This window comes from Actinoplanes regularis (assembly GCF_900188005.1).
In the GTDB taxonomy this organism is placed as follows: domain Bacteria; phylum Actinomycetota; class Actinomycetes; order Mycobacteriales; family Micromonosporaceae; genus Actinoplanes; species Actinoplanes regularis.
This window is the reverse complement of sequence record NZ_FZNR01000012.1, coordinates 113,996-169,290: the sequence shown is the minus strand read 5'-3', so window position 1 is coordinate 169,290 and position 55,295 is coordinate 113,996. Positions and strand designations below refer to the sequence as shown.

Annotated in this window: 57 protein-coding genes and 1 riboswitch (2 of these 58 running past the window's edge); of the genes, 38 read left to right on the top strand and 19 right to left on the bottom strand. The window is 71.3% G+C overall.

All coding sequences use genetic code 11. The annotated features are described in order from the left end of the window. Nucleotides 1–249: the 5' portion of a hypothetical protein gene (locus CHC09_RS28210; RefSeq protein ID WP_089296242.1), read on the bottom strand. It extends 93 nt beyond the left edge of the window; 249 of the gene's 342 nt are visible here — the first part of the coding sequence; the start codon lies at nt 247–249; the stop codon falls past the left edge of the window. Between the two features lie 233 nt (nt 250–482). Between CHC09_RS28210 and CHC09_RS28205 the strand changes: the two genes are divergently transcribed. Beyond that, entirely contained in the window at nt 483–1,820 is a 1,338-nt protein-coding gene (locus CHC09_RS28205; protein ID WP_143232617.1) for a Clp protease N-terminal domain-containing protein, read from the top strand. 3 nt (nt 1,821–1,823) lie between these two features. Here the strand turns inward: CHC09_RS28205 and CHC09_RS28200 are convergent, their stop codons facing one another. Genes CHC09_RS28200 through CHC09_RS28190 form a run of 3 tightly spaced genes read right to left on the bottom strand, consistent with a single transcriptional unit; the run spans nt 1,824 to nt 3,515 of the window. Then, nucleotides 1,824–2,249 (bottom strand): nuclear transport factor 2 family protein, encoded by a 426-nt coding sequence (locus CHC09_RS28200; RefSeq protein WP_089296240.1) that lies wholly within the window; start codon nt 2,247–2,249, stop codon nt 1,824–1,826. After that, complete coding sequence (locus CHC09_RS28195; protein ID WP_089296239.1) at nt 2,246–2,914, bottom strand: maleylpyruvate isomerase family mycothiol-dependent enzyme; 669 nt, start codon at nt 2,912–2,914, stop codon at nt 2,246–2,248. The genes CHC09_RS28200 and CHC09_RS28195 overlap by 4 nt, the downstream gene beginning before the upstream one ends. 37 nt (nt 2,915–2,951) lie before the next feature. Continuing rightward, the gene (locus CHC09_RS28190; RefSeq protein ID WP_089296238.1) at nt 2,952–3,515 is read right to left on the bottom strand and encodes a helix-turn-helix domain-containing protein; all 564 of its coding nucleotides are present in this window, start codon (nt 3,513–3,515) and stop codon (nt 2,952–2,954) included. Nucleotides 3,516–3,562: 47 nt separating this feature from the next. On the opposite strand from CHC09_RS28190, the gene CHC09_RS28185 reads away from it, so the two are divergent. Beyond that, complete coding sequence (locus tag CHC09_RS28185) at nt 3,563–4,411, top strand: class I SAM-dependent methyltransferase (RefSeq protein ID WP_089296237.1); 849 nt, start codon at nt 3,563–3,565, stop codon at nt 4,409–4,411. Between the two features lie 11 nt (nt 4,412–4,422). On the opposite strand, the gene CHC09_RS28180 is transcribed toward CHC09_RS28185, so the two are convergent. Genes CHC09_RS28180 through mgrA form a run of 3 tightly spaced genes read right to left on the bottom strand, consistent with a single transcriptional unit; the run spans nt 4,423 to nt 6,913 of the window. After that, nucleotides 4,423–5,169, bottom strand: a complete 747-nt coding sequence (locus CHC09_RS28180; protein WP_089296236.1) for a nucleotidyltransferase domain-containing protein — start codon at nt 5,167–5,169, stop codon at nt 4,423–4,425. Between the two features lie 34 nt (nt 5,170–5,203). After that, nucleotides 5,204–5,875 (bottom strand): nucleotidyltransferase domain-containing protein, encoded by a 672-nt coding sequence (locus tag CHC09_RS28175; RefSeq protein WP_089296235.1) that lies wholly within the window; start codon nt 5,873–5,875, stop codon nt 5,204–5,206. A gap of 42 nt (nt 5,876–5,917) precedes the next feature. Continuing rightward, nucleotides 5,918–6,913 carry an L-glyceraldehyde 3-phosphate reductase gene (gene mgrA, locus CHC09_RS28170; RefSeq protein ID WP_089296234.1) on the bottom strand — a complete coding sequence of 332 codons (996 nt, stop codon included), beginning with the start codon at nt 6,911–6,913 and terminating at the stop codon, nt 5,918–5,920. Between the two features lie 61 nt (nt 6,914–6,974). Next, a riboswitch (glycine riboswitch) is annotated at nt 6,975–7,081 on the top strand. Between the two features lie 77 nt (nt 7,082–7,158). Between mgrA and gcvP the strand changes: the two genes are divergently transcribed. Continuing rightward, nucleotides 7,159–9,972 carry an aminomethyl-transferring glycine dehydrogenase gene (gene gcvP, locus CHC09_RS28165; protein ID WP_089296233.1) on the top strand — a complete coding sequence of 938 codons (2,814 nt, stop codon included), beginning with the start codon at nt 7,159–7,161 and terminating at the stop codon, nt 9,970–9,972. Nucleotides 9,973–10,081: 109 nt separating this feature from the next. Here gcvP and CHC09_RS28160 read toward each other — a convergent pair whose 3' ends face one another. Next, nucleotides 10,082–10,282 carry a DUF5999 family protein gene (locus CHC09_RS28160; protein ID WP_089296232.1) on the bottom strand — a complete coding sequence of 67 codons (201 nt, stop codon included), beginning with the start codon at nt 10,280–10,282 and terminating at the stop codon, nt 10,082–10,084. Between the two features lie 122 nt (nt 10,283–10,404). On the opposite strand from CHC09_RS28160, the gene CHC09_RS28155 reads away from it, so the two are divergent. The 4 genes from CHC09_RS28155 (at nt 10,405) to CHC09_RS28140 (ending at nt 14,523) form a co-directional block, all read left to right on the top strand. Then, nucleotides 10,405–11,622: a chorismate-binding protein gene (locus CHC09_RS28155; protein ID WP_089296231.1), complete on the top strand. Its 1,218-nt coding sequence runs from the start codon at nt 10,405–10,407 to the stop codon at nt 11,620–11,622. A gap of 209 nt (nt 11,623–11,831) precedes the next feature. After that, nucleotides 11,832–12,317 carry a sigma-70 family RNA polymerase sigma factor gene (locus tag CHC09_RS28150; RefSeq protein WP_239138528.1) on the top strand — a complete coding sequence of 162 codons (486 nt, stop codon included), beginning with the start codon at nt 11,832–11,834 and terminating at the stop codon, nt 12,315–12,317. 204 nt (nt 12,318–12,521) lie between these two features. Then, on the top strand, nt 12,522–13,160 hold the full coding sequence (locus CHC09_RS28145; RefSeq protein ID WP_089296229.1) for an ATP-binding protein: 639 nt from the start codon (nt 12,522–12,524) through the stop codon (nt 13,158–13,160). Between the two features lie 442 nt (nt 13,161–13,602). Beyond that, nucleotides 13,603–14,523 (top strand): aminoglycoside phosphotransferase family protein, encoded by a 921-nt coding sequence (locus tag CHC09_RS28140; protein ID WP_203833229.1) that lies wholly within the window; start codon nt 13,603–13,605, stop codon nt 14,521–14,523. A gap of 270 nt (nt 14,524–14,793) precedes the next feature. Here CHC09_RS28140 and CHC09_RS28130 read toward each other — a convergent pair whose 3' ends face one another. Next, on the bottom strand, nt 14,794–15,876 hold the full coding sequence (locus tag CHC09_RS28130) for a cellulose binding domain-containing protein (RefSeq protein WP_089296226.1): 1,083 nt from the start codon (nt 15,874–15,876) through the stop codon (nt 14,794–14,796). A gap of 156 nt (nt 15,877–16,032) precedes the next feature. Between CHC09_RS28130 and CHC09_RS46605 the strand changes: the two genes are divergently transcribed. Then, a complete protein-coding gene (locus CHC09_RS46605; protein ID WP_179277321.1) occupies nt 16,033–16,170 on the top strand; it encodes a hypothetical protein in 138 nt (45 codons plus the stop codon). Between the two features lie 153 nt (nt 16,171–16,323). Here CHC09_RS46605 and CHC09_RS28125 read toward each other — a convergent pair whose 3' ends face one another. Continuing rightward, a complete protein-coding gene (locus tag CHC09_RS28125; RefSeq protein WP_089296225.1) occupies nt 16,324–17,151 on the bottom strand; it encodes a hypothetical protein in 828 nt (275 codons plus the stop codon). Between the two features lie 155 nt (nt 17,152–17,306). On the opposite strand from CHC09_RS28125, the gene CHC09_RS28120 reads away from it, so the two are divergent. From CHC09_RS28120 to CHC09_RS28100, 6 genes are all read left to right on the top strand, one after another. After that, complete coding sequence (locus tag CHC09_RS28120) at nt 17,307–17,795, top strand: peptide deformylase (protein WP_089296224.1); 489 nt, start codon at nt 17,307–17,309, stop codon at nt 17,793–17,795. A gap of 171 nt (nt 17,796–17,966) precedes the next feature. Beyond that, complete coding sequence (locus CHC09_RS28115) at nt 17,967–19,049, top strand: serine hydrolase domain-containing protein (protein WP_089296223.1); 1,083 nt, start codon at nt 17,967–17,969, stop codon at nt 19,047–19,049. A 130-nt stretch (nt 19,050–19,179) separates the two neighbouring features. Beyond that, nucleotides 19,180–19,329, top strand: coding sequence for a hypothetical protein (locus CHC09_RS46600; RefSeq protein ID WP_179277320.1), 150 nt, complete (start codon nt 19,180–19,182; stop codon nt 19,327–19,329). Continuing rightward, nucleotides 19,326–20,318 (top strand): tetratricopeptide repeat protein, encoded by a 993-nt coding sequence (locus tag CHC09_RS28110; protein WP_089296222.1) that lies wholly within the window; start codon nt 19,326–19,328, stop codon nt 20,316–20,318. The genes CHC09_RS46600 and CHC09_RS28110 overlap by 4 nt, the downstream gene beginning before the upstream one ends. 43 nt (nt 20,319–20,361) lie before the next feature. Continuing rightward, a complete protein-coding gene (locus CHC09_RS28105) occupies nt 20,362–20,976 on the top strand; it encodes a ribonuclease FAU-1 family protein (RefSeq protein WP_089296221.1) in 615 nt (204 codons plus the stop codon). Beyond that, nucleotides 20,973–21,377 (top strand): RidA family protein, encoded by a 405-nt coding sequence (locus CHC09_RS28100; RefSeq protein WP_089296220.1) that lies wholly within the window; start codon nt 20,973–20,975, stop codon nt 21,375–21,377. The genes CHC09_RS28105 and CHC09_RS28100 overlap by 4 nt, the downstream gene beginning before the upstream one ends. Nucleotides 21,378–21,390: 13 nt before the next feature. Here CHC09_RS28100 and CHC09_RS28095 read toward each other — a convergent pair whose 3' ends face one another. Both CHC09_RS28095 and CHC09_RS28090 read right to left on the bottom strand, forming a co-directional pair. Then, complete coding sequence (locus CHC09_RS28095; RefSeq protein WP_089296219.1) at nt 21,391–22,152, bottom strand: HAD-IIA family hydrolase; 762 nt, start codon at nt 22,150–22,152, stop codon at nt 21,391–21,393. 424 nt (nt 22,153–22,576) lie between these two features. After that, the gene (locus CHC09_RS28090) at nt 22,577–23,185 is read right to left on the bottom strand and encodes a TetR/AcrR family transcriptional regulator (RefSeq protein ID WP_089296218.1); all 609 of its coding nucleotides are present in this window, start codon (nt 23,183–23,185) and stop codon (nt 22,577–22,579) included. Nucleotides 23,186–23,278: 93 nt separating this feature from the next. Between CHC09_RS28090 and CHC09_RS28085 the strand changes: the two genes are divergently transcribed. The 6 genes from CHC09_RS28085 to CHC09_RS28060 all read left to right on the top strand — a co-directional run bounded on the left by CHC09_RS28085 (nt 23,279) and on the right by CHC09_RS28060 (nt 29,201). Next, on the top strand, nt 23,279–23,983 hold the full coding sequence (locus CHC09_RS28085; protein ID WP_203833230.1) for a siderophore-interacting protein: 705 nt from the start codon (nt 23,279–23,281) through the stop codon (nt 23,981–23,983). Nucleotides 23,984–24,090: 107 nt separating this feature from the next. Further along, entirely contained in the window at nt 24,091–24,957 is an 867-nt protein-coding gene (locus tag CHC09_RS46595) for a hypothetical protein (RefSeq protein ID WP_089296216.1), read from the top strand. Further along, nucleotides 24,954–25,619 (top strand): DUF4129 domain-containing protein, encoded by a 666-nt coding sequence (locus CHC09_RS28075; protein ID WP_089296215.1) that lies wholly within the window; start codon nt 24,954–24,956, stop codon nt 25,617–25,619. The genes CHC09_RS46595 and CHC09_RS28075 overlap by 4 nt, the downstream gene beginning before the upstream one ends. Further along, nucleotides 25,616–26,926: a DUF4350 domain-containing protein gene (locus CHC09_RS28070; RefSeq protein ID WP_089296214.1), complete on the top strand. Its 1,311-nt coding sequence runs from the start codon at nt 25,616–25,618 to the stop codon at nt 26,924–26,926. The genes CHC09_RS28075 and CHC09_RS28070 overlap by 4 nt, the downstream gene beginning before the upstream one ends. Then, nucleotides 26,923–27,885: an AAA family ATPase gene (locus CHC09_RS28065; RefSeq protein ID WP_089296213.1), complete on the top strand. Its 963-nt coding sequence runs from the start codon at nt 26,923–26,925 to the stop codon at nt 27,883–27,885. The genes CHC09_RS28070 and CHC09_RS28065 overlap by 4 nt, the downstream gene beginning before the upstream one ends. After that, on the top strand, nt 27,885–29,201 hold the full coding sequence (locus tag CHC09_RS28060) for a DUF58 domain-containing protein (RefSeq protein ID WP_179277319.1): 1,317 nt from the start codon (nt 27,885–27,887) through the stop codon (nt 29,199–29,201). The genes CHC09_RS28065 and CHC09_RS28060 overlap by 1 nt, the downstream gene beginning before the upstream one ends. 116 nt (nt 29,202–29,317) lie before the next feature. Here the strand turns inward: CHC09_RS28060 and CHC09_RS28055 are convergent, their stop codons facing one another. After that, entirely contained in the window at nt 29,318–30,307 is a 990-nt protein-coding gene (locus CHC09_RS28055; protein WP_089296330.1) for a stage II sporulation protein M, read from the bottom strand. A gap of 86 nt (nt 30,308–30,393) precedes the next feature. On the opposite strand from CHC09_RS28055, the gene CHC09_RS28050 reads away from it, so the two are divergent. The 3 genes from CHC09_RS28050 (at nt 30,394) to CHC09_RS28040 (ending at nt 32,502) form a co-directional block, all read left to right on the top strand. Beyond that, entirely contained in the window at nt 30,394–31,275 is an 882-nt protein-coding gene (locus CHC09_RS28050) for an RDD family protein (RefSeq protein ID WP_239138529.1), read from the top strand. 40 nt (nt 31,276–31,315) lie between these two features. Then, nucleotides 31,316–31,978 carry a hypothetical protein gene (locus CHC09_RS28045; protein ID WP_089296212.1) on the top strand — a complete coding sequence of 221 codons (663 nt, stop codon included), beginning with the start codon at nt 31,316–31,318 and terminating at the stop codon, nt 31,976–31,978. Between the two features lie 104 nt (nt 31,979–32,082). Next, the gene (locus CHC09_RS28040) at nt 32,083–32,502 is read left to right on the top strand and encodes a GNAT family N-acetyltransferase (RefSeq protein ID WP_089296211.1); all 420 of its coding nucleotides are present in this window, start codon (nt 32,083–32,085) and stop codon (nt 32,500–32,502) included. A gap of 41 nt (nt 32,503–32,543) precedes the next feature. On the opposite strand, the gene murQ is transcribed toward CHC09_RS28040, so the two are convergent. Both murQ and CHC09_RS28030 read right to left on the bottom strand, forming a co-directional pair. Continuing rightward, entirely contained in the window at nt 32,544–33,449 is a 906-nt protein-coding gene (murQ, locus tag CHC09_RS28035; protein WP_089296210.1) for an N-acetylmuramic acid 6-phosphate etherase, read from the bottom strand. Between the two features lie 120 nt (nt 33,450–33,569). Beyond that, nucleotides 33,570–34,499 (bottom strand): MurR/RpiR family transcriptional regulator, encoded by a 930-nt coding sequence (locus tag CHC09_RS28030; protein ID WP_373871967.1) that lies wholly within the window; start codon nt 34,497–34,499, stop codon nt 33,570–33,572. Nucleotides 34,500–34,511: 12 nt separating this feature from the next. Here CHC09_RS28030 and CHC09_RS28025 point away from each other — a divergent pair, with 12 nt between their 5' ends. Continuing rightward, nucleotides 34,512–35,498 carry an N-acetylglucosamine kinase gene (locus CHC09_RS28025; RefSeq protein WP_203833231.1) on the top strand — a complete coding sequence of 329 codons (987 nt, stop codon included), beginning with the start codon at nt 34,512–34,514 and terminating at the stop codon, nt 35,496–35,498. Here the strand turns inward: CHC09_RS28025 and CHC09_RS28020 are convergent. Then, nucleotides 35,477–36,709, bottom strand: a complete 1,233-nt coding sequence (locus CHC09_RS28020) for an exo-beta-N-acetylmuramidase NamZ family protein (protein ID WP_239138530.1) — start codon at nt 36,707–36,709, stop codon at nt 35,477–35,479. The genes CHC09_RS28025 and CHC09_RS28020 overlap by 22 nt on opposite strands. Continuing rightward, nucleotides 36,706–38,448, bottom strand: a complete 1,743-nt coding sequence (locus tag CHC09_RS28015) for a glycoside hydrolase family 3 protein (RefSeq protein WP_089296208.1) — start codon at nt 38,446–38,448, stop codon at nt 36,706–36,708. Before CHC09_RS28015 ends, CHC09_RS28020 begins: the two co-directional genes overlap by 4 nt. A 110-nt stretch (nt 38,449–38,558) precedes the next feature. Here CHC09_RS28015 and CHC09_RS28010 point away from each other — a divergent pair, with 110 nt between their 5' ends. The 14 genes from CHC09_RS28010 to CHC09_RS27950 all read left to right on the top strand — a co-directional run bounded on the left by CHC09_RS28010 (nt 38,559) and on the right by CHC09_RS27950 (nt 51,459). Then, the gene (locus tag CHC09_RS28010) at nt 38,559–39,830 is read left to right on the top strand and encodes a serine hydrolase domain-containing protein (RefSeq protein WP_089296207.1); all 1,272 of its coding nucleotides are present in this window, start codon (nt 38,559–38,561) and stop codon (nt 39,828–39,830) included. Between the two features lie 10 nt (nt 39,831–39,840). Beyond that, nucleotides 39,841–41,241, top strand: a complete 1,401-nt coding sequence (gene ngcE / locus CHC09_RS28005) for an N-acetylglucosamine/diacetylchitobiose ABC transporter substrate-binding protein (RefSeq protein ID WP_179277317.1) — start codon at nt 39,841–39,843, stop codon at nt 41,239–41,241. A 1-nt stretch (nt 41,242) separates the two neighbouring features. Next, nucleotides 41,243–42,148 (top strand): carbohydrate ABC transporter permease, encoded by a 906-nt coding sequence (locus tag CHC09_RS28000; RefSeq protein WP_089296206.1) that lies wholly within the window; start codon nt 41,243–41,245, stop codon nt 42,146–42,148. Continuing rightward, a complete protein-coding gene (locus CHC09_RS27995; RefSeq protein ID WP_089296205.1) occupies nt 42,145–42,981 on the top strand; it encodes a carbohydrate ABC transporter permease in 837 nt (278 codons plus the stop codon). Before CHC09_RS28000 ends, CHC09_RS27995 begins: the two co-directional genes overlap by 4 nt. A 113-nt stretch (nt 42,982–43,094) precedes the next feature. Then, nucleotides 43,095–43,526 carry an iron chaperone gene (locus tag CHC09_RS27990; protein WP_089296204.1) on the top strand — a complete coding sequence of 144 codons (432 nt, stop codon included), beginning with the start codon at nt 43,095–43,097 and terminating at the stop codon, nt 43,524–43,526. A gap of 67 nt (nt 43,527–43,593) precedes the next feature. After that, on the top strand, nt 43,594–44,091 hold the full coding sequence (locus tag CHC09_RS27985) for a hypothetical protein (RefSeq protein WP_089296203.1): 498 nt from the start codon (nt 43,594–43,596) through the stop codon (nt 44,089–44,091). Between the two features lie 114 nt (nt 44,092–44,205). After that, a complete protein-coding gene (locus tag CHC09_RS27980; RefSeq protein WP_089296202.1) occupies nt 44,206–44,634 on the top strand; it encodes an RrF2 family transcriptional regulator in 429 nt (142 codons plus the stop codon). Between the two features lie 26 nt (nt 44,635–44,660). After that, a complete protein-coding gene (locus CHC09_RS27975; protein WP_089296201.1) occupies nt 44,661–45,878 on the top strand; it encodes a globin domain-containing protein in 1,218 nt (405 codons plus the stop codon). Nucleotides 45,879–45,985: 107 nt separating this feature from the next. Further along, nucleotides 45,986–46,216 (top strand): hypothetical protein, encoded by a 231-nt coding sequence (locus tag CHC09_RS27970; protein ID WP_089296325.1) that lies wholly within the window; start codon nt 45,986–45,988, stop codon nt 46,214–46,216. A gap of 249 nt (nt 46,217–46,465) precedes the next feature. Further along, entirely contained in the window at nt 46,466–48,010 is a 1,545-nt protein-coding gene (locus CHC09_RS27965; protein WP_089296200.1) for an alpha-L-arabinofuranosidase B, read from the top strand. Nucleotides 48,011–48,180: 170 nt separating this feature from the next. Further along, entirely contained in the window at nt 48,181–48,306 is a 126-nt protein-coding gene (locus tag CHC09_RS48500) for a hypothetical protein (RefSeq protein WP_275407892.1), read from the top strand. Nucleotides 48,307–48,430: 124 nt separating this feature from the next. Next, entirely contained in the window at nt 48,431–49,942 is a 1,512-nt protein-coding gene (locus CHC09_RS27960) for a dolichyl-phosphate-mannose--protein mannosyltransferase (protein ID WP_089296199.1), read from the top strand. 257 nt (nt 49,943–50,199) lie between these two features. Continuing rightward, a complete protein-coding gene (locus CHC09_RS27955; protein WP_179277316.1) occupies nt 50,200–50,715 on the top strand; it encodes an RICIN domain-containing protein in 516 nt (171 codons plus the stop codon). Between the two features lie 192 nt (nt 50,716–50,907). Further along, entirely contained in the window at nt 50,908–51,459 is a 552-nt protein-coding gene (locus CHC09_RS27950; protein WP_143232615.1) for a hypothetical protein, read from the top strand. A 16-nt stretch (nt 51,460–51,475) separates the two neighbouring features. On the opposite strand, the gene CHC09_RS27945 is transcribed toward CHC09_RS27950, so the two are convergent. Then, on the bottom strand, nt 51,476–53,143 hold the full coding sequence (locus CHC09_RS27945; RefSeq protein ID WP_089296196.1) for an aminotransferase class V-fold PLP-dependent enzyme: 1,668 nt from the start codon (nt 53,141–53,143) through the stop codon (nt 51,476–51,478). Nucleotides 53,144–53,178: 35 nt separating this feature from the next. Further along, a protein-coding gene (locus CHC09_RS27940; RefSeq protein WP_089296195.1) for an SCO7613 C-terminal domain-containing membrane protein crosses the window boundary here: on the bottom strand, nt 53,179–55,295 show its 3' portion. It continues 1,243 nt past the right edge of the window; 2,117 of the gene's 3,360 nt are visible here — the last part of the coding sequence; the start codon falls outside the window, past its right edge — the gene reads right to left on this strand; its stop codon occupies nt 53,179–53,181.

Here is a 55,295-nt window from a genome sequence, read left to right as displayed (position 1 = left end):
CAGGGTCGCGCCGTCAAGAAACGCGCGCAACTCGTCCACCCGGATCGATTCCCGGAGCACATTCTCATACATCCACAGCAGCATGGTGCGCTGCGAGAGATCGAACGCGCGGTGCGGATGCCACCACAACCGCAACGGCAACTCGACGAAACCGCACGTCGGCCCGCGCAATTCAGCCAGGGTGCCGGCCACGACGACCGGCCGATGCGGCCGGGCCAGGTGGACGACGGGGGCGGCGCTCGCGGACATGGGTCCAGCCTAAACCGCTGTCCCCACCGAAAAGCAAGCACCCAAATTCCATGGACGGCAAAAACATTCGGCGTTCGCCGGTGGCTCGCGGTTCATTTTCCGGTACGAACCGGGAACGGCCATGCCGGTCGGTGAGCCTCGGGGCGGGCCGTGCGATTAGCGGCATGTGGCTTCCGAAGGGGAAGGGGAATTCGTGACCACTGATTCCCCGAGGTCCACCGGGTGGTCGGCGTGTGGCACGATTTCGCGTCGAGGTGATGTTGATCATGCGGGTGACCGATCAGGCGCTGCGGGTACTGGTGCTTGCCGCCGAAGAGGCTCACGGGTCGGGAGAGACTCCCGTCACCGGCTATCACCTGCTGCTCGGCCTCGCCGACGGGGAGGGCGGCGCCCGGCACGTTCTGGATGTGAGTGCTGCCCGCCTACGGGCGCCCGCGCCCCCGCCACCGGGGGAAGTCGCCCTGGCTGGAGAAGCCGTCGCTGGCGTGGAAGCCGGCGTGGCCGGGGAGATCGACGGCGCTTCGTCTCCAGCGGTGCGGGAGATCGCCGGCGGGTCGTTTCCGTCGGCGAAGGAGATCGCCGACCGGGCCGTCAGCCACGCTCAGGCCTCCGGCCGTGACTATGCGACCACAACCGACCTGCTCTTCGCCGCGCTCGGCCCCGACGACGGCCCGGCGGCGGCACTGCTGCGCGCCGCCGGTGTCGACCCGGCGAGGATCCGCGCGGCGCTGACCGAACAGGATCACGCGACCTGCTGCGCGGAGTCCGGCATCAGCAAGATCAGGCCGATCCTGGCGGGGATGGGCTCGCACGCCGCCCGTATGCCGGGCCGTTTCCGGGCCGCGGCCGGCTTGCTGCCCGTACTCCTGCTGTATGCCGTCGTCGTGGCCGTCACCTGGGATTCGGCCGGCCCCGAGACGGTTCTGGTGATCGGCGCGCTCGCGTGGCTCGTCATGGGGCCCCTGTTTCAACTCCGGGTCCGTCAGCAGACGCGGGCGAGTCTGGCGAGCACGCCGGAGACCTTGATCGTGCCCGCCGGCATCCGGCCTCTGCTGGACCGCCTCGGCGTGCGCGACCTCGAAGTACGCCGCCGGCCGGGCGTCGCCGCCGACCGCTGCCTCCGGCTGGGACGCCGCGCCTGGCTGGTGATCTCGGGCAACACCGAGGATCACCCGGAGTGGGCCGGGTTCGTGCTGTGGCACGAGATCGCCCACCTCGCCCGCCGCGACATCCTGATGAGCCAGATCCGGCCGGCCGCCTGGTTCAGCGTCTATTGCGCGGCCCTGATCAGCGTCGACTTCCGGGCGCTGGCGATCGTCGTGGTGGGTGGGCCGCTGCTGATCGTCGCCCAGCGCTGGTGGTCGGAGCTGGCGTGCGACCGGCTCGCGGTCCGGTTCGCCGGCACCGCGGCCCTTCACGGCTGGGTCGCCGACCAGCGGGAAATCCAGCGGATCGCTCGCCGGCAGGGCGTTCAGGAGCGGTGGTCATGGCTGACCCACCCACCTCTCGCCCTGCGTACGGCGCTGCACCCGCACTCGCCCGCAGCTGACCCGGTGGCCAGTCCGGCCTGACGCTCAGCTCTCCTGTTCGTCGCACCAGGCGACGGCGCTGATCCGCCAGCCCGCGCCCGTACGGACGAACTGGAACGACTTCATGCCCTGACCGGTGAACGGCGTGCCGTCCTGCACACCGGATTTCGCATAGCCGCAGAAGTGTGCGGCGACATCGCCGAATACCTCGGTACGTCCGGACACCTGCCATTCGCTGAAGTCGGTCAGCCGGCCGCCGGACAGCAGCTCGCGTCGAGGGCCGATGAACGTGTCGGCGTCGTAGACGGCCGGTTCACCACCGCCGGTGCGGACGATCACCGCCTGCGGGAGGAGTGTCCGCCGCATCGCTTCCAGCTGTTCCGGCAGATCCGGACCCGAGGTGAAGGCGGCGAAGAAGAGCCGCACCAGCTCGGCGATCGCCGTGCGGTCCCGCGCCTCGACCTCCGTCACGGCACGAGCGGGCCGGGCAGCGCCGCGCGTGCGGCCTCGTGATCGCCCGCCAGGCGATCCCAGGGCAGCCGGTTCCAGAGCGCCAGCAGGACCTGTTCGGCGGACCCGCTGAGCGTGGCGACGGGTTCACCGGGGCCGACGGTCCACGACTCGCCGACGTCGGTCGCGGTGAACCGGACCGCGGCCTCGGGCGCGGCCATCCGCCCGAGCCGCACCTGACGATCCACGAACGTGTCGAAGACCTCGGCGATCCCGTCCGCGCACAGCTCCGGCGCCAGCTCGCTCGGTTTCCCGAGTGCCTGCTGCGCGTCCCAGCGGTGCACCAACGTCTCCAGCCAGCGGCGGCGCCGCCAGAATCCGACCGTGTGCGGCGGCGCGAACGTCCACGCCGCGGTCCCGGGATCGACCGTGAGCGTCTCGACCAGGACCTTGCTGGTCTCCGCGAGCCAGGGGGCGATGTCGGCCGGCGCGGGCGGCGCCTGGAAGCGGCCGTGTCCCTCGGTGACCGCGGCGACAACCCACAGGTTTCCCTGCCCGAGGTGTTCGGCCAGCTCGCGCAGCGTCCATCCGGGACAGTGCTCGACCGGTGCGCCCAGGTCACCGTCCATGCACTCCTGGAATATGGCCAGCTCTTCTTGCAGGAGGGTCAGATGATCCAGGTCCATGGCCGGAACTCTACCGGCGGCGCGTGCTCCCGCCCGGCTACGACGGGCGCAGGTGGGAGCGCTCGCCCTCGTGGTCGAGGATGCACAGGACCTCGGCCGGGCCGCCGCTCGAGCCGAACGCGTGCGGCACCATCGTGGAGAACTCGGCGGCCTCGCCGGCCCGGACCACGATGGTGCGCTCGGCCAGCCGCAGCACCACCGTCCCGGAGAGCACGACGAACCAGTCACGGCCGGGGTGCACCCGCAGGTCCTGCGGGGCGGCGCGGTCCACCCGAAGCTTGGCGACGGTCATCCCGGCGGGGGCGCCGTCCCGGTTGAGCAGCCAGGTCGTCATGCCGCGGGCATCGTCGTGGTGCGGGCGGATCACCACGTCCTCGTCACGGCCCGACTCGACCAGCTGGTCGAGGGTGGTGCCGAGGGCCCGGGCGATCGGGGCGAGCTGGTCGAGGGCGATCCGGCGGTGCCCGGTTTCGATCCGGCTCAGCGTGGACGGGGTGAGGTAGGCGCGGGCGGCGAGTTCGTCCAGCGTCCAGCCACGGGCCGCCCGCAGGCCCCGGATCCGTTGCCGGACGAGCGCGTCCAGCTCACCGTCTTGCGTCATACGCAAGAGAGTATGTCGTAGACGCAAGATGGCGCTACGGTCGTGGCATGGCACACGGACACGGGCACAAGCACGGGCATGGACACGACCACGGGCACGGCCACCAGCAGCACGGCAACGGAATGGCCCAGATGCTCGACCTGGACGCCGAGGTCCTGCGGGACTACTACAGCGAGGTGATCGGCTGGGCCGGCTCGCTCGTCCCGGACAGCCCCCACATCATCGACCTCGGCGCGGGCACCGGGACCGGCACGATCGCCCTCGCCCGGCACCTGCCGGCCGCGTCGCTGACCGCCGTCGACATGGACGAGGAGATGCTCGCCCACCTGCGGCGCCGAGTCGCGGAGGCGGGGTTCGGCGACCGGGTCGGCACGGTCCGGGCCGACCTCGACGACGAGTTCCCCGAGCTGCGCCCGGCCGATCTCGTGTGGGCGTCCGCGTCGATGCACCACCTGGCCGACCCGGCGCGCACCCTCGCCCGGGTCCGAGACGTGCTCCGGCCCGGCGGCGTCTTCATGATCACTGAGCTCGAGGGGTTCCCGCGGTTCCTGACCGAAACGGCCGGCGCCGCGCTCGAGGAGCGCTGCCACGCCGAGCTGGCCCGGCTGCGGCTCGAGGCCGGCATGCACATGGGCGAGGACTGGGGTGCCCGGCTCAAGGCGGCCGGCTTCGAGGTCGAGGGCGAGCGGCACTTCGACATCGAGCTGCGGCAGCCGCTGCCGCCGCAGGCCGCGCGGTATGCGCAGGTCACGCTGCAGCGCACCCGCGAGCGGCTGGCCGACCGGCTCTCCGCGGACGACCTGGCGGCCCTCACGACGTACACGGAGAATCTCGACGGCCGCGAGGATCTCACGGTCCGGGCCACCCGCGACGTCTGGATCGGCCGCCGCCGCTGAGCGGCGGCCGGTCAGCCGAGCCGGGTGCGCACGATCAGGTCGTGCAGGGCGGAGACCGACTCCTCCGACGGGCGGTCCCGCAGCGAGGACGCGTCCCGGGCCGCCTCCAGCTCGGCGCGGAGCCGGGGGATGTCAGCGGCGAGCCGCGCGGCCACGCCGGCGGGGAACGGGCCGTGCTCGGCCGAGCGCTTGGCCGCGATCAGGTCCGGCACGTACGGGAGTTCCGTGCCGAGCACGCCCAGGTCGGTCTCCAGCTGACCGGTTCTCATCAGATGGATGCCGGTCAGCAGCACCCGCAGCGTGTAGAGCGCCGGCTTGAGCTCACCCGTCTTCGCGTACAGCTTCTCCTGGCTGTGCGAGAACCCGATGTAGTGATAGGTGTGATTCCGGGTGATCAGGCCCGCCGCCAGCTCCTTGAGCGCGGCGTGCAGCGGTGACGTCACGACCACGAGCGGGGACAGCAGCTGCTCCAGGACGTAGCCGTTGCGGCTGTTCAGCAGCTTGGCGAACTTGAGCAGGTCGTGCGAGACGACATCCAGCTCGACACCGTCGCGCACGCCGCCGCGCTGCAGCGTCTCCGGCCCGTGCCGCAGCCCGACCACCTCGTCGGCCGGCAGCACGTGCGAGGCGCGCAGGTCGAGGTCCGAGTCGACGGACGCGAACCCGTACAGGTGCGCGCCGCTCACGGTGCAGAAGATCAGGGGATAGGGGAGTTCGTGGGCGGCGTCCGCCGCCCACTGCGGCACGTCGATGGTCATCGCGTTTCCTCTGGTACGTCGTGAAGCGTCCCGATCACAGCCCGCGCTCCCGGACCTCGTACAGCAGCCGGTCGATCCGGTCCCGGTCGGGTCGCTCGGGCAGCTCCGTCACCGCGGCCGCGTCCCCGAGATCGGCGAGCAGCGCGGCAGCCCACGCGGTCACCTCGTCCCAACCGACCTCACCCCGCTTGACGGCCAGCAACCGCTCCCGATGGTGCCGGACGTCGACCAGGACCTCCCCGGTACGCAGCACGTGCGCCCCGGCCATCAACAGACGGATCATGTGCATGGCCTGCTTGTGGTTGGTCTCCCCGGTCCGCGCGCGCCGGGCGTTGACCCGGTCGAGCTGGTCGCGCGCGTAGCCGCCGTAGGTGTCGGCGACCCGCCGGGACAGGAACGCCCGCCGGGCCGCGCGCAGCTGTTCGCCGTCCGGCGTGACCGCTACGACCAGGGGTGACCAGAGCACCTCGAGGACCGTCGGGTTCGCCTGCGCCGCGAGCGTGCAGAACCGCTCGACCTCCCAGGAGAACTGCTCCTCGGCCGGCCCGTCGAGGTGCGTCGGCGGCTTGTCGAGACGCCAGAACGACCGGGTGGGCGCCGCGTAGACACCACGCCGGTCGTGGTCGCTGTCCGGCCCCTCGAGCCCGTAGGAGCGGGAGCCGACCACGACGGCCAGGATGGTGTGCTCCTCGACAAGATCCGTCATGCCCGGGAACGGTAGTCAATCCGCTCCCGGGCGGCACGGCTATTACAGGTCGAGGACGGTGCCGTCGATCTCACCGAGCTCGGCCTCGCTGAGGTCGAGGTTGTTCAGGGCGGCGATGTTGTTCTCCAGCTGCTGCACGCTGGAGGCGCCGATGATCAGGCTGGTCATCCGCGGGTCGCGCAGCGCCCAGGCGAGGGCGAGCTGGGCGAGCGACTGCCCGCGCCGCTTGGCGATCTCGTTGAGCGAGTGCAGCCGGCCCATCGTCTTCGCGTCCAGGGCGTTCTCGTCGAGGAACACGCTGGTGCGGACCCGCGAATCGGCCGGGATGCCGTCGAGGTAGCGGTCGGTGAGCAGGCCCTGCTGCAGCGGGCTGAACGCGATGCAGCCCGCGCCCGCCTCCTCGAGGGTGTCCAGCAGCCGGTCGTGTTCGATCCAGCGGTTCAGGATCGAGTACGACGGCTGGTGGATCAGCAGCGGAGTGCCCAGGTCACGCAGGATCGCGGCGGCCTCGGCGGTCTGCTCCGACCGGTAGTTGCTCAGGCCGACGTAGAGCGCCCGGCCGGAGCGGACGATCTGGTCGAGCGCGCCCATCGTCTCCTCGAGCGGAGTCTCCGGGTCGGGCCGGTGGTGGTAGAAGACATCCACGTAGTCGACGCCGAGCCGCTTCAGCGACTGGTCCAGCGACGAGATCAGGTACTTGCGGGAGCCGAAGTCGCCGTACGGGCCGTCCCACATGGTGTAGCCGGCCTTGCTGGAGATGATCAGCTCGTCGCGGTGGTGCTTGAGGTCGCCGTTCAGGATCCGGCCGAAGTTGGTCTCCGCGCTGCCGGGCGGCGGCCCGTAGTTGTTGGCCAGGTCGAAGTGGGTCACGCCGAGGTCGAAGGCGCGGCGGACGATGTCACGCTGGCGGTCGGCCGGACGGGTGTCGCCGAAGTTGTGCCAGAGACCGAGCGAGATGGCGGGCAGCTTGAGACCGCTGCGACCAGCGCGGCGGTACGTCATGGAGCCGTAACGATCGTCAGAAGGGGAGTACGTCACAGCCCCACCATAGGCATTCCGATCATGGCCGTGTGCGCTGGTAGGTTTGTGACCAGCCGGCTATACCCGCGCGGGAGAGACCTGGATTCCATGTTTCATGGGGTCCATCGGCGCCGAAGGGGCAAATCCTCCCCGGAACCTCTCAGGCAAAAGGACCGCGTGGGCAGGCGACTCTGAAGTCCCCGTTCGGGTGCGACAGAGGGGGAGGTTGCGTTGTCGACCTTCTCACGTGCCAGGAGTCGCCCATGACGTCGTCGTCGTTCGTTCACCGCCACATCGGGCCGCAGTCGGACGAGCAGTCCCAGATGCTCAAGGCGATCGGGTACTCGTCGCTCGACGAGCTGATGGACGCCGCGATTCCCGAGTCGATCCGGTTCCACGGCGCGCTGGACCTGCCGGCCGGCGCCTCCGAGGAGGAGACGATCGCCGAGCTGCGGGAGATCGCCGGCCGTAACGTCCTGGCGACCCCGATGATCGGCCTCGGCTACTACGGCACCCACACGCCGGCCGTGATCAAGCGGAACGTGCTGGAGAACCCGGCGTGGTATACGGCGTACACCCCGTACCAGCCGGAGATCAGCCAGGGCCGTCTCGAGGCGCTGCTGAACTTCCAGACCATGGTCACCGACCTGACCGGCCTGACCACGGCGAACGCGTCGATGCTGGACGAGGCGACCGCGGTCGCCGAGGCGATGACGATCGCCCGCCGGGCCTCGAAGAGCAAGAGCCAGGTGTACGCGGTGGACGCCGACACGTTCCCGCAGACCCTCGCCGTGCTGCGCACCCGGGCCGAACCGCTCGGCATCGAGATCGCCTTGGTCGACCTGGACGCCGGCGACCCGCTGCCGGAGGAGTACTTCGGCCTGCACCTGCAGTACCCGGGCGCGTCCGGCGCGGTCCGCGACCACACCGCCCTGATCGAGGCCGCCCACGCCAAGGGCGCCCTGGTCACGGTCGCCGCCGACCTGCTCGCCCTGACCCTGCTGCGTGCCCCGGGCGAGATCGGCGCGGACATCGCGGCCGGCACCACCCAGCGCTTCGGCGTGCCGCTCGGCTTCGGCGGCCCGCACGCCGGATACCTGGCCGTCCGGGCCGGCCTGGAGCGCAGCCTGCCCGGCCGCCTGGTCGGCGTCTCCAAGGACGCGGACGGCGCGCCCGCCTACCGCCTCGCCCTGCAGACGCGGGAGCAGCACATCCGCCGCGAGAAGGCGACCAGCAACATCTGCACCGCCCAGGTCCTGCTCGCCGTCATGGCCAGCATGTACGCGGTCTACCACGGCCCGGCCGGCCTGCGCGCCATCGCCAAGCGAGTGCACGGCCACGCCCTCACTCTGGCCGGTGGCCTCACCGCCGCCGGTGTCGAAGTGGCCCACGACGCGTTCTTCGACACGGTCACCGCCGTCGTGCCGGGCCGCGCCGAGCAGATCGTGGCGGCCGCCGCCGCGTCCGGCGTCGACCTCCGGCTGGTCAACGCCGACCGGGTGTCGATCTCGGCCGACGAGACCACCACCGCGGCGCACGTCGAGACCGTTCTCGCGGCCTTCGGCGCCACCGTCGCCGAGGCTGCCACCTGTGGCGCCAAGGGCCTGGCCCGGACCAGCGACTACCTGCACCACCCGGTGTTCAACACCCACCACTCCGAGACGAGCATGCTGCGCTACCTGCGCAAACTCTCCGACCGGGACTACGCGCTGGACCGCGGCATGATCCCGCTGGGCTCCTGCACGATGAAGCTGAACGCCACCACCGAGATGGAAGCGGTCACCTGGCCGGAGTTCGCGAACATCCACCCGTTCGCGCCGGCCGACCAGGTCCAGGGCTACGAGCAGCTGGTCGCCCAGCTGGAGGGCTGGCTGGCCGAGATCACCGGGTACGACGCGGTCAGCGTCCAGCCGAACGCCGGCTCCCAGGGCGAGCTGGCCGGCCTGCTCGCGATCCGCGGCTACCACCGCTCGCGCGGTGAGACGCACCGCGACGTCTGCCTGATCCCGTCGTCGGCGCACGGCACCAACGCGGCCAGCGCGGTGATGGCCGGCATGCGCGTGGTCGTGGTGGCCTGCGACGAGAACGGCAACGTCGATCTCACCGACCTGGCCGCCAAGATCGAGAAGCACCGGGACTCGCTCTCGGCGATCATGGTGACCTACCCGTCCACGCACGGCGTCTACGAGACCTCGATCGCCGAGCTGTGCGAGCGGGTGCACGAGGCCGGTGGCCAGGTGTACGTGGACGGCGCCAACCTGAACGCGCTCGTCGGCTTCGCCAAGCCGGGCAAGTTCGGGGCGGACGTGTCGCACCTGAACCTGCACAAGACGTTCTGCATCCCGCACGGCGGCGGCGGTCCCGGCGTCGGCCCGGTCGCGGTCCGCGCGCACCTCGCCGAGTTCCTGCCCGGCAACCCCCTGGAGCCGGGCGACCACCACGCCGTCTCGGCCGCCGCGCACGGCTCGGCCGGCATCCTGCCGATCTCCTGGGCGTACGTCCGGATGATGGGCCCGGACGGTCTGGCGCAGGCCACCGCGACCGCGGTACTGGCGGCGAACTACGTGGCGGCGCGGCTGCGCGAGCACTACCCGGTGCTCTACGCGGGCGAGCACGGCCTGGTCGCGCACGAGTGCATCCTCGACCTGCGGCCGATCACCAAGGCCACCGGCGTCTCGGTGGACGACGTCGCGAAGCGGCTGATCGACTACGGGTTCCACGCCCCGACCATGTCGTTCCCGGTCGCCGGCACCCTGATGGTGGAGCCGACCGAGAGCGAGGACCTGGCCGAGCTGGACCGGTTCTGTGCCGCGATGATCGCGATCAAGGGGGAGATCGACCAGGTCGGCGCGGGCGTCTGGCCGAAGGACGACAACCCGCTGGCGAACGCGCCGCACACGGCGTCGGCGGTGACGGCGGACGAGTGGTCGCACCCGTACCCGCGTTCGGTCGCGGGCTTCCCGGAGGGTGTGGACCGGACCGCCAAGTACTGGCCGCCGGTACGCCGCATCGACGGGGCGTACGGAGACCGGAACCTGGTCTGCTCCTGCCCCTCGCCGGAGGCGTTCGAGAGCTGATCCCAGGTTTCACGCGCAGGTCGCGGTCGGCGGATCGCGGCCTGCGCCGTCTTGTCGACGGGCTCGAAACTTCCGCCAAACCGGGCGGCCGTATCGTTACCCTGAGTGATTAAGCGGCGAGAGCGTGCCGTGCCGGGCCGCGGTGCGGCTCGATCGTCGTACCGTCCGGCAGGAGTTCTCCGGTGTCCTCGAAGACGATGACACCGTTGCAGAGCAGGCTCCAGCCCTGTTCGCAGAAGGTCGCCACGGTCCGGGCGGCCTCCCGATCGATCGCGTCGGCTGAAGGGCATTGATTCGGGTGCTGGCACATCGCGGGTTTTCTCCGGTAGGGGGCTGTGTGAAGGTTCACAAAGTCGGGCTCGAACGTTACCTCACATCGAACGACAGCGGTTCAAGGGAGTGACGGCGTCCGGCCGCGATTTCGCGGTTTCAATGGTCCACGCGCCGGCGTCCGGCGGCTACTCCGAGGTACCTCCTCCCGGGGCTCCGCCGGCCGCTCCGGCGTCCTGCCACGCCCGTCACCATGCGTTACGTTCGTTTTCGTGGCATCGGGGTGATTCCGGTGACCCTGCTGAGCTTGTGACCGCCTTCCTTGAGGACAACGGACTGCCGGTGCGAAAGCTAGGCCGTTCGGCTGACAAAAATCAGACGTACGGCCATGGCGCCATTTGCGGAGCGTCGCTCTACGTGTCCGCGGATGCCGGATGCGTGATGATCAACGCCACTCCGGGCGGCCCCAGTCCGGTCCCCGTGATCCCGGACGTGTATGCCGTCGTCTGGGTACACACCGAGGACCCCTTCCCCGGTTCAACCGGATCCTGGAATCTGGGCCCCTGGGCGGAGAGCTGGAGCCCCCGGCAGCACGCCGACGCGGTCCAGCGGGTCCGGGACGCGATCGGACGCGGGGACGTCTACCAGGTCAACGTCGTCGGGCACGCCTCCGCGCCGTACACCGGAGATCCGACCGCGGCCCTGCGCCGCGTCGCCACCCTCCCCGGCGCCCGCTACGGCGGAATCCTCGCCGCCCCGGACGGCCGGTGGGCGATCGCCACCGCCTCCCCGGAGACCCTCGTCGAGGTCCGCCACGGGCGGGTGCTGACCCGTCCGATCAAGGGAACCCGGCCCGCCACCGCACAGGGCCGCCGCGAACTCCTCGCGTCGGCCAAGGAACGCGCCGAACACATCATGATCGTCGACCTGGAGCGCAACGACCTCGCCCGGCTGCCCGGGACCGGACCGGTGCGCGTCGACAAGCTGTTCGCCGTACGCCGATGGTGTGGTCTTTGGCAGGCCGAATCGGTCGTCTCCGCGCCCCTCTCCGGCGAGGTCGGCCTCGCGGATCTGCTCCGCGCGGTCTGCCCGGGCGGAAGCGTCACCGGCGCCCCCAAGATCGCCGCCCTCGAGCAGATCGCCGCCCTGGAACCCGTCGGCCGCGGGGTCAGCATGGGCGCGCTCGGCTGGATCGGTCACGACCACCTCGACCTGGGACTGAGCATCCGGACGGTGGCCGTCGACGGCTCCCGTGTGCACGCCTGGGCGGGTGGCGGGATCACCGCCGACAGTGATCCGGAGGCCGAGGTCGCGGAGGCCGCCGCGAAGGCCGGACCCTTGCGGGCGGCGCTAGCGGGTGGGCTCACAGCGTTCGCCTAGTAGCTTCCCAGCCTTCTCCACCTATGGCGTGCCACTCTCAGCGTCCACCCCCATGTACTGGGGATGAGCGCGTACCTTGGCGCACGCGTTTCCCGGACACGGTCCACAGTGACACTTCTGCCACCGTGGCTGCAGAGAAGGCGACACCCTGAGCGATGCTTGATCTTCTGAGCCCTCCCTCGCCGGCACCATCCACGCCCGCGCCGCCGGTGACGGACTTCGCGCGTTTCGCGCGGGACAGCAAGCAGCGGCTGCACAGCAGCGCGTTCCAGCTCTGCCGTGACTGGCATCTCGCTCAGGACCTCACCCAGACCACGCTGACCAAGCTGTTTCTGAGCTGGGACCGGGCCGCCGATACCGAGAACCTTTCGGCGTACGCCCAAAAGGTCCTGTTCCGGACCTATCTCGACCATCGGCGGCGCCGCAGCTCCACCGAGGCGACACCGGGCGAACTACGCGAACCGGTCTACACGATGGACGCTGACCTGCGGGTCACCATGATGGGCGCGCTACGGCAGCTACCCGCCCGCGACCGGGCGATCGTCGTGCTGCGGTACTTCGCCGACCACAGCGTCGAGGAGGTCGCCGCCGAACTCGACGTGCCGATCACCGTGGTCAAGAGCCAGACCCGGCGCTCGCTGATCAAGCTGAAGCACATGCTGCTGTGCGAGCGTCCGACACTGTTTGCGGCGTGAGGGTATTGTTTCGCGGCGAAGGGGAGTAGTCCTTCGCCGGTCGTTCGACATCCTGGAGCCAACCTGGCTCCCGGCGCCCGGGCCTCGATTCCGGGGTGGACCAGACCTTCGGCCCTGCGGGTGACGTGAGTCGCCGCGGACAGGGGCCGGAGTCTCGGGTGTCCACCGGAGTCCGGTTCCTGCCACGGCGGGAGAGGAACGACCATGGAGCTCGGGCAGGATCTTCGGGGACGGCGGGTGCCGGAGCTGAACTATCCGGCCGGCTCGCTGCTGGTGGTCGCCGGTGTGCCAGGCGCCGGCAAGACCACGCTGCTGAGGCGCCTGTTCCCCCGGCCGGGGGTGTGTCTGCTCGACTCCGAGCAGGCGCGTGAGGAGCTGCGGCCCTATCTCGGCCGGCTGCCCTACCGCTACTGGCGGCCGGTCGTGCACGCGGCCCACTATGTGCGGCTGTCCCGGGCGCTGCGCGGTGGGGAGTCGATCGTGGTGCACGAGAGTGGGACGCGGGCGTGGGCCCGCAAGCTGATCACCGGGCTCGCGGGGCGGGCCGGTCGGCGGACGCATCTGTTGCTGCTGGACGTCGAGCCGGAGGAGGCTCTCGCCGGGCAGGAGGCTCGCAGGCGGAAGATCCGGGCGTCGTCCTTTGCGACCCACTGCCGTCGGTGGCGGCGACTTCTCCGGGCTGTCAGCGATCCGGGGGATCCGATCCATCGGGATGTCGCCACCGTCACGATCATCGACCGGTCCGTGGCGGCCGGTCTGATCGCCATCCGCTTCGACGGGCTGCACCTCGTGGACGCCGCTGCGGAGGTCCACCGGCCGGCCCTGCAAGAAGTGGCCGCCTGAGGCCCGTAGCTCCCGCCGTCGAATCCGGGCTGGGCTTCATGCTGCTTTCCGAGCGCGCGACACCGCAGCCAGGCCCAGCCGTCGAATTTCGGCTGGGCCCTGGTGCTGTCCGGGATCGTGGTGCCGCTGGGGGGTGGGTTGTCGGGGTCGGGTGGTGCTGTCCGGGATCGTGGTGCCGCTGGGGGGTGGGTTGTCGGGGTCGGGTGGCGCTGTCCAGGATCGTGGCGCCGCTATGGGGTGGGCTGTCGGGGCGGGGCGGGGCGGGGCTGGGCCGGGCCGGGCCGGGCCGGGCCGGGTGGCGCTGTCGCGGCCGTCTTGACAACGGGCCGGGGCTGAGCAGGCTGCAGAAGCCTCCCGAAGGACCCGGGTGCGGTCCGTCCAATGTCCAATCACGGCGCGGTAGTTTGGGCTGATGCCGGGGTGGGAGGACGATTCTGGGGCTTTGGCGGATTTCGTCGCCGTTCCGCAGGCTTTCCGGGACATGCCGCGCTGGTGGCGCGAGGGCTCGGCGTGGCTCGACGCGTTGCCGCAGCTCATTCGTGCCTATAGCGACCGGTGGCGGCTGACGATCACCGGTGAGATGGCACATGGCTCCAACGCGGCCGTCGTGCCGGTGGCCCGCGCGGGCGATCCGTTCGTCCTGCGCCTGACGCCGCCCGGGCCGGAGGTCGCCGAGCTTGTGGCGGCCCTGCGCTTCTGGAACGGCCGGGGGATGGTCCAGCTCATCGACGCCGACGTGCCTTCCGGTGTCATGCTGCTCGAGCGTTTGGCCATCGACGGTTCGTTGCACGCCGTACCGGTCGACGAGGCGATCCCCATCCTCGGCCGGATGATGCGTCGCCTCGCGGTCCCGGCCCCGGAACACGTGCCGAGCACCGCCGCCGCCGTGGCGGCCAGGATGCCGGCGCTGCCGGTGGAGTGGGAACGCTGTGGTCGCCCTTTCCCGGAGCGCACGCTGCGCCGGGCACTCGAGATCGGCAGCCGCCTGGCACATGCCGAAGAGATCGGCGGCCGCCGGGCGCGCTCGGAATCGCGGCTCGCGGTGAACGGCGACCTGCACTCCGCTCAGGTTCTGCGCGGCGAGCGGGAACCCTGGCTCACCGTCGACCCGGTGCTGATGCGTGGCGACATCGCGTTCGACCTCGGCCGGATCCTGTGGACCCGGCTGGACGAGATGAGCGACGAGGCCGAGATCATCCGGCACTTCCGGGCGGCCGTGGACGCCGCCGGGATCGACCGCGACCACGGCCGGGACTGGGTGGTCTTCCGGACCGTCGACTACTGGCTCTGGGGACTCACCGCCGGGCTGACCGAGGACCCCCGACGATGCCGGCGGTTGTTGACGCCCCTACTCGAAGGGTGATCCCGTCGAGGGTGATCACGGCGGTAACCCTTGTGACCAGGACGCAGGTCGCGGTGGTCACGCCGAAGTTCGGACGCAGGTTGCCGCGGTCACGCCGCAGTTCGGACGCGGGTCGCGGTGGTTACCCGGCGGCCGCGACGCGGGTCCCGGTGGTCATGACGCGGGTCGCGGTGGTCATTCTGTAGTTCGGACGCGGGTCGCGGTGGTTACCCGGTGGTCACGACGCGGGTCGCGGTGGTCATGTTGTAGTTCGGATGTGGGTCGCGGCGGTCACCCTGTGGTCAGGATGCAGGTCGCGGCCGGGTTTGTGTTGGTGCCGGTCGACGAGGCGAGGAAACCGAAGGTCGCGGTGCCGCCGGCGGTGATCCGGCCGTTCCATTCGGCGTTGCGGGCGGTGACCGTGGCGCCGGACTGGGTGACTGTGGCGTTCCAGGCCTGGGTGACGGTCTGGCCGCTGGCGAAGGTGAACGTCGCGGTCCAGCCGGACGAGGCCGACGAGGAGCCGTTGCTGACGGTGACCTCACCCTGGAAGCCGCCCGTCCATTGCGAGGTCACCCGGTAGGTCGCCGTGCAGGCGCCGCCCGGAGGAGCCGTCGTGGGAGCCGTGGTCGGCGGCGTCGTGGGTGTCGTGGTCGGCGGTGTCGTGCTGCCGCCGAGCGCCCTCGCGAGCACGGGAAACCAGGCGTCGGCCATCTTCCGGAAGCCGGTGTCGTTCGGGTGGACGCCGTCGACGTTGTCGGCGACCGCGTCATATCCGGTCCACAGGTCGGCGAGGACGATCGGCGACTGGGACGTGCTCAGGCCGGCCGCCCAGGAAGGCAGCGCGTTGTTGAGAGCCATCACGTCGGCCGGACAGGTGGCACAGGCGGCGGCGCTCATCGGAATGATCTGCGCGACGATGATCTTCATGGCGGAGTTCTGGGCGCGCATCTGACCGATCAGCTTGGTGAAGGCGTTCAGCTTGTCCTGCAGCGGGATGTAACCGCCCCACATGTCATTGGTGCCCAGGTGCATCAGGACGACGTCCGGCCGGGCGGCGGCCAGCCATGGCGGTAGCTGGTCGTTGCCGGCGATCCCGGTGGCCGAGTAGCCGCCGTGCCCCTCGTGGTCGAAGTCGTATGAGTACCCGGGGTTGCAGCCCCCGCCGTCGGACTGCGTGCCGACGAAGTCGATGCTGGTGTACCCGGCGGTCTGCAGGCTGTGCCAGAGCTTGGCCCGCCAGCAACCCGGCCCGGCGGTGATCGAGTCCCCGAGCGCCATGATCCGGACGGTGGTGGCGGCACGGGCGACGGGCGCCACGCCTACGACGGCGGCGACCGCGAGCAGGACGGCGAGCAGGATCCTTTGCTTCACCACGAACCTCCGTCATCGAAGCGCCTCGATGGGAGCGCTCCCAAAATCTTGCTGCTCCCGCGTGGAGAAATCAACCCTCGTCGAGGTGTCGCGGAGCCGGAATATGCAATGACGGAGCATGTGCTATTTAAAGGCAATTTTGCTATCAAACGGTAAATGTCGGAGTTCGATGAGAAGAAATTCTTTAACGCGGTTTCTGTCGTCTTCGACGAGCAATCCACGGAGAGCCTGGCCGCTTTACTTGACCAGATAGAAAAATCGGAACAAAGCGACGACGATTCGTGGCTCACGTAGCCTCCCGTAGCCGCGGACCGGGTCGACAGGGCGGTACTTATCGTTTTCGACTGTGACCAGGTCTGTGGTCGAGAAGCGGATGCGGAGATCGATCCTGCCGGATGTCTGTCCGGTCCGTGCGGTCGGCGCTGGTATCGGAACTGGCAACCGCTGTCAGTCGAGCGGTAGGACGCGGGTTGGACGGGTGCCTGCCTCGATGTCCTCCGGCTTCGGGTAGACCAGCAGTGACTCGCCGTCACGGACGATCCATGGGTCGGTCCACAGCTCGTCGGGGCTCGGCGAGAGAAGCCGCGTCGAGGAGCGGTCGGCGTCGTGGAGCAGCACCGACCTGATCCGGGAGCTCAGGCTGCCCGGCTCGTACGCCTGCGCCGGATGATCTTCCGGTCCGGCGGCGTGTGTCAGGTGGAAGCGGTCGTCGAGCCATCGGCCGGACGTGTCGAGGGTCAGGTCGCGGCCGATCCGCGTGCCGTCGATCCAGAGCATCGTGCCCAGGGAACTCTCCCACCACAGGACGGCGCGGTGGCGGTCTCCCGCGCTGAACCCGATTCGGACGTGGCCCTCGGGGAGATCCAGGTGGAACGAGTCGCAGGCGCCGGGGAGCGGGCCCTCCCGGTGGACTCGGTCGTCCGGGCCGGCCGCCCGATCCTGGGAGCAGATCTCTGGGCCGCGACACGCGCGGTCGATGCGGCGGGTGCAGCCGAAGCCGGCGGCCGCGCAGTCCCGGGGCTGAGCGCGGGACAGCACCTCCACCAACTGGTCCCGGTAAGCGTCGGCACCCAGCAGGTGCCGGTACTCGTCGCTCTCGTTGCGCCGGGTGAACAGCTCCAGGGCGGTGGCGGATCCGCGCAGCTGAGCGCGCCAGTGCTCGTCCGCCCAGCGCCACCGCCGGGCGCCGCGCACGTCGATGGGCTCCGGAGGCTGCTGCAGCGCCCGGACGATCCGTTCGTCACGCGAGTCCTCGCGCCGCCGCCAGGTCACCATCCGTGGCTCACCCTCATGTCGACCTCCGCGATCATGTCGGCCCTCACCCGGTGGGTTCCGGCCCGTTCCGCTGAACCCGGCGAGCCCCGGTTCATTCTCGCTGATCCGGTGGTGCCGGGCGCGACGTAGGGTAACGGGCGGATAGGCTTCGAGGCATGACAGTTAGGCCGATCCGGATCTACGGTGACCCGGTCCTGCGCACGCCCGCCGATCCGGTCACCGACTTCGACGCCAGCCTTCGCGAGATCGTTCGTGACCTGGAGGAGACCGTTCGCGAGCCCGGCCGCGCCGGTGTCGCCGGCCCGCAGATCGGCGTCAGCCTGCGCGTCTTTTCCTACAATGTCGCCGGTCAGGTCGGCCACATGGTCAATCCGGTTCTCTCCGACTTCGAGGGTGAGCAGGAGGACGAGGAGGGCTGCCTCTCCCTGCCCGGCCTCGGTTACTCCACCAAGCGGGCCATGTCGGTCACCGCCACCGGCTTCGACCAGTACGGTGAGCCCCTGGTCCTGCACGGGACCGGCTTCCTGGCCCGGGCCCTGCAGCACGAGACAGACCACCTCGACGGCCGGCTCTACATCGACACCCTCACCGGCGACGTCCGCCGCCAGGCCCTCCGCGAGCTCCGGCGCGTCGTTCCACGATGACCGGTCGCCGGCGCTGCTCGATCGGATGAGTGGCGCCGGACCCGCCATCGACGGCTTTGAACCGCGTTAACCTTTCCGGCGCGTACCGGAAAGGTTTTTCGGGTTGCCGGGTTCACGTGTTGTGCGACGCGCACGCGGCGGCGATCGCTACCCTCCGGCGTGGGAGGCAGGGTGACGATCGAATCAGAGGCCCGGCGGGCGTGGGACGAGCTGCCGGCCGAGGAGCTGGGGATCACGCCGCAGGCGGTGCGCACCATGATCGAGATGGTGGCCGCGCGCGGGGCGGCGGCGCAGCTGGTGGTGCTGCGGCACGGCCGGGTGCTGCTGGACCGCTCCCTCGGGGCGCCGCGGGACGTGCCGTTCCTGCTCTTCTCGGCCGGGAAACCGCTGACGGCGGTGCTCGTGCACCAGCTCGCCGAGCAGGGCCTGCTGTCGCTGGACGCGCCGGTGGCACAGTACTGGCCCGACTTCGAGAACAACTACAAACAGGACATCACCGTACGGCAGGTGCTTCAGCATCGATCCGGACTTCCGTACGCGAAAAGTCTCTATCGCGATGCCCTCCTGGCGCCGGACTGGAACCGTTCGGTCCGCGCCCTCGCCGCCGCCCGACCGCACCACGCGCCGGGGCGGCTCCCGGCCTACCACACCCTGAGCTACGGATTCCTGCTCGGCGAGCTGGTCCAGCGGGTCACCGGCCGTCCGCTGCGCGACGTCCTGCACGAGCGGGTCCTGCGGCCGCTCGGGCTGCGCGATACCCACCTGAGCGCCCCGCCCCGGCGCGTGCCGATGCGTGGCGCGAGCGGAGGGCCCCGGGCGCTGCAGTGGGCGGCCAACCGCCGGATCGCCGGTAGGGCGGTGATCCCCGCCGCCACGATCTCCAGCACCGCCCGCGACCTGGCCGTCTTCTATCAGGCCCTGCTCGGGACCGGCCTGCTCTCCGCCGACTCGATCGCCGGCGCCTGCACCCCGTCCGCCAACGGCGAGGTGGATCGGGTGCTCGGCAACCGGATCCGCTGGTCGGAGGGCTTCCAGCTGGGCGGGAACGAGAACGATCCGGAGCGGGCGCGGCCGATGGGCCGGCTCAGCAGCCGGCGCGCGTTCGGGCACAACGGCTCGAACGCGTGCCTGGGCTGGGCCGATCCGGACCGTGACCTGGTCATGGTCTATCTGACCAACCGGCTCGAGGGCAGCCCCGAAGGGTCGCCCTACCAGTGCGACCTCAGCGACACACTGCTCGCCGGCTGCCACTGACTCCCATAGGCCGACCGTGACGAGCCTCGAGTAAACGAACTGCGAACGCCGCGGAGCACTCGACGGCCCGGAGCGGGAACGGATCTCGACGTCGCGACAGCGGCCGTCGAATGTGGCCGCGGGTGTCGCCGTGCTGTTGTCCCTGGTGCCGCTGTACGGCATCCTGCGCAATGTGAGCAGGGCTCGGCCGTGGGGAGCAGTCATGGCGATCCCGCAATCCGTCGCCTCGATTGTCGCGGCGGATACCCGGTCGGCACGCACCATGCCGGTGCGGGCATGAAGCGTTTCCCGAAAGCGCAGCGTCGCAAGATCCAGCGGTTGCAGGACTTGGCGATGCGGGGCGATCTTCTCGCCGCGTACGACCTGGCCCTGGAATGGGAGCTGGTGGGCGACGACGGTCAGGCAGAACGCTGGCACCGGGTGGCGGCGAGCGGCGGTGATCCGCAGGCGCTGAACAACTTTGGAGTGTTCCTCGAACGGACGGGTCCTGAGCGGGAGGCTCTGACCTTTCTGGTGGCCGCGGCGGAGGCCGGAAACCTCTTGGGCGCCCGCAATGCCGGGTTGCTGCACGAGAGGCTCGGTGCGGATCAGCAGGCCGAGCGCTGGTACCGGGTCGCGGCCACGGGCGGCGACCAGCTCGCTCGGAACCGGCTCGCTCTGCTGCTCGACCGCATCGGGCGTTACGAGGAGGCAAGGCCCCTGCTGGTCGCCGCCGCAGAAAGCGGTCACGCCGGCAGCGCACACACTCTCGCGATTCGACAGGAGAGCGCGGGCGACGACGACGGGGCCGAATACTGGTACCGGGTGGCTGCCGCCTGCGGCGACCTCGACGCACGCTACAACTTCGCCCTGCTCCTGGATCGGATCGGGCGTACCCCGGAGGCGCTGGTGTTGTGGAGGGCCGGCGCGGATGGCGGGGATGCCCACAGTGCATACAACCTGGCGATCGAGCTGGAGAAGGCGGGTGATCTCCGGGAGGCGCATCGCCTGTACCGGCAGGCGTTGACGGTGTGGGAGGCCGACGCTGAGAACCTCGACGCGGACACCGCCTACTGTGCGGCGGTGGCCTGCGAGGAGCTGGACGACCCTCGCGGCGCACTCGACTGGTATCGCCGAGCCGCCGCGCTCGGTCATCGTGACGCCGCCCGCGAGCTGCGGCAGCGCGCCCTCGCCAACAGCGAGCCACCGCAGCGCACTCCGGGCCACGACCGGAACCGTCGCAGGCCGAAGCAGCGGGGCGGCAGCACCCGGCCGTCCTCCGCGCGTTGACGGCGGTCCGCCGGCTCACGTGCGGCGCAAGTAGTCTGCGGCGATGCGATTCGAGGTGGGGCAGACCGTGGTGCGGCGCTATCGGCGGGGGCCGTGGCGGACCTGGGCGCAGCCGATGCGCGTCCTGCGCGACGACGACGCGGGGCTGCTGCTGTGGGCGCCCGAGGGCGGCGAGTTCGCCCGGCTGATCGACGTGGACGGTAAGACGACGCACGACATCAGCCCGGACCGGATGCGGGACCCGAAGCTGAAACTGCACACGTGGCGGGGGAACAACGTACTGATCCTGATGCCGCCCGGCGCCGGCTACTCGGTGTGGTGGTTCTTCCAGGGCGGTGTCTTCACCGGCTGGTACGTGAACCTGGAGAAGCCGTACGAGCGGCAGGCCGACGGCGTCGAGACGACCGACCTGGTGCTGGACATCGTGGCGACGCCGGACCGCCGGTGGGAGTGGAAGGACACCGACGAGTTCGCCGAGTTCATCGGCCACCCGCTCTACTTCGACAGCGCCGGGGCCGCGGAGATCCAGGCGGAGGCCGACCGGCTGACAAAATTGATCGACTCCGGCGCGTTCCCGTTCGACGATACGCACACCGGCTTCCGCCCGGATCCGGGCTGGCCGCTGCCCCGTTTCGAACCAGGAGCGCTCGACCGATGATTTCCAAGCTCAACCCCGACACGGTCCACGAGACGGCTGGGTACAGCCACGTGACCATCTCCACGGCCGGTCGCCTGGCCCACCTCGCCGGCCAGTGCCCGCTGGACCTGTCCGGCAAGGTGGTCGGCGGGCCCGGCGACTACACCTCCCAGACCGCCCAGGTGATCGCCAACTGCCTGGCCGTCCTGACCGCCGCCGGCGCGACTCCGGACGACGTGGTCCGCTCGGTCATCTACGTGGTCAGCCCGGAGCCCGCGGTCCTGGCCGCGGTCTGGGACCAGCTCAACGAGTCCCCGCTGGCGCCGGCCTTCACCACCGCCAGCACGCTGGTGGGCGTGGCCTCGCTCGGCTACACCGGCCAGCTCGTCGAGGTCGACCTCACCGCCGCGCTGGCCGGCTGACCAACCTCCCGGTTCAGCCGAGAGCGAGCAGGGCCGGGAGGTCGGCGACGGAGTCGATCGTGTGGGTGGGCTGGGGCAGGTCGTCCGACTGGGCCTGGTCGGTGTACTTGCCGGTGCGGACCTGAACGGCGGTCGCCCCGGCCTCGTTGGCCATCAGGATGTCCGTGGTGCGGTCGTCGCCCACCACCCACAACGCGCCCGGGGTGTCACGGGCGGCCAGGCGCAGGAAGTCCGGGCTGGGTTTGCCCAGGATGCGGGCCGTCTTACCGGCGGCGAACTCGATCGCCGCGACGATCGCGCCGGTGTCCAGGTGGTCGCCGTCGGCGGCGCGGAAATACGGGCCGTGCTGGAAGGCCAGGAGCTCCGCGCCGGCCCGGACCGCGCGGAACGCGGCGTCCAGGCCCTGGTACGACAGGCTCTGTCGACAGTCGCCGATCACCACGTGCGTGGCCTCGGCCGGGCCGGCCAGCCGGGCGTGGGTGGCCAGGTCGTCACGGACCGCCCGGTCCGCCAGGACCAGGACGCGGGCGTCCGGCGGGAGGATCCGTTTCGCGGCGACCACCGGGGTGAAGACCTCACCCAGCGCAACCGGGATGCCGGACCGGCGGATGCGCGCGACCAGGGTCGCCTCGGCCTGCGAGTCGGTGTTGGTGAAGACCCGGACGGTGTGCCCGGCCCGCCTCAGCTTGACCACGGCACCGGCCGCACCCGGCACGGCTTTGCCGCGTTCGTGCAGCGTGCCGTCCAGATCGAGCAGTACCAGCTTCGGTTCCATGCCACTCCAGCCCGTTTCGAGTCGGAGCAGCGTACCGTGCGCTGTTACCCACACCACGTCTGGTCCACGCCCTTGATGACCGGCTCGGCGGCGAGATGTCGCTTCACCACCGTCCTCGGTGGCTGAGGATCAGCGTCGTCAGACCGCGACCAGGCCGGCGGACCCGTTGGCGATGTCGACCCGGAAGGTCAGGCCGGTGGCCCGGGTAAGCCTTGCCAGGGTCGCCAGGCCCGGGGAATCCTCACCTTTCTCCAAGCGGGCGATCGCGGGCTGTCGCAGACTCCGCCTCCGGATTCGTGACGACCTTCCCAGCCATGCGACGACGATAACGATTCTGTTATCGCTCGACGATGCCTCGCTCGGGGTCATCCTGGCTACCGACACTCGGATGGGCTGTTCAGCGAGGTAGCACGTGGCTGGACCGTCAGCGGCCGGTGAGGTAGCGGGTCAGCATCGTGGTCATCTCGTCCTCGAGGGACACCGGGTCGAGGGCGGCGGGCGCGGCGGTCAGCCAGTGTGTGACCACGCCGACCGTGGTGACCACCAGGTTCGCGGCGATGGCGGGGTCCGCGACGTCGACCTCCGGGTGCCGGTCGAGGAAGGCGTGGACCTCCGCGGCGCGCTGCCGCTGCAACTCGGCCATCATCGGCATGATTTCCGGCCAGCGCAGCGCCTGCTGCATCAGCACGCCCAGCAGCTCCGGGTCGCCGCTGTGGCTGTGGACGGCGGCGTGGACCATCGCGCGGACCGCGTCGGCCAGCGGCGACGCGGAGAACTCGGCCAGGTCCGGTGTCTCCTGGGCCAGGTGCTCGCCGAGCAGCGCGACCAGGATCGCGTCCTTGCCCGGGAAGTACTGGTACAGCGAGCCGATCGACACGCCCGCACGTTCGGCGATCCGATTCGTGGTGCCGGCCGCGTAGCCCTGCTCCGCGAAAACGTGAGCAGCCGCGGTCAGGATCCGCCGCCGGGTCAGCTCGGCACGCACCTGGCGGGGCGTTTTCCGTGGTTGCAGCTGCTTGTCATCGGGCGTCATCGAGGCTCCTGTGCGGCCGGAAAGCGAGTAGCGGAGGATGTGAGCAATTGCTCATAATCATGCCATGACCTGCGGATATTTGAGGTGATGGGAATGCCTGGGCTGCTCGATCGGATGGTGCGGCGCGCAACGGTCAGCGCGGTCACGCCGGTGACACCGTCGATGGTGCAGATCGGGGTGAGCGGGCCGGCGCTGCGGGACCTCTCGTGGGCGCCGGGACAGCATCTCAACGTGCTGCCCGGCTCGCCGTCCGGGCTGATCGAGGCGCTGCGGAAGGGGTGGCGCAGCTACACGATCTGGGACTACGACCCGCGGGGCTCCCTGGAGCTGCGGGTGGTCACGCACGGTCATGACGGGCCGGGGGCGAGATGGGCGGCGTCGGTCCAGGCCGGCGACGAGGTCGCGGTCACCCCGCCGGAAGGACGTCTGGTGGTACGGCCGGAAGCCCCCTACCACCTGGTCGTGGGCGAGGAGACGGGCTCCGTGGCGATGGGGGCGATCGCCCGGGCCGTGCCCGTCGGCGCGCCGGTCTACGGGGTGATCGAGGTGGACACACCCGACGACCGGCCGGAGATGCCGCGGGGCGCGGAGCTGGACTGGGCGTACCGCAACGGTGCCAGCGCCGCGTCGTCGCCGGCCCTGCTCGGCGCGCTGAAAGCCCTGCGGCTGCCCGACGAGCCCGGATTCGCGTACGTCGCGGGCGAGGCCCGGACCTGCCAGAAGGTGCGTGCCCACCTGATCCACGATCGCGGGTGGCCGCGCGGGAACGTACGCCTGCACGCCTACTGGACCGCCTAGCCTCGACGGCTCGTGGCGCCGGCGGGGCTCCGATACTCCCTGTGGATCTTCGGGGTGGGCATGGGCCTCGATCAAAGGTGTCGGACCGGTCTTCTAGGATGCCCGCCATGCGGGGAGAAGCGGCGGGATCGCGCCGGCAAACGGCGATCCTGCCGTTGCGGGCGACGACCGCGGGGGAGTCGCTGGACAGTGCGGTGGCACTGTTACGGCAGCGTGCGCTGCCGCTGCTGATCATGGCGGCGGTGCTGGCGGCGGGGGAACAGGTGCTGCTCAGCCGGCTACGGGCGGCGGTTCCGCTGTACCCGCCGTTCTACCAGCCTGACGAGTGGGTCCTCGGCGAGTGGTGGCGGATCACCGCGACCGGGCTGGCGATCGAGGTCGGGATCATCACCCTGCTCGGGGCGTTCGCCGGGGCGGCCGCCGGGCCGGCGCTGCTGGGGGTCACGGTCCGGCACCGGGAGCTGTTCCGCCGGGTCCGGCTGGGGCGGGCGCTGCTGATCGCGGTCCTGCTGGGCGCGCTGGCGTGGCCCGCCGCCTACTTCGGCGGGGTCGGGCTGATCGCGCTGTTCGCGTTGACCGGGCTGGTCACGCCGGTGCTGGCGATGGACCGGGTCGGTAACCCGGTCCTGGCGGTGCTACGCGCCGTCCGGCTCGCCGGACGTGGCGGCATGCGCGTCGGCCGGATCCGGATCGTGGGTTATCTGACCTGGCTGGGGATCCGGGTCGGGCTGGGCTTCGGCTGGATCATGGTCGCCCGACTGCTGACCGTGAACGTGGACGGGGCCGCCTGGCTGGCCTGGGCGATCCCGGCCGCCTGGGGACTGGCGAACACCGCCGCCTACGCGGCGCTGGCCTGCCTGGACGCGGTGCTGCTGGTCGAGGTACGGATCCGCACTGAAGGGCTGGACATCGCGCTGAACCGCAGCCGGGCACATGGTGAGGACGAGGCGGCGACGCTGGTGGCCGCCCGATGACCCGGACCTACGACGAACTCGTCGGCAAACTCTTCGACCTGCTGTCCGCGCAGACCGTGCTGCTGATCCTGATCGCGGTGACCGGGCTGGTCGCGGCGCTCTGGTACTGGTTCCCGGCCTGGGTGCCGCGCCGGCTGCCCCGGTGGAGGGTACGCCGGTTGAGGATGCCGCGGCTGAGGTTCCGGTTCCCGCGGTTCCGCCTCCCACGCCTCCGGTTCCCTCGCCTGCGGATCGATTGGCGACGGCTGCTGCGCCGGCGCCGCAAGCCGAAGGTCGGGAAGGAACCCGCAGCGGTCGTTCCGGAGCCCGTTGTCGCCGATCTCGAACCGGTCGGGCCACGGGAAAGCCTGTCGCTGGCCGACCGGCTCGCGGCCGAGGGCCGGTACGCCGAGGCGATCCGGGAGCGGCTGCGGGAGACCGTCATCGTTCTCACCCGGGCCGGCGTGATCACGCCGCAGCCCGGCACCACCCCCGCCGAGCTGACCGTGGACGCCAGCGCGCGACGCCCGGCCGTCGGGGCGCCGCTGGGCGGTGCCACCGAGATCTTCTCGGAGATCTGGTACGGGCGGCGGGAGGCGTCGTCCGGGCACGACGACCGGATGCGTACGCTCACCGCCGAGATCCGTGCCGCTCTCACTCGACCGCAGGGAGGGCCGCGGTGACGACCACCCTGTCCGAGCCGGCTCCCGCCACCACGAAGACCAGGCCCAAGCGCGACCGGCGCTGGCTGCGCGTGGCGATCCCGTTCGCCGTCCTGCTCACCCTGGTCACCGGCACCCTGATCGTGCACGCCGTCGAGCGGCCGGATGCCGACGACGCGGAATTCCTCTCCCCGGTCAGCAGCGCCGGCATCGGCGGCCGCCAACTCGCCGACCGGCTGCGGGGGCAGGGCGTGACCGTGACCCGGGAAACCTCCACGACCGACGCGCTGGCCTCGATGAACAGCGGCGGTCCGGCCGCCACCCTGTTCGTCACCACGCCTGAGCTGGCCGACGTCGAGCGACTGAGCCGGTTCGCCGCGCTGCCCGCCGGCACCCGGGTCGTCGTGGTCGCACCGACCAGCGTGGCGATCAACACGACCCACTGGCCGATCGATCAACGCGGCGACCGGTGGACGACCGCCGTCACCGGCCCGGGCTGCGCCGACCCGGTGGCGACCGCCGCCGGCCCGGCCGCCGTGGCCAGGCTGCGTTACACCCCCGTCAACACGTCGTCCTGCTACGACGGCTCCCTGCTGACCGTCGCCCAGGACGGCGTCACGATCACCGTGGTCGGGGCCGAGGACCCGTTCCGCAACGACCGCGGCGGCGAGCACGGCAACGCCGCCCTCGCCACCGGCCTGCTCTCGCAGACCTCCCGGGTGGTCTGGCTCGACGTGCACCACCGGGAGACGCTGCCCACCACGTCGCCCACCACCACCCAGCCCCCGACCATCCCGCCGCAGACCCTGCCGACCATCTCCGAATCGGCGTCGGAGTCGGCCAGCCCGATCGAGATCACCCGCGAGCCCCGCGAGCGGCCGCAGAGCCAGAGCGAGCCGAACCCGCTCGCCGAGGCGTTCCCGTCCGCGCTCTGGGCGACCCTCGCCCTGCTCGCGCTCGCCCTGCTGGCGCTGGCCGTCGCGGCCGCGCGGCGACTCGGCGCCCCGGTCACCGAACCGCTGCCGTCGCGGGTCCCGGCGAACGAGACCATGCTCGGGCACGCCCGTCTCTACCAGCGGGCCCGGGCCCGGGACGCCTCGCTGGACGTCCTGCGCGCCGCGGCCCGCCGGCGGATCACCGCCCACCTCGGCCTGCCGGCCGACGCCACCCTCGCCGACCTCGCCGAGCACGCCGGGCGCGACGTGGACGAGGTGCGCGAGATCCTCGCCGACTCCTACCCCGACAAGGACGCCGAGCTGGTCTCGGCCGCCGAAGCCGTACAGAACCTGGTACGCGAGATCACCGGATTTGAAGGAGACCAGTCGTGACCCCCGACGCCCAAGAAGCCCGCCTCGCCCTGGGCCGGCTGCGCACCGAGGTCGGCAAGGCCGTCGTCGGCCAGGACGCGGTCGTTGGAGGCGTTGTCGTGGCGCTGCTCTGCGGCGGCCACGTGCTCCTCGAGGGCGTGCCCGGCGTGGCCAAGACGCTGCTGGTGCGCGCCCTGGCCACCGCCCTGGACCTGGACACCAAGCGGGTGCAGTTCACCCCCGACCTGATGCCCGGTGACGTCACCGGCTCGCTGGTCTACGACGCGCGCAGCGCCGCGTTCAACTTCCGCGCCGGGCCGGTCTTCACCAACCTGCTGCTCGCCGACGAGATCAACCGTACGCCGCCGAAGACCCAGGCGTCGCTCCTCGAGGCGATGGAGGAACGCCAGGTCAGCGTGGACGGCACGCCCCGGCCGCTGCCGCAGCCGTTCCTGGTCGCCGCGACCCAGAACCCGATCGAGTACGAGGGAACGTACCCGCTGCCGGAGGCGCAGCTCGACCGGTTCCTGCTCAAGCTGAGCGTTCCGCTGCCGGAGCGCGACGCCGAACTGAACGTGCTGCGCGCCCACCACAACGGATTCGACCCGCGCGACCTCAAGGCCGCCGGGGTCACCCCGGTCGCCGGCGCCGCCGACCTGGCCGCCGGGCGCGCCGCCGTGCAGCGTGTTCAGGTCAGCGACGAGGTGCTCGCCTACATCGTGGACCTGTGCCGGGCCACCCGGGTCGCCCCGGCCCTGGAGCTGGGTGCCTCCCCGCGCGGCGCGACCGCCCTGCTCGCCGTCGCCAAGGCGCACGCCTGGCTGAACGGGCGCGACTACGTGGTGCCGGATGACGTGAAGGGCTACACCCTGCCGACCCTGCGGCACCGGGTCCGGCTGCGCGCCGACGCCGAACTGGACGGGGTCACCGTCGAGTCGGTGCTGGCCACGGTCCTGACCGCGGTGCCGGCGCCGCGCTGATGATCACCAGGCGTTTCGCCGTCCTGCTCGCGATCGGCCTGCCACTGCCGGCGCTGCTGCCCGCGCCGTGGCTCGCCGTCGGCGGGGTGCTGCTGGTCGTGAGTGTGCTCGCGCTGATCGACCTGATCATCGCGGGACCGCTGGACGGGCTGCGGCTCAGCCGTGACGGCGACCGTACGGTCTGGCTCGGCAACACCGCCACGACCGTGCTGACCGTGACCAACACGTCCGGACGGCTGGTCCGGCTCAGCCTGCGCGACAGCTGGGTCCCGTCGGCCGGGGCCGGATCGACGCGGCACGAGCTGGAGCTGGAGCCGGGCGCCTCGGAGACGGTCACGACCACGCTGACGCCGACCCGGCACGGGGACCGGCTCGCGGCGCGGGTCACGCCGCGCTCGCGCGGGCCGCTCGGACTCGCCTACCGGCAGCGCCGTCAGGGCTGGAACGAGAAGGTCACCCCGCCGTGGACGCTGCGGGTGCTGCCGCGTTTCCCGTCCCGGCGGATCCTGCCGGAGAAGCTGGCCCGGATCCGCGTGCTCGACGGCAGCGTGGTGGCACGGGGCCGCGGGCACGGGACCGAGTTCGACGTGCTGCGCGAGTACGTCATCGGCGACGACGTGCGGTCGATCGACTGGCGGGCCAGCGCCCGCCACAACGACGTGGTCGTGCGTACCTGGCGGCCGGAGCGCGACCGGCGGGTGTACTGCGTGCTGGACACCGGGCGCACCTCGGCGGTCCGGGTCGGTGACGCGCCCCGGCTGGACGCGACGATCGACGCGGCCCTGCTGCTGTCGGTGCTGGCCGCCCGCGCCGACGACCGGGTGGACCTGCTCGCCCTGGACGCCGCGGTGCGGACCCGGGTCGAGGGCGGCGGACACCGGGTGCAGCTACCCCGGCTGATCGACGCGATGGCATCGCTCGAACCGGCGCTGGTCGAGACGGACTTCTCGCTGCTGGGCCGGGAGCTGCTGCGCCGGGACCGGAAGCGTGCCCTGGTCGTCATCTTCACCGCCCTGGACACCGCGCCGATGATCGAAGGGCTGCTGCCGGTGCTGCCGCGGCTCGCCGCCCGGCACAAGGTGATCGTGGCCGGCGTCCGGGACCCCGCGGTGGCCCGGATGGCGTCCCTGCCGGTGAAGGCCAGGGCGGGGGACGTGCACACGGCGGCGGCCGCCGAGCGGGTGCTGTTCGAGCGGGACCGGGTGCGTGACGTGCTGGACCGTTCCGGGGCGACCGTGGTGGACGCGGACGCGGACACCTTCGCCAGCCGGGTCGCGGACGTCTACCTGCTGCTCAAGGCGACCGGCGGGCTGTAAGGCGCGCCGCGGCCCGCGGTGGCGGCGACGCCGCGCGGGACCGGCACGGGGCTCGGCCGCGAGGCCTGGTCACGGGGCCCCACAGGTCGTACCGGGAAATGAATGTGAACTGCTCTTCAGGCGGTCGGGAGGTCGGCGCTGTCCGGACCGACCGGCCGCCGCTCGTTCGCCTCGCGGCCCCAGAGCAGGGCGTAGGAGAGGAAGCCGAGCCAGACGACGGCGCCGATGCCGACCCGGACCGGCGCCGGCAGCGCCGACGGGGTCACGAAGCCCTCCAGGAAACCGGCGATCGCCAGGGCCGCCGCCATGCCGACCGCGACCACCATGCCCTCCCGGACCCAGGCGACCAGTGACTGCCGCCGGCTCTGCAGCGGGCCCGGCGCGATCCACGACCAGCCGATCCGCAGACCCACCCCGGCTCCGACGAACAGGCAGGTGATCTCCAGGAGGCCGTGCGGTGCCAGGTAGATCAGCAGGGTGTCGCCGGCGTCGCGGCTGACCATCATCGCGGCGACCACGCCGGTGTTGAGCAGGTTCTCCCAGAGCAGGTAGAACACCGGCAGGATGAGCACGCCGGAGGCCAGGCACTGGGCGGTGAGCAGCGCGTTGTTGGTCCACACCTGCAGGGCGAAGTTCTGCGCCTGGTACTCGCTGTAGTAGCCGACGAACTCCTTGCCGACCACCTTGTCGATGGTCGCGTCGTCGGCGAACAGCGCGAGTGTGTCCGGGTTACCGGCCAGGTACCAGGTCAGGGCCGTCGTGGCCGCGACCACCAGCACGGCGATCGTGCCCCACCAGCGGCGGGTCCGGTACAGCGCGCCGGGCAGGCGGTAGGCGAAGAACTCGGCGAGGGGCCGCCAGGAGAGACCGCCGCCGTTGCTGCGGGTGACGGCGGCCCGGCCGGCCAGCACCAGGCGCGACAGGTCGGCCAGCATCACCGGGTCCGGGTTTCGGCTGCGCAGCACCGACAGGTGCGTCGCCGCCCGCTGGTAGAGCACGACCAGCTCGTCGATCTCGGCCGGGCTCCGCAGTTTCGGCCGGCTCGCCAGCACCTCGAGCCGGTGCCACTCGCCTCCGCGTTCCGCCAGATACGCGTCGAGATCCATCATTCTTCCGCCCCCGCCGTTCGTTGCCCCGGAAGCGTAGTGGACGCGGTGTTCTGGGTTGAGCCCCGGTGGTGTTCACTGTGCGGGTGAACGCTGCTGCTTCGGATCTGGTCACCGCTGAGGCGGTAGCTCTCGATTTGCGGCCGGCCCGGCTCGGCTCCCGCGCGATCGCCCTGGGGATCGACATCCTGGTCCAGGCCGTGGTCGCCTTCGGTCTGGTGATCGTCGCCCGGATCATCCTGTTGATCCTGCCGGAGAGCATCGTGGACGACGCCCTGGTCGCGGTGGTGGTCCGGAGCGTGATCGTGCTCGTCATGATCGGTTACCCGACGATCGTCGAGACCCGGACCAACGGCCGCAGCCCCGGGAAGTCCGCGATGGGACTGCGGGTCATCCGTGAGGACGGCGGCCCGATCAGGGCCCGGCACGCCTTCACCCGGGCGCTGATCGGTTTCACGATCGAGTGGCCCGGCCTGCTGCTACCGTTCCTGACCTGGGCCGTCGCCCTGACCGTGATGCTCTTCTCGGAGAACGGCCGGCGCATCGGCGACCTGGCGGCCGGGACCCTGGTCGTGCACGAGCGGCGGCCGGCGCCGTTCCGGTTCGTCCCACTGATGCCCGCCGCCCTCGCCTCCTGGGCGGCCGTCACCGACCTGTCGGCGGTCGACGACGAGCTGGCGGCGCGGATGCGGCAGTTCCTGTCCCGCGCCGGCGAGCTGCGCGAGCCGCACCGCGGCGTACTCGAGCGGATGCTGACCGAGGAGGTCGGCGCCCGGGTGTCGCCGCCCCCGCCGCCGGGCACGCCGCCGTACTTCTTCCTCGCCGCGGTCCTCGCGGAGCGCCGGCGCCGCTACGCGGCACAGCTGGCGGCCGGGCGGTCGGTCACCGAGCGGTTGCTGCCGGGCTTCGGGCGTTCCGCCCGCCGATTGACCTCCGCTCCGGTACGACCTGCCTCGCCGTCCTGGTGATCGCCGACTCCTGCGGGGCCGCTGGCTTAAGCTGAGCCTGATGTTGACCGACGGGCAGGCGACCGATTACGTGCGCCGATATGACGGTGTTCTGGCGAGCGTCCTCACCGACGGCAGCGCGCTGCTGACCCGCAGTGTGTTCTGGGCCGCCATGTTCGACGGCTGTGCGGACCCGGAGATGATCGGGGAGCTCTTCGACGGCGACCACGACACGAACGCGTTCGACGACGAGATCCGGGAGTCCGGCGGGTGGCCGGTCATCCCGATCTCCGATCGGTTCGTGGAGATCATCTGGCATGGGCCCGACAGCGAGGGCGGGGACGACTACGTGGTCCTGGCGCCCGGGCGGGCCATCTCGATCGCCGCCCGGGCGGGGCACGGGTACGGTCCCGGCCTGTCCTGGGCGGAGTTCAGCCGGCTCGCGACCACGCCGCAGCGGCTGTTGGTCGCCCTTCCCGCGCTCGGTGACGCCGACGCGCCGCCCTCGGCGGTCGAGATGGTCGCCGAAGCCCTGCTCACCGTCGGTAACGGGGCGGCGGGCGCCGCGGCGGCCGGGGTGGCCCGGCAGCTCCTGGACAGTCCCGTCCGCTGGGTCGGCGACGATGACGTGCTGATCTGTGACGGGGAGTTCGCCGTGCGCAAACCCGGCGGGCTCTCCGACGCCGAACTGCGCCTGGTGACCGGGATGCTCGCCCGGCCCTGAGTCTCGCCCCCTACCGAGTCCGGTGTGGCGTGGGCCGCGCCCATTCTCGTTCCCCGGGGCGTAATGCGGATGCCGTCGGCGGTGGAGTTCGGCAGGATTCCGGCATGATCTCGATGTCCACCGGGCGGGACGACCCCGGCTTGCGGCAGCTGCTCTCCGACGAGCTGGACCGCATCAACGAGGCGGCCATCGCCTCCGACGACGAAACCCAGCTCTCCATCCGGGCCCTCGGCGACGACGGTGCGCTCATCGGCGGGATCGTCGGGTACACCTGGGGCGGTTGCGGCGGGATCGAGTCGCTCTGGCTCTCGCGGGAGCATCGCGGTCAGGGCCTGGGCGCGCGGCTGTTGGCCGCCGCGGAGGCCGAGATCCGGCGGCGCGGGTGTGACCGGGTGGTCCTCTCCACCATGTCCTTCCAGGCGCCTGGCTTCTACCTGAAGTGCGGCTATGAGGAGGTCGGGCGGCTGCCGGGCATGCCGGGCGGAACCACGAAGCACTTCTTCAGCAAGCGGCTGCAGCCCTGATCGAATCGGCCGGCCGCCGACGGTGTTCCGGCTCGTAGCCGTCAGGGCAGGAGGCGTAGGGCGCGGTGGACGTGGCCGTCGGTCTCGGTAAGGGCGCGGGTGGCGGCCTCGACGGTGGCCCCGGCGATGAGGGAGACGACCGCGATCTTCGCGTCGCCGCCGGCCGCCAGCAGGGCCGCGCGGCAGCGGTCCGGGTCGGCGCCGGTGGCCTCGGCCAGGATGCGCAGCTGGCGGTCGCGCAGCTTGGCGTTGACGGCCAGCATGTCGGTCATCAGGTTCGAGTAGGTGCGGCCGAGCCGGACCATCGTCGCCGTCGAGAACGCGTTGAGGACCAGCTTCTGGGCGGTGCCGGCCTTCATCCGGGTGGAGCCGGTGACGACCTCGGGCCCGGTGTCCGGCGCGACGTGCACGTCCACCCCGGCCGCGATCGGGGACGCCGGATTCGCCGAGACCAGGACGGTTGCCGCGCCGCGGGCCCGGGCGGCGCTCAGCGCGGCCCGGACGTACGGCGTCCGCCCGCTCGCCGTGACCCCGACCGCGAGGTCGCCCGGGTCGACCTCGCCGCCGGCCGAGGCGCCGGCGCTCTCGTCGTCCTCGGCCGCCTCCGACGAGCGGGTGAGCGCCGCCGGCCCGCCCGCGAGATGCGCCACCACCCGACCGGCCTCCAACCCGAACGTGGGGATCAGCTCGGCCGCGTCGAGCACCGCGATCCGCCCGGACGTCCCGGCGCCGAAGTAGTGCACCCGGCACCCGCCGCCCAGCGCCGTCACGGCCAGGTCGACGGCGACGGCCAGCTCCGGCAGCACGCCGGCGACCGCGTCCGGCACCTCCCGGTCCTCGGCGTTGATCAGGTGCAGGAGCTCCGGCGTGGACATCCGGTCGATCGTGGCGCTGCGCGGGTTGCGTTGCTCGGTCCGCGACAGCGGCGCCTCGTCCACGGGCCTCACCCGCGCCTCCGGTCGGTCCGCATGCGGCGTCCGTTGACGAGCGCCTCGTCTGCGGGCTTCATCCGCGCCTCCGGTCGGTCCGCATGCGGCGTCCGTTGACGAGCGCCTCGTCTGCGGGCTTCATCCGCGCCTCCGGTCCGTGCGCACGCGCCGTCCGCTGACGGCGGCGTAGGTGGCGTCGAGCGCGACCCGGGTCTGCTGGTAGGTGCGCTGGGCGACGCCGACGAACACGCAGTCGATGACGGTGAGCTGGGCGAGCCGGCTGGCTGTCGCGCCGGAGCGGAACGTGGTCTCCCGGGCCGCGGTGGTCAGCACCAGGTCGGCGACGCGGGTGATCGGTGACCTGGGGAAGTTGGTCAGCGCGACGGTCCGGGCACCGTTGCGCCCCGCTTGGGCGAACGCCTCGATGGTGTCGACGGTGGTGCCGGTGTGCGAGATGCCGAACGCCACGTCCCGCTCGTCGAGCAGGGCGGCGCTGGTCAGGGCCAGGTGCATGTCGCTCCACGCGTACGAGATCCGGCCGATGCGGTGCAGCTTCTGCTGGAAGTCGGCGGCCACGAACGCGCTCGCGCCGACACCGTAGATGTCCACCCGCCGGGCGCCGGCGACTACGTCGACCACCTGTTCGAGGACCGCGACGTCGATCTGGGAGGCGGTCTCCTCGACCGCCCGGGCGTCCGCGAAGGCGATCTTCTTGACCACCTGGTCGAGGTCGTCACTCTCGCTGATGTCGCTGCTCACCGGCGGGTCCGCGTCGTCCGACGAGGACGCGCGGCCGGCCTCGGCGGCGAGCGCGAGCCGCAGTCCGGGGTAGCCGGCGAAGCCCATCGCCCGGCAGAACCGGATCACCGTGGTCTCGCTGGAGCGGGCGCGCTCGGCGAGTTCGGTGATGGTGAGCCGGGCCGCGGTGGCCGCCTCGTCGATGATGACCTGGGCCACCCGCTGTTCGGCGGGGGAGAGGGACGGCAGCAGGGCACGTGCTCTGACGACCGTTTCGACTGGAAGGCCCGACATGGCGGAGGGTTCCCTTGGCTCGGCGTCGCTGGTCAATATTGTTCACCTGTGAGCGCGGCGTTGGTGGTCGGAGTCGACGCGGGTGCCACGACCACGCGGTGTGTGGTCGCGGCCCTCGACGGCGAGGTGGTGGGCCGGGGTGTGGCCGGTGGGGCGAACCGCAACAGCAGCGGCGGTGAGGTGAGCGCGGCGCTGCGGGCGGCGTTGGCCGCGGCGCTGGACACGATCGATCGTACGGACGAAGTGGGGTTGGGGGTCGTCGGCGCGGCCGGTTCGGCCGGCGCCGGCCGAACCGCGTTCCGGGCGGCCGCCGAGCGGGCCTGGCGGGCGGCGGGGATCAGCGGCGAGCTGGTGACGGTGACCGACATCGAGGTCGCGTACGCGGCCGGCACCGCCGAGCCGGACGGGGTGCTGCTGCTCTCCGGCACCGGCGCGCTGGCCGCCCGGTTCGGCGACGGCGTGCTGCGGCGTCGCTGCGACGGCTACGGCTGGCTGCTGGGCGACGAGGGTTCCGCGGTCTGGATCGGGGTGGGGGCGCTGCGCGCGGTCCTGGCCGCTCTCGACGGCCGGGGCGAGCCGACGACCCTGGTGGCGGAGTTCTCCCGGCACTTCGAGGTCGGCGCGGACACTTCGGAGAGCCGTGCGCAGGCGTTGATCGCGGCGACCTTCGCCGTCCCGCCCGCCGCGCTCGGCCGGCTGGCGCCGTTCGTCAGCACCGCGGCCGAGGCGGGCGATCCGGTGGCCGGGCGGATCTGCGCGGCGGCCGCCGACCGGCTGCTGCACACTTTCGACAGTGTCGAGCCCCCGCCCGCCGCGACCGTGGTGCTGGCCGGGTCGGTGCTGCTCAGTTCCGGGCCGGTCAGCCGGGTGGTGCGCGCCGGCTTGCTGGCGCGCACCGGCACCGAGCCCCGGCCGGCGCGCGACGGCGCCGCAGGTGCGGCCGCCCTCGCCGTCGGCCGGTTCACCGGCGCCCCCGTGCCGCCGGTGGTGCACACCCGGCTGACCGGCAGTCCTCATTTCCCCGGCCGGGGGTAGAGCAGGTACGGCCGGCGGCGCCGCTCGAACGCGGCCAGTTCCCCCGCCCACGCTCCGGTCACGTCGTCGGCGCAGGCGCCGGCGTCGACCATCGTGCGCAGCCGCGGCGACCCGGTGAGCAGGTCGATCCAGTACCTGGTGCCGTCCACCCGCCAGGTGAACGCGGGTTCCCGCCGGGCCTCGACCAGCATGCCGACCGCCGTGCGGATCGGGTCGTAGGCGGCCGGGTCGGTCACCTTCACCTCGACCCCGGCGCACAGCTGCCCGGTGAACTTGCCGAACGTCGGCGTGAAGTACGCCTCCCGGAACTCCACCCCGGCCAGGTCCAGCGCCGCCACCCGGTCGCGCCAGCGGTAGTCGAAGTCCGGCCCGCCGATCAGCTCGAACGGCCGGGTGGTGCCCCGGCCCTCGGAGAGCGCGGACACCCCCTCGAACATGCCGGTGCCGGGGTAGACCAGCGCGGTGTCCGGGGTGGGCATGTTCGGGCTGGGCAGCACCCATGGCAGGTCGAGGTCGTGCGCGGTGAGCCGCCCGTGCCAGCCCCGGCAGGTGATCACCTCGAGGTTTACCCCGGTGGAGAGGAACTCGCCGTTGTAGAAGCGGGCGAGCTCGCCGATCGTCATCCCGTGCTGCTGAACGATCTTCAGCCGGCCGACCCCGGAGGTGTAGCCGTCGGTCATCATCGGGCCGTACGCGCGCCCGCCGGTCGGGTTGGGCCGGTCCAGGACCAGGTAGCGCAGGCCCAGCCGGGCGGCTGCGGCCATCGAGTCGTACAGCGTGTAGATGTAGGTGTAGAAGCGCGCTCCGACGTCCTGGAGGTCGAAGACGACCGTGCGCACCCCGGCCGCGGTGAACATCCGCTCCCACTTCTCCTGGGTGGCGAGGTAGGCGTCGTAGACGGTCAGTCCGGTGCGGGCGTCGGTGCCGGTGCCCTCGCTGCCGCCGGCCTGCGCCGAGCCGCGGAATCCATGCTCCGGGCCGAAGACGCCGCCGATGGTCACCCCGTCGGCGTGCATCCGGTCGACCAGGTGCCGGTATTCACGGTCCACGCCGGTCGGGTTGGAGACGACGCCGACGCGCTCACCCTTGACGGCGGCCCAGCCGTCCGCGGCGAGCCGGTCCATGCCGGTCCGTACGGCCGGGCGGGTTGCCGGGGCGATCGGTGCGGCGAGGGCCAGGCCGCCGGTGGCCAGCAGGCTGCGCCGGTTCACCAGCTCAGTCCATGGCCGTACGGATAGAGCCCGGGAATCGCGACGGGCAGCCTGCCGCGTGGCGGCGCGTCCCCGCGCAGGACCCTGGCCAGTGATCGCATCGACACCCCCGTGTAGCCGTAGGTGGCCAGGTAGGTGCTGACACCCGGCAGGTACGCGAGGTCGTACGGATCGCGAACCGCCACCACCACGACCGGTCTACCGGTCGCCACCAGCGCCTTGACCAGCTTTTGCTGCCGGGCACCCGGATCGGTGACCGTGGTGTCGCCGGCCCTGTTGGTGAGCACCACCGTGAGGTCCCGCGTGGACGCCGCCGCCACCGCCTCGGCGATCTTCTGGTCGTCCGGCAGGTTGGTCACCAGCGGGGTGGCGCCGAGCGCCCCGGCGAGCGCCGCGACGTTGTTGGTGGCGCTCGAGTTCCACCCGGTGACCAGTATCTTCTCCCCGGCGCCGGACCAGGGGAGCAGCCCGGCGTCGTTGCGGACCGCGGTGACGGTGTGGTCGGTGACGGCCTGGGCGACGCGCAGATGCTCGGGTGAGCCGACCGAGCGTTCGGCGGTGGCCGGGTCGACGGGCGTCCAGGTGAGCAGGCCGTGTTTCTGCTTGAGGGTGAGGATCCGGCGCACCGATTCGTCGACGCGGGCCTCGGTGAGTTCCCCGGAGGCGACCGCGCCGAGCACGCTGTCGTACGCCACCTGCATGTTCTGCGGCATCAGCAGCATGTCGACGCCGGCCTTGAGGGCCAGCACCGGCACCCGGTCGTCGCCGTACTTCTGCCGTACGGCGGCCATCTCGAGGGAGTCGGTGACGATCACGCCGCGGTAGCCGAGCTCGCCGCGCAGCAGGCCGGTGATGATCGGCCGGGACAGGGTGGCCGGGTCGCCGGCCGGGTCGAGCGCGGGCACCACGATGTGGGCGCTCATGATGGCGTCGACGCCGGCCGCGATCGCGGCCCGGAACGGCGGCGCGTCGACGCGCCGCCACTCCTCGCGGCTGTGTGAGATCACCGGCAGGCCGGTGTGGCTGTCGGTGGCGGTGTCACCGTGCCCGGGGAAGTGCTTGGCCGCGGCCGACGTGTTCGCGCCGTGCTGGAAACCCAGCACCTGGCTCGCGGTGAGCGCGGCGACCAGGCCCGGGTCACTGCCGAAGGAGCGGACCCCGATGACGGGGTTGGCCGGGTTCACGTTGACGTCGGCGACCGGCGCCCAGGCCTGGTTGATGCCGACCGCGCGCAGTTCCGTGCCGGTGACCCGCCCGGTCCGGTAGGCGTCGGCCGGGTTCCGGCCCGCGCCGAGCGCCATTCCGCCGGGGAACTGGGTGGCGGGTGCCGGCATCCGGGACACCACGCCGTGCTCCTGGTCGGTGGAGATGGTCAGCGGGACACCGGAGGAGGCGGCCTGCAGGCCGTTGCTGAGGGTAGCGATCTGGCGTGGGTTCTGCAGGCTGTTCGTCCAGGCGAAGTAGACGACACCACCCAGGTGGTACTTCTGGACGACCTCGGCGGGCGTGTCCACGCCGTACTGGCGGCGGTTCATGGCAGCGTCAGCGGGTGACGGAGTGTTCGCGTCGTTGCCGTAGACGTAGGCGGTGAACAGCTGACCGACCTTCTGCGGCAGGGTCATCCGGGCCAGGATCGCATCGATCGGAGACGATTCATGCGGTGCGGCGGCGGCCGGGGCCGCGGGTGCCACGAGGGCCACTGCGGCGAGAGCGGCAAGGGCGACAGGGCGCGTTCGCATGCTGGCCGAAGGTAGTCGGGCCGCCCTGCGTTGGCAATAACCTTCGCTCCTCTTGCAACTCCTGAAGGAAACATTCATTCTCATACGAATTGACGCATGGAGAGGTGTAGATGTTCGGATCGTGGCTTCCCGTGCTGGCCGGGGCGGTCGTCTGCCTCACCGCCGGGCCACCGGTGCCGCCGCCGGCCGACCTCCGGTTCCGGCACGACGAGCTGCGCCCCGGCACCGCGCGCGAAGCCGGCCTGCTGCCGGACCGGATCGCCGAACTGCCCAGCCTCGCCGCGTCGTACCTGGAAGCCACCCCGGACCACCCCGGCCACCCGGCGTACGCGGGTGCCACGGTCCTCGCCGCCCACCACGGCATCGTGGTGTCCCGCTTCGCGGTCGGTGACGCGGTCCGCTACACCGCCGGACCGGACGGGATCGCCGAGCTTCCGCCGCGGCGGCGGGTCCCGGCCCGCACCGACACCCTGTGGGACCTCGCCTCGATCTCCAAACTGTTCACCACGATCGTGCTGCTCCAGCAGGTCGAGGCCGGCCGGGTCGACCTGGACGCGCCGGTCGCCCGGTACGTCCCGGAGTTCGCCGCGGGCGGCAAGGAGTCGGTGACACCCCGGCAGCTGCTCACCCACACCTCCGGACTGCCCGCGTTCCTGCCGCTCTACTCCACGTATCCGACCCCCGAGACGCGGCTCGCGGCCGCCCTGGCCACACCGGTCACCGCCGGCGGGCGGTACGTCTACTCCGACCTCGGACTGATCGCGCTCGGCGTGCTGGTCGAGCGGGTCACCGGCGAATCCCTGCCCGACGCGGTGCGCGACGGCGTCACCGGCCCGCTCGGCATGCGCGACACGGGCTATCGGCCCGGCCCCGAACTGCGGGACCGGATCGCCGCCACCGAGTACCAGCCGTACGTGCACCGCGGTCTGGTGCGGGGCGAGGTGCACGACGAGAACGCCTGGGCCCTCGGTGGCGCGGCCGGGCACGCGGGCGTCTTCTCCACCGCCGACGACCTGGCCGTGCTCTGCCAGACGCTGCTCGACGGCGGCACCTACCGCGGTCGGCGGATTCTCGCCGAGCACACCATCCGGGAGGCGCTGACCGACTACGGCGCCGGGCGGGGCCTCGGCTTCCAGCTCGCCGCCCACTCGTACATGGACGCGATGACCTCGCCGGTCACCTTCGGGCACACCGGATTCACCGGCACGTCGATCGTCGTCGACCCGCTCGACCAGTCGTTCCTCATCCTGCTCAGCAACCGGGTCCACCCGGACCGGGCCTGGGGCACCAACGACGTGGCCCGGCGCGCACTGGCCCACACCTTCGCCGCCGCCCATCCCGCGCTCCTCGCCGACGGCCGCAACACCTCACAGGACTATTGAGGGAGTCGAAATGGAATATCGGATCAGCCGGCGCGGGCTTCTCCAGGGCGCGGCGGGCGTCGCCGCCACCGGTGCGCTCAGCGGCTGTGCCATGGGCGGTAGCGGCTCCAACGCCGCCGCCAAGGGCGAGACCAGCGCGAACAACCCGCTGGGTGTCAAGGAGGACGCGCCGCTGGAGGTGGTCATCTTCAACGGCGGCTTCGGCGAGGAATACGCCAGAGCGCACGAGGCGATGTACCGGGAGCGCTATCCGAAGGCCGAGATCAAGCACTCCGCCACTCAGAAGATCGCCGAGACGCTGCAACCCCGGTTCGTCGCCGGTGACCCGCCCGACGTGGTCGACAACTCCGGCGGCAGTCAGATCGACTTCAACGGTCTGGTCTCCCAGGGCGCCCTGGCCGACCTCGGTGAGCTGCTCGACGCGCCCAGCCTCGACGACCCGTCCCGAAAGGTCCGGGACACGCTGCTGCCCGGGATCGTCGACGTCGGCACCTACGACGGGAAGTTCCTCGCGCTGAACTACGCGTACTCGGCGTACGGCGTCTGGTACTCCCAGAAGCTCTTCGAGGCCCGGGGCTGGGAGTACCCGAAGACCTGGGACGGCATGATCGCCCTCTGCAAGAAGATCAAGGCGGCCGGTATCGCCCCCTGGACGTATCCGGGCGTGCACGCCCGCTACATGAGCTGGCCGATCCTGACCGCGGCCGGCAAGCTCGGCGGCCTCGACGTGATCAAGGCGATCGACAACCTGGAGCCGGGCGCCTGGCAGCACGACGCGGTCAAGGCCGCCGCCGAGGCCTACTACCAGCTCGCCGTCGACGGCTACCTCCAGCCGGGCGCCGAGGGCATGGACCACGTCCAGTCGCAGACCGAGTGGTGCCGGGGCCACGCCGCCTTCGTCTCCTGCGGATCGTGGCTGGAGAACGAGCAGAAGCCGGTCACCCCGCCCGACTTCCGGATGGCGGTCGCGCCCACGCCCAGCCTCACCACGAGCGACAAGATGCCGTTCGGCGCGTTCCGTGGCACCGGCAGCGAGCCGTTCATCGTCCCGGCCAAGGGGGAGAACGTCCGCGGCGGCCTGGAGTACCTGCGCGTGATGCTCTCCAGGAAGGCCGCGGCCGACTTCACCGGCAAGGTCAGCAGCCTGACCGCCGTCGCCGGCGCGACCGACGGCGTCAAGCTGAGCGGGGGCCTCACATCGGTGACCGCCCTGATCGACGCGTCCCAGGGCGGTGCCTTCACCTGGCTGTACTCGACGTACTACCGCAAGCTGGAGCGGGAGCGGGTCAACGCGGCGACCCTGGAACTGCTCACCAAGCGGATCACCGCGGCGCAGTGGTGTGACCAGGTGCAGCGCTCCGCCGACGAGTTCGCCCGCGATCCGGCGGTCAAGAAGTACAAGCGGGCCTGAGGTGCGCGGAAAACGGCTGTTCATCGCGGTCTTCCTGATCCCGCCCCTGCTGCTGTACGGGATCTTCGTCGTCTCGCCGTACGCGCAGGCGTTCCAGATCTCCGGCACGAACTGGAGCGGGCTGTCACCGACGTACGAGTTCGTCGGCCTGGACAACTTCCACCGGCTGCTCGGCGACGGCTACTTCTGGAACGCGCTGCGGCACAACGGGCTGCTGCTCGTGCTGCTGCCGGTGGTGACGATCCTGCTCGGGCTCTTCTTCGCCTCGATGATCAGCGTGGGCGGCCGCGCCGGCCGGGCCGGTGTCCACGGCGTCCGCGGAGCCGGCTTCTACCGGGTCGTCTACTTCTTCCCGCAGGTGCTCTCGGTGGCGATCATCGGGGTGCTGTGGAAGGAGATGTACGCCCCGCACACGGGCATGATCAACGGGCTGCTGCGGGCGGCCGGGCTGGACGGGCTCGCCGTCGCCTGGCTCGGCGACCCGCGGTTCTCGTTCTGGTGCGTACTGGCCGTCCTGGTCTGGATGAACGTCGGCTTCTACGTGGTCCTCTTCGGCGCGGCCATGCAGTCGGTGCCCCGCGATCTCTACGAGGCGGCGCTGCTCGACGGCGCCGGCCGGCGTACCACCCTGGTCCGGATCACCGTGCCGCTGCTCTGGGACACCATCCAGGTGGCCTGGGTGTACCTGGCGATCATCGCGATCGACGGGTTCGCGATCGTGCAGATCATCACCGACGGTGGGCCGAACTCGTCCTCGGACGTGGTCGGCCTGCGCCTCTACAAGACCGCGTTCGCCGACGGCCAGTTCGGCTACGCGTCCGCGATCGGCGTCGCGATGTTCTTCCTGACCCTCACCGTGGCCGTGATGTTCCTGCGGGTGACGCGGCGCGATCGGGTGGAGTTGTGAAGGACCGCGCCGTCCCGCTCCTCTCCCACGCCTTCCTGGTGGTCTGGGCGCTGCTCACCACGCTGCCCCTGGTCTGGGCGGTGCTCAGCTCGTTCAAGAGCGACAACGAGATCCTCACCGACCCGTGGAGCCTCCCGTCGAGGCTGCGCTGGGAGAACTGGGCCCGGGCCTGGGGCGAGGCCCACATCGGCCGGTACTTCCTGAACAGCGCCATCGTGGTCACCGGCGCGTTGGCCGTCACCATGCTGTTCGGCGCGATGGCCGCGTACGTCCTGGCCCGCTACCGGTTCCGCGGCGGCCGGATCGTTTACTTCGCGTTCGTCGGCGGCATGATGTTCCCGGTCTTCCTGGCGCTAGTGCCGCTCTTCTTCGTGGTCCGCGATCTGGGCCTGCTCGGCACCCTGCCCGGCCTGACCCTGGTCTACGCCGCCTACTCGCTGCCGTTCACGGTCTTCTTCCTGACCGCCTTCTTCCGTACGCTGCCCAGCTCGGTCGCCGAGGCCGCGATGGTCGACGGCTGCGGGCATTTCCGGCTCTTCTTCCGCGTCATGCTGCCGATGGCGCGTCCGGGACTGATCAGCGTCGGCATCTTCAACTTCCTGTTCCAGTGGAACCAGTACGTCCTGCCGATCGTCCTCATGCAGGGCGAGGACGCGGAGCGCAAGTGGGTCCTGGCCCAGGGGCTGACCGCGCTCGCGGTGAACGAGGGCTACCGCGGCGACTTCAGCGGCCTGTTCGCCGGCATGACCATCGCGATGCTTCCGGTGCTCGCCGCCTACCTGATCTTCCATCGCCAGTTCCAGTCCGGCCTCGCCGCCGGTCAACTCCGCTGACCCAGCGGTGTCCGGGACCGTCGTCCGTGCCGCGTTCCGTGGTGACCACGGATGTGCGCGTACCGCGGGGCGGGCGAGGATTTATCCCAGCCAACCGGAGAAGGAGATCCAAAATGAGCGACACGACCCAGCTGTTCACCGACGAGGAACGCGCCGCGATGAAGGAGCGTGCCAGTGAGGTGAAGGCCGCACGCCGCGGTTCGCGTCCCGCTGTGGACGGTTCGGCGGACGTACTGGCGAAGATCGCCGAGATGGCGGAGCCGGACCGGCGGATGGCCGAACGGCTGCACGTGATCGTCATGGCCGCCGCGCCGGAACTCAACCCGAAGCTGTGGTACGGGATGCCGTCGTACGCGAAGAACGGAAAGATCGTCTGTTTCTTCCAGCCGGCGGCGAAGTTCAAGACGCGGTACGCGACGCTCGGCTTCAATGATGCCGCGAAGCTCGACGACGGCGAGATGTGGCCGACGGTGTTCGCCCTGACCGAGCTGACCCCCGCCGCGGAGGAGCGGGTCACCGACCTGGTGAGTGCGGCCGTACGGTGAATCCTTCACACTCCCGGAGCGCCCGCCGTTGCCGGTCTGACGTCGACAAATAGGGCATTATGGACGAGTGTCGGACTCTCAGTGGAAACTTGAACTACTCGCCCGGAGCATCCAGGAGGATCTGGCCACCGCCGGCCTGGAGCTGATCCCCAACAGCCTGTCCGCGCTCACCGGAGCGGGCGTCAGCGTGTGGGTCGACGCCGGGAACACCGGTGTGAACGTCCAGTGGAACACACACCACGCGCTGAACCTGGTCGTCCGCGAGGAGCTCGCCCGGTTGCAGCGGGACGGCCCGGCCCTGCGGTACAGCGCCGCGGTGTCGGAGGCGATGCGCGAGGCGATCGCGACGATCCTGGTCGCCGGGGGATACCTGTTCGACAAGGACTCCGGCAGTGCCTACGAGGACTTCCGGCTCCTGGTGACCGGCCGCCAGGAGGGTCCGTCCTGGCGGGACTGGCACGAGGCGCAGCGCGGCCGGCGGGGCCGGGTCCAGGGCCGGCTGCTGAGTGCCCACTCCACCAGGAGCCGGGTCACCGACGTGGCCGGAACCGGGGCCGCCCGCTGAGCTTGCGTGGGTACGAACCCCGAGCCGGGTGGGGCGCCGCAGGATCACCCGGCTCGCGGGTGATCTTCCGCATAAACAGGTATCTCAAATACCTGTTTTAGCTAGAGTCGGATCGTGCGACTCAACCGATCCACGGACCTCGGACTCCGCGTCCTCATGCTGGGTGCCACCCGCACCGACCTGCTCACCATCGACGAGCTGGCCGAATCCCTCGCGGTACCCCGCAACCACCTCGCCAAGGTGGTCCAGCGGCTGCAGCATCTCGGGCTGCTGGAGACCGTCCGTGGCCGGCACGGCGGCGTCCGCCTCGCCGCCGGCGCGCACACCACCTCGATCGGCGCCCTGGTCCGGGACCTGGAAGGCGCCACCGAGGTCGTCGACTGCGACGGCGAATCGCCCTGCCCGCTGCGCTCCGGCTGCAGGCTGCGCGGCGCGCTCCGCCGGGCGCAGGAGGCCTTCTACGCGACCCTCGACCCGATCACCGTCGGTGATCTGGCCGAGCCGCCGACGCGCCAGGTGCTGCTCAGCATCGGCCCCCGCTGAGCGCTCCAACCCCTCAAGGAGGAACCATGTTGTCCGCAACCAGCACCCCGATCGTGGCGGCCACGCTGCCGGTCGTCGGCGCCAACCTCGACGCCATCACCAGCGTCTTTTACGAGACGATGCTCGGCGAGAACCCGGAGCTGCTGCAGCTGTTCAACCGCAGCGCCCAGGCGACCGGCGCGCAGCGGCAGGCCCTGGCCAGCGCGGTGGCCGCCTTCGCCGGGCACCTGATCGGCGCCGGACCGGACGCCGCCTTCATCGAGCACGTCGTGGAGCGCATCGCGCACCGCCACTGCGCCCTCGGCGTCCGGCCGGAGGAGTACACGCTGGTCGGCCGATACCTGATGCGCGCGGTGGGAACCGTGCTCGGCGACGCGGTCACCCCGGAGATCGCGGCCGCCTGGGACGAGGTGTACTGGCTGTTCGCCGCCCGCCTGATCGGCCGTGAGGCACGGATCTACGGCGCGGCCGGTGTGGCCGACGGCGCCGACCCGTGGCGCGACTACCTGGTGCTGAACAAGATCACCGAGGCGGACGACACGGTCTCGTTCATCCTCACCCCGGTCGACGGCGACCCCGCCCCCGCCTTCCTGCCCGGTCAGTACGTCACCGTCGCCGCCGAACTGCCCGGCGGGGACCGTCAGCTGCGGCAGTACTCGCTCTCCCAGGCGCCGGCGGCCGGCTCCCTGCGGATCACCGTGCGCCGGATCCGCGGCGTCGCCGGCGCGCCGGACGGCATCGTCTCCGGCTTCCTTCACGACCACGTCGACGTGGGCGACAAACTGCGCCTGAGCCAGCCGTACGGCGACCTGACGCTCCGCGACGACGCGGAGCCCCTGGTCCTGATCAGCGCCGGGGTCGGCGTCACGCCGATGGCGTCGATCCTGGACCACGTCTCACGCACCCAGCCGGGCCGCGAGGTGACCGTGGTGCACGCCGACCGCGGCCCCGACCGGCATCCGCTGCGGGCCGAGATCGCCGCGCACGGCTCCCGCCTGCGCTCCTTCAACAGCCTCACCTGGTACGAGCAGCCCGGCGCCGAGCCGGACGCCCGCACCGGCCTGATCGACACCGACGAGATCCCGCTGCCGGACGGCGCCGACTTCTACCTCTGCGGCCCGGTGCCGTTCATGCAGGCGGTCCGCGCCGGCCTGCACCGTCGCGGCGTGCCGGACGAGCGCATCCGGTACGAGGTGTTCGGCTCCGAGCAGTGGCGCCCGGCCCCGGAGCCGGCCTCCGCCTGAGCCTCCGAGCCGCCAGGGGCGCCTCGCCGATCCGGCGGCGAGGCGCCTCCGGCGGTGCTCAGTGGATCTTTCGCCGGGCCGTGGACGGCAGGTGGGACCATCCGTCCATGGACAACAACAACCTCGGCCTGTGTCCGTACTGTCAAAGTGATCAGATCATCAGGCTCGAAGGCGGCATGAAGGACGGGTACCTGCGCAGCGGCGTTGCTGTCAGCATCTTCAAGACCGTCGAGTTCGTGCGCCTGATCTGTCTTCAGTGCGGCTCGGTCCGCGAGTGGGTGGCCAACCAGAAGGATCTGGATCTGCTGCGCGAGAAGTACGGACCAGCGCGGGCCTGAGGCCGCGTCGGCCGGCGGCCAGGCCCGTCTCGAGACCGTCGACGCATCCGCTTCGGCCAGGATGCGGTCGGCCCGCCCGGCAAGGCAACCACGGATATCGATGCGTTGACAGTCCTGTTGCGACGGTGTTTCAATCGGCGGCGTACCGGCTGTGAGCGGTAACACATCCCGATGTGACTCTCGAAGCCCTCATCATCGGGTCCTTTGTTAGCGCTAACAGCGGAGGCAGTCCGACAGAAAGGTCTCGCCATGCAGCTACGAACGCGCGGTGTCATCTCGGGCGTCGCCGTCCTGGGCGCCGTCGTCGCCGGTGCCCTGGTCAACGCCGGCGTCTCGCAGGCGGCCGTCACCGGCCCCTGCGACCTCTACGCCTCCGGCGGCACCCCGTGCGTCGCCGCGCACAGCACCACCCGGGCGCTCTACGGTGCCTACACCGGCTCGCTCTACCAGGTCAGACGTGGCTCCGACGGGGCCACCACCAACATCGCGCCGCTGAGCGCGGGCGGCGTCGCCAACGCCGCCACCCAGGACAGTTTCTGCGCCGGAACGACCTGCCTGATCACGGTCATCTACGACCAGTCCGGCCGCGGCAACCACCTGACCCAGGCCCCGCCCGGCGGCTTCCAGGGCCCGGAGGCCAACGGCTACGACAACCTGGCCGGCGCGACGGGCGCCCCGGTCACCGTCGGCGGCCACAAGGCGTACGGCGTGTGGGTCTCGCCCGGCACCGGCTACCGCGACAACAGCACCAGCGGGATCGCGACCGGCGACCAGCCCCAGGGCATGTACGCGATCTTCGACGGCACCCACTACAACGGCGGCTGCTGCTTCGACTACGGAAACGCCGAAACCAGCAGCCTGGACACCGGCAACGGTCACATGGAGGCCATCTACTTCGGGACCAGCACCGGCTGGGGCACCGGCGCCGGCAGCGGCCCGTGGATCATGGCCGACCTGGAGAACGGGCTGTTCTCCGGCTACAACGCCGGCAACAACTCCGGCGACCCGACCATCACCCACCGGTTCCTCACCGCGGTGGTCAAGGGCGGCCCGAACCTGTGGGCGATCCGCGGCGGCAACGCCCAGTCCGGCTCGCTGTCCACGTTCTACAGCGGGGTACGGCCGAACAAGTCCGGCTACAACCCGATGCACAAGGAGGGCGCGATCATCCTCGGCATCGGCGGCGACAACAGCGTCAGCGCGCAGGGCACGTTCTACGAGGGCGTGATGACCTCCGGCTACCCGTCGGACGCCACCGAGAACGCGGTCCAGGCGAACATCACCGCCGCCGGTTACGCCACCACGTCGCTGACCAGCGGCCCGGCGCTCACCGTCGGCTCGTCGGTCTCGCTGCGGGCCACCACCGCCTGCTGCACCACCCGCTACCTCGCCCACTCCGGTACGGCCGTGAACACGCAGGTCGTCACGTCGTCGAGTACGGCGGCCCTGAAGGGGCAGTCGACCTTCGTCGTCCGGTCCGGCCTGGCCAACAGCGGCTGCGTCTCCTTCGAGTCGAAGGACACCGCCGGGAGCTACCTGCGGCACAACGGCTTCCAGCTGTACCTGAACGCCAACGACAACAGCACGCTGTTCAGGCAGGACGCCACGTTCTGCCCGCAGTCCGGCCTCAACGGCCAGGGCAACGCGCTGCGCTCGTTCAACTATCCGACCCGCTACCTCCGGCACTACAACAACACCGGCTACATCGCCAGCCAGGGCGGCGTACACACCTGGGACGCCACCAGCCTCTTCGCCGACGACGTGAGCTGGGTCGTCGGGACCGGCTGGTCCTGATCCGGCGCTGACCCGCCGGGCGGAGCAACCCCGCTCCGCCCGGCGGCCGATCATCGCCGCATCGGAGCCGTTGCCATTGGTTCCCAGGGGCGTAGGCTGGGAAACAATGCGGAGAATTCGGGCTATTTGCCGTGAGGGCGTTTGTGCTCGCGACTGAAGGGAGTCGCGTAATGAGGAAATGGCTGCTGGTCGCCGTCGCCGTCGTGCTCACCGCCGTCGCCGGGGTCGCTGCGGTCGACGCGATGGTCACGCCGACGCAGGTCTACGCCTGCGGCTCGCTTGATTGTGATGGTTAAGGGATGCCATGAAAATGCTGTAGCCGCTGCCGGCAACGACAGGTTCAAAGACACCCACTGAGTTCCGCATCGCCGGACGGACCCCGGGTCGTACCGAGATACTTGAATCTCTATCATCGCCCGAATGACTACGGCGGTGATCGAACCGGCGGTGCGGCATGACGTGCCCGACATCGTCCGGCGGCGGCTGGCGACCCTCGAGGACTGGCTCGACCCGTACTCCTGGCTGGTCACCGGGATCATCGGGGTGGTCGCCGCGATCCTGCGGCTGACCGGGGTGAACCACCCCAAAGGCTACGTCTTCGACGAGATCTACTACCCGACCGACGCCTGGGACATGCTCCAGCACGGCGTCGAATGGGACGAGAAGACCGACACCGCCGGGTACGTCGTCCACCCGCCGCTGGGCAAATGGCTGATCGCCTTCGGCGAGAAGATGTTCGGCAACACCGAGCTGGGCTGGCGGTTCCCGACCGCGATCGCCGGCACCCTGATGATCGTGATCCTGATCCGGGTCGCCTACCGGATGTTCCACTCGGTCGTCCTCGCCGCGACCGCCGGCCTGCTGATGACCCTGGACGGCTTTCAGCTGGTGCTCTCCCGGACCTCGCTGCTGGACATCTTCCTCGGCCTGTTCGTGCTGGCCACGTTCGCCGCCGTGCTGCTCGACCGGGATCACTACCGGCGCCGCCTGCTGCGGGCGCTGGAGACCGGCTACGACCCGGAGACCGAGGTGCGGGCGCCGCGGATCGTGCCGTGGTGGCTGCTCGCCGCCGGGGCCCTGTTCGGCCTGGCCTGCGGCGTCAAGTGGAGCGCGCTGTTCTTCCTGCCGTTCTTCGCCGCGCTGATCGTCGTCTGGCGGGTGCAGGCCCGCCGCTCCGCCGGCCTGCCGAGCCCCCTCGCCCGCGGCCTGGCCGGCGACCTGGGCTGGGGCCTGTTCAGCGTCGTGCTGTCCGGCCTCTTCTACCTGGCCACCTGGACCGGCTGGCTGCTCACCGACACCGGCTGGGACCGGCACTACCGCGCGCTGCACGGCATGTCCGAACCGCCGGTGCTGGGCGCGCTGCTCAACCTGCTGCACTACCACCAGGGCGCCTACGGCTTCCACAGCACCCTGACGAAGACGCACAACTACCAGTCCTGGCCGTGGCAGTGGCTGGTGCTGGGCCGCCCGGTCGCCTTCTACTGGCCGGACAATCCCGGCGACTGCGGCGCCGGCAACTGCATCCGCGAGATCCTGCTGCTGGGCACGCCGCTGCTCTGGTGGTCGTTCCTGCCGGCCCTCGTCACGCTGCTCTGGCTGGGCATCTCCCGCCGGGACTGGCGGGCGTACGCGATCGTCGGCGGCGCGGCGGCCGGTCTGCTCCCGTGGTTCTACTTCGCGGCCGCCGACAACCGCACGATGTTCTCGTTCTACACGCTGCCCGCCCTGCCGTTCCTGATCCTCGCCGTGGTCTACGTGCTGGGCGCGCTCATCGCCTCGCCGCGTTACCGGGCCATCGGCGCGGTCACTGCCGGGCTGTACGTGGGACTGGTCGCGCTCTGTTTCGCCTACTTCTACCCGATCTTCGTGGGTGAGCTGATCCCGTACGACGCCTGGATGTCCCGCATGTGGCTCGGCAACCGCTGGATCTGATCGGTGAGGTGAGTGGGAGCCTCCGATGAAGGCGCTCGGTATGTATCTGAGGTAAACACCTAGGGTAATTGTCCGCAACGCGACAGGGTGGCGCTCTTGCGGCTATTTCAGAATTGCTCTAAAGCGTCTTCTGCTGATCTTAGGTACTTCCGTGAATGGGAATACGAATATTGCCCAATACCCGGTTCGGGGTCGGTTCCGTAGCGTTTTTCAGGCCACCGCCGCACCGGCGGGACCTGCCGAAAGGAAACGCAGAAATGTTCCGAATCCCGTTCCGTAAGGCCGTCGCCGTCGCTGCGGCCAGCGCTGCCGTCGCAGGACTGCTGCTGGCCGCTCCGGGCGCCGCCTACGCCAACGGCCCGCAGTACCGCCTCTCCCCGCTGTCCAACCCGTTCCTCTTCCTGGACGTGCAGGGCGGGTCGCACGGCGACGGCGCCCCGATCATTCAGTGGACGCTGACCGGCGATAACCAGCTCTTCACGATGCAGCCCTCGGGCAGCCACTTCGAACTGGTCAACAAGGCCAGCAACAAGTGCATCACCACGGACGGCGTCGCCGGTCACCAGGTCTACCAGTGGTACTGCAACGGGACCAGCAACCAGCTCTGGGACACCTCGCTGGTCGGCAACAACGGATTCTCGTACCCCATCCGAAGCGTCTCCAGCGGCCTCTACCTGGAGGTGGCCGGCAGCAGCGGCGCGCGGGGCGCGGCGATCGACACCTGGTACTGGAACGGTGGCCCCAACCAGTACTTCAACGGGTCGGGCGTCTGATCCGACGCGCGGAGCCGGCGCCGAGTCCAGGCGCCGGCCGGCTGGGGCGCGCCCGCCTCACGGGATCAGCGAAACGGCACCCCCGGCGCGCCGTCGCGTAGAACGCTGGGAGATCGAATTAGCGTTCTACGCCCTCCCGTGGCCCCGGAAGGCGACGTGGTCTCCGGCGGACGTGGCCCTATCATCGCGTTGATGATCAAGAATCTGAACTGGGCCGGGCCGATCCTGATGGCCGGGGTGCTGGTGGTCGGCGTGGTCGCCTCCTACCGTGCGGCCCATTCGGACCCGGCTCCGAGGAAGCTCGGTAGCTGCACCACCGTCCCGGAGACCGTCCTGGCCATCAGCGCGGACCCGATGCTCACCCGTCACCCGGCCGGCACCGGCCTCGGCGAGGTGGCCGAGGGGATGCTCACCTGCAACGGGGGAACGGGCACCGGCGGCCTCGAGGCGCTCGCCGCCGCCGAGGTCGGCGCCCGCCTGTCCGGGTCGCTGCCGGAAGCCGCCGTCCGCGCCTTCTACGCCGACCTCGCCCAACAGTCGGGGTGGCGGGCCGACGAGCGTCCCACCGGGCTGTTCTCCGCGACCAAACCGACCGGGGACTGTCCGTGGTGGTTCGTGCTGAGCTCCACCAGGGACCGCGGGTACCGGGTTCAGGTCTACTACCAGCCGGCCGGTGCCTACGCGGCCAGTTGCGGCTGGGCGGACGGCGACGCGATCCTGCTCCCGCTCGGCGGCGGAAACTGACCGGCCGAGCAGTCCCTCACCGCTCCGGCAGGCAGGCGTCCGGCAGGAGGAACCAGCGCAGCTTCTCGAAGCCGGCCGGCAGCTCCAGGCGCGACCCGTCGGCCGGTTCCGGGCGGGCGGTCAGGATCGCGCGGGCCTCGTCGAGGTAACCGGCCAGAGCCTCCTCGCCCACGGTCTCCGTCGGCGCGGGTGGCATGCTCACCGTGCCGTCCGCGGTCAGCCGCAGGTCGGCCAGCCGCACCGGCGGGGGAGTGTGCCGCACATGCGTCCACCGGGCGGTGCGCGGATCGAAGCGGTAGTCCGGCAGCAGCCGGGCCCCGTACCGGGCGATGAGCAGGACCGCCTCGATCAGGTAGTCGGCGACCGCGTCGGAGATGAAGTAGTTGAAGTTGAGCCGGGACCAGCCCGGCTTGATGCCCTCCCAGCCGCCGAGGATCTCGTCGCGGAACTCCCGCGAGTGCGCCTCGTCGATGCCGAGCAGTCGGTGGCCGTACGGGCCGGCGCACGAGCAGCCGCTGCGCGCCTGGATCCCGAACATGTCGTTGAGCAGCGCCGCTACAAAGTTGTGGTGCAGGTACCGGTCACCGGAGCGGACCTGGAACGAGACGATCGACAGGCGGTCGGCGGCCAGGTCGCCGAGGATCTCGATGCTCTTCTCGGCGCCCCAGCGCTCCCGGGCGCGCTGCCACAGCGTGTGCTCGCGGGCGGTGATCACGTCGGTGCCGACGGCGTCCTTGACGGCGAAGACCAGCCCGGCCCGGATCGACTCGACGATCGCCGGGGTGCCGCCCTCCTCCCGGACCACCGGGTCCTCGAGGTAGCGGTGGCCGGTCGGGTCGACGTACGCCACGGTGCCACCGCCCGGTGTCACCGGGACCCGGTTCGTCATCAGCCGCCGGTCGACGACGAGCACGCCCGGGGTCTGCGGCCCGCCGGCGAACTTGTGCGGCGACAGGAAGACGGCGTCCTTGCCGGCCATCGAGATCGGCACGTACGGCCCGGCGGCCGCGTAGTCCCACACGGAGAGCGCGCCGTGCTCACGCAGGATCCGCGACACCGCCACCGTGTCGGTCAGGATGCCGGTCACGTTCGAGGCCGCCGAGAAACTGCCGACCCGGATCGGCCGGTCCGCGTACGCGACCAGCGCGTCCCGCAGCGCGTCGAGGTCGACGTGCCCGGTGTGGTCCGACTCGATCTCCACGACGTCGGCGATCGACTCGCGCCACGGCAGCTCGTTCGAGTGGTGCTCGTACGGCCCGACGAAGATCACCGGCCGCTCGTGCGGCGGGATGTGCGCGTTGAGTCCGTACCGGTCGTCGAGGCTCTCCGGGATGCGCAGGCCGAGCAGCCCGGCCAGCTTCGCCACCGCCGCCGTCGCCCCCGACCCGCAGAAGATCACCACATGGTCCGGCCCGGCGTCCACGCTCCGGTGGATGATCTCCCGCGCCTCCTCACGCAGTGCTCCGGTCTGCGCGCCGGTCGCGGACGCCTCGGTGTGGGTGTTGGCGTACCGGGTGAGCACCTGCTCGCGGATGAAGTCCTCGACGAAGTCGAGCGCCTGCCCGGACGCCGTGTAGTCGGCGTAGGTGATCCGTCGCGGCCCGAAAGGTCCGTCCAGCAACTGTCCGGCTCCGACCAGTCCGTCCCGGATCCGCCCCAGCATGCCTGCACCCGTGTCGCTCATACCCCCATCAAACGCGCCGAGCCGGTCGGAAACCATCAGCTCAACCGGCTGACCGCGTCCCGCAATCGGTTCAGATCCCGCCGCCGCTGCTCCAGGGTCGTCGCGACACCGACCAGGAGCAGGCCACCCACGGCCAGCGGAACCCACCGCGGCACCAGGTCCCAGACCTGCGCCAGCTCGTGCAGCGCGGTCAGGATCACCACCGCGCCGCCGGTCACCACCGGCGCCTGCAGCCGCGCCAGCGCGCCGGCCACCAGCACCGCCAGCCCGGCGACCCCGAGCAGCAGGCGCCGGGCGTACTGCGGCTCGTCCGGGCCGCTGCCGGCGATCACCGCGAGGGTCGGCAGGAACGCGGCCGCGAGCGCCGGGCCGTACGCGGTCCACGACGGCAGCTCCGGGCGGACGCGCCGGGCATACCCGCCGGCGAGCAGGGCGAGCACGGCGGCCGGCGCCGTGTACAGCTCAGCCGTACCGGCCTGCCGCGCGGCGAGGAACAGCCACCAGCCGAGCAGGGCGCAGCCGGTCGCGGCGAGCACGTGCCGCAGCCGGGTCCCCGGCGACTCGTCCGGCCGCAGCGCCCGGACCGCGAGAACGACCGCCCACAGGGTGCTGACCAGGGCACCGTGCCCGGGGGAACCGGAGATCAGCAGGGCGATCACCGCGGCGGAGTGCGCGGTCGCGGCGACCGCGATGGCCTCGCTCGGCCGGCGTGCGGCCAGCACCCACTCCAGGGCCACGGCGAGCGCCGCCGCCGCGAGCACGACGATCGCCGCGCCGCCGGCCGCGAGCCCGGCGAGGTGGCCCGCGGTGTACGCGACCACGACCAGGGCCACCGTGCCGCCGACCCAGCCGGCGACCCGGGCCGGCAGATCCCGGCCGGCGACCCCGACGACCACGCCCGCGACCGTCAGCAGGGCGAACGCGGTCAGCATCGCCCCCGGCACCGGTGTGGACCCGGCGATCCCGGCGGCCGCGATCACTCCGAAGGCCACCTGCAGCCCGGACCGCCACGCCTCGATGACCGGTGTGGACCGTGCCACCGTGGCAGCGACCAGGCCGGCGAGTCCGACCGTCACCATCGACAACGGCACCGACGGCCAGGCGGCGCCGGCCGCCGCCAGGGCGAGCGGCACCGCGAGACCCACGACCGGCGCGGCGGCCGGCCGGGCGAGCATCCCGGCCGCGACCGCGCTCATCAGCATCGCCGCGACCGTCGCCCAGGACACCGCCGGCGTGGCCGGGACGTCACCTGACCAGACCGAGGCCAGTGCGGCGTACGGGTCGACCAGGATCGCCGAGAGCTCCCGCCCGGTCCAGCCCAGCAGCCCCACGACGAGCACCGCCACGGCGATCGCCGGCTGCGGCCCGCGGGCGAGCGACCCGGTCGTCAGCGACGCCACCAGGATCAACGCCGCGGCGACATAGAGCGCCGCCGGGTCGCCGCCGGGGATCGCCCACAGTGGAGTCCCGGCCGCCAGCAGCAGCGCCACCCCGGTCACCTCCGGCGCGTAGCCGGCGAGCCACCGGCGCGCCCCGTGGGCCGCCCCGCACAGCAGCACGGCCACCGCGAAGATCGCGCGCACCCGGACGGTCGCGGAGACGTCCGCCGCCAGCAGCCCGAGCCAGACGGCCGGTGCCACGGCGAGCAGACCGGCGGTCATCATCACCGTGCCCAGCGGTCCCCGCCGGACGATCAGGGCGGCTCCGACGCCGAGCAGCGTGATCACGGCGCACACCCCGGCCGCGACGCCGGCCGCGCCCAGGCCCGTGACCAGCGCGTGAGTCACGACGAGCGCGATCAACCCGAGCCGGAAGCCGAACCCGGCGTCGGTCCGGGCCCGCGCGGCCGGCGCGATCGCACCGGCCGCCACCAGCATCCCGAAGACGGCCGCGCTCCACCAGGGCAGCCCGAACGCCGCCGGCGCCAGCAGACCCACCGCGGCGCCGCCGGTCAGCACCAGGTCCGTCCGGAACCGGGAAGGCAGCAGGATCACGTACGACAGGAGTACCGCGACGACCGCGAGCAGCACGTCCCACCCCGGCCCGGCGACCGTCGCGTCCAGCCGCGCGTCGAGCACCGGCCGCGCGGCCGTCACGCTGTTCCCCGCCGCCAGCACGACGCTCCCCACGACCCCGAGAGCGGGAACCGTGA

What these genes read in the sequence shown, in the direction of transcription:
- CHC09_RS28055 (WP_089296330.1), bottom strand. Translation starts at nt 30,307, where the DNA reads ATGGATCTCGACGCGTATCTGGCGGAACGCGGAGGCGAGTGGCACCGG.
- CHC09_RS27970 (WP_089296325.1), top strand. Translation starts at nt 45,986, where the DNA reads ATGGACAACAACAACCTCGGCCTGTGTCCGTACTGTCAAAGTGATCAG.
- CHC09_RS27955 (WP_179277316.1), top strand. Translation starts at nt 50,200, where the DNA reads ATGTTCCGAATCCCGTTCCGTAAGGCCGTCGCCGTCGCTGCGGCCAGC.
- CHC09_RS28195 (WP_089296239.1), bottom strand. Translation starts at nt 2,914, where the DNA reads ATGGACCTGGATCATCTGACCCTCCTGCAAGAAGAGCTGGCCATATTC.
- CHC09_RS28180 (WP_089296236.1), bottom strand. Translation starts at nt 5,169, where the DNA reads ATGACCATCGACGTGCCGCAGTGGGCGGCGGACGCCGCCCACGAACTC.
- CHC09_RS48500 (WP_275407892.1), top strand. Translation starts at nt 48,181, where the DNA reads ATGAGGAAATGGCTGCTGGTCGCCGTCGCCGTCGTGCTCACCGCCGTC.
- CHC09_RS28160 (WP_089296232.1), bottom strand. Translation starts at nt 10,282, where the DNA reads ATGTGCCAGCACCCGAATCAATGCCCTTCAGCCGACGCGATCGATCGG.
- CHC09_RS27975 (WP_089296201.1), top strand. Translation starts at nt 44,661, where the DNA reads ATGTTGTCCGCAACCAGCACCCCGATCGTGGCGGCCACGCTGCCGGTC.
- CHC09_RS28010 (WP_089296207.1), top strand. Translation starts at nt 38,559, where the DNA reads ATGTTCGGATCGTGGCTTCCCGTGCTGGCCGGGGCGGTCGTCTGCCTC.
- CHC09_RS27990 (WP_089296204.1), top strand. Translation starts at nt 43,095, where the DNA reads ATGAGCGACACGACCCAGCTGTTCACCGACGAGGAACGCGCCGCGATG.
- CHC09_RS28100 (WP_089296220.1), top strand. Translation starts at nt 20,973, where the DNA reads ATGATTTCCAAGCTCAACCCCGACACGGTCCACGAGACGGCTGGGTAC.
- CHC09_RS28040 (WP_089296211.1), top strand. Translation starts at nt 32,083, where the DNA reads ATGATCTCGATGTCCACCGGGCGGGACGACCCCGGCTTGCGGCAGCTG.
- CHC09_RS27950 (WP_143232615.1), top strand. Translation starts at nt 50,908, where the DNA reads ATGATCAAGAATCTGAACTGGGCCGGGCCGATCCTGATGGCCGGGGTG.
- CHC09_RS28190 (WP_089296238.1), bottom strand. Translation starts at nt 3,515, where the DNA reads ATGACGCAAGACGGTGAGCTGGACGCGCTCGTCCGGCAACGGATCCGG.
- CHC09_RS28105 (WP_089296221.1), top strand. Translation starts at nt 20,362, where the DNA reads ATGCGATTCGAGGTGGGGCAGACCGTGGTGCGGCGCTATCGGCGGGGG.
- CHC09_RS28120 (WP_089296224.1), top strand. Translation starts at nt 17,307, where the DNA reads ATGACAGTTAGGCCGATCCGGATCTACGGTGACCCGGTCCTGCGCACG.
- CHC09_RS28090 (WP_089296218.1), bottom strand. Translation starts at nt 23,185, where the DNA reads ATGACGCCCGATGACAAGCAGCTGCAACCACGGAAAACGCCCCGCCAG.
- CHC09_RS27965 (WP_089296200.1), top strand. Translation starts at nt 46,466, where the DNA reads ATGCAGCTACGAACGCGCGGTGTCATCTCGGGCGTCGCCGTCCTGGGC.
- gcvP (WP_089296233.1), top strand. Translation starts at nt 7,159, where the DNA reads ATGACGTCGTCGTCGTTCGTTCACCGCCACATCGGGCCGCAGTCGGAC.
- CHC09_RS28085 (WP_203833230.1), top strand. Translation starts at nt 23,279, where the DNA reads ATGCCTGGGCTGCTCGATCGGATGGTGCGGCGCGCAACGGTCAGCGCG.
- CHC09_RS27960 (WP_089296199.1), top strand. Translation starts at nt 48,431, where the DNA reads ATGACTACGGCGGTGATCGAACCGGCGGTGCGGCATGACGTGCCCGAC.
- CHC09_RS46595 (WP_089296216.1), top strand. Translation starts at nt 24,091, where the DNA reads ATGCGGGGAGAAGCGGCGGGATCGCGCCGGCAAACGGCGATCCTGCCG.
- CHC09_RS28145 (WP_089296229.1), top strand. Translation starts at nt 12,522, where the DNA reads ATGGAGCTCGGGCAGGATCTTCGGGGACGGCGGGTGCCGGAGCTGAAC.
- CHC09_RS28015 (WP_089296208.1), bottom strand. Translation starts at nt 38,448, where the DNA reads ATGCGAACGCGCCCTGTCGCCCTTGCCGCTCTCGCCGCAGTGGCCCTC.
- CHC09_RS46605 (WP_179277321.1), top strand. Translation starts at nt 16,033, where the DNA reads ATGTCGGAGTTCGATGAGAAGAAATTCTTTAACGCGGTTTCTGTCGTC.
- CHC09_RS27945 (WP_089296196.1), bottom strand. Translation starts at nt 53,143, where the DNA reads ATGAGCGACACGGGTGCAGGCATGCTGGGGCGGATCCGGGACGGACTG.
- CHC09_RS28155 (WP_089296231.1), top strand. Translation starts at nt 10,405, where the DNA reads ATGGTCCACGCGCCGGCGTCCGGCGGCTACTCCGAGGTACCTCCTCCC.
- ngcE (WP_179277317.1), top strand. Translation starts at nt 39,841, where the DNA reads ATGGAATATCGGATCAGCCGGCGCGGGCTTCTCCAGGGCGCGGCGGGC.
- CHC09_RS28060 (WP_179277319.1), top strand. Translation starts at nt 27,885, where the DNA reads ATGATCACCAGGCGTTTCGCCGTCCTGCTCGCGATCGGCCTGCCACTG.
- CHC09_RS28095 (WP_089296219.1), bottom strand. Translation starts at nt 22,152, where the DNA reads ATGGAACCGAAGCTGGTACTGCTCGATCTGGACGGCACGCTGCACGAA.
- CHC09_RS28175 (WP_089296235.1), bottom strand. Translation starts at nt 5,875, where the DNA reads ATGACGGATCTTGTCGAGGAGCACACCATCCTGGCCGTCGTGGTCGGC.
- CHC09_RS28125 (WP_089296225.1), bottom strand. Translation starts at nt 17,151, where the DNA reads ATGGTGACCTGGCGGCGGCGCGAGGACTCGCGTGACGAACGGATCGTC.
- CHC09_RS28075 (WP_089296215.1), top strand. Translation starts at nt 24,954, where the DNA reads ATGACCCGGACCTACGACGAACTCGTCGGCAAACTCTTCGACCTGCTG.
- CHC09_RS28110 (WP_089296222.1), top strand. Translation starts at nt 19,326, where the DNA reads ATGAAGCGTTTCCCGAAAGCGCAGCGTCGCAAGATCCAGCGGTTGCAG.
- CHC09_RS28185 (WP_089296237.1), top strand. Translation starts at nt 3,563, where the DNA reads ATGGCACACGGACACGGGCACAAGCACGGGCATGGACACGACCACGGG.
- CHC09_RS28045 (WP_089296212.1), top strand. Translation starts at nt 31,316, where the DNA reads ATGTTGACCGACGGGCAGGCGACCGATTACGTGCGCCGATATGACGGT.